The sequence below is a fragment of the Romboutsia lituseburensis DSM 797 genome, assembly GCF_900103615.1.
Classification (GTDB): domain Bacteria; phylum Bacillota; class Clostridia; order Peptostreptococcales; family Peptostreptococcaceae; genus Romboutsia_F; species Romboutsia_F lituseburensis.
The window spans coordinates 173,015-230,685 of record NZ_FNGW01000004.1; the positions used below are offsets into that span (position 1 = coordinate 173,015).

The following is a 57,671-nucleotide window of genomic DNA, read 5'->3' on the forward strand; positions in this document are numbered from 1 at the left end:
TTCAACAATACATTTAAAGACGCAGTAAATAAAATAATAGATTTATGGAAAGTTGAACAAAATCATGAAGATAATTCTCCATATACATTTGAGAGACTTGATTGTCGTCAACTAGATACACTAGCTAGAAGTGGAAAAGGTCCAGTACATAAAGAAACTGGTATGACTTGGTGTGGATTTAGACCAAGTGATGATGCTTGTACCTATAGTTACTTAGTTCCATCAAATATGTTTGCAGTAGTAGTCCTAGATTACATAAGTGAAATAGCGATTGAAATTTTAGAAGATAAAGAATTAGCTAAAAAAGCAAAATTACTAAGAGATGAAATTAATGAAGGAATACAAAAATTTGCAGTATACAATCATGCTAGGGTTGGAAAAATGTATGCTTATGAAGTTGATGGACTAGGCAATTATAATTTAATGGATGACGCCAATTTACCAAGCTTATTGGCAATACCTTATTTAGGTTATGCTGATACGACTGATGAGAAATATGTAAATACAAGAAACTTTATATTAAGCACAGAAAATTCTGAGTTTCATATTGGTAAATATGCTAGTGGTGTAGGGAGTCCACATACTCCAGAAGGATATATATGGCATATATCACTTGCAATGCAAGGTTTAACTACAAATGATTTAAGTAAAAAAAGAGAATTGTTAGAAATTATGAAAAATACAGATGCAGGAACATATTTAATGCATGAAGGATTTAACCCTAATGACCCTAGTAAATTTACTAGAGATTGGTTCTCGTGGGCAAACATGATGTTCTGTGAATTAGTACTAGACTATTGCGGAATAAAAGTTAAAAAGTAAAAAGAATAATAAAATAAAAAATTAAAAGGGTGTCTCATAGTGATTAATCATAATAGACACTCTTTTTTAGAAATAGAAATTTTAATACTGTTAAGAACTTAAATTTATAAGATGTATGGAGGATAAGAATGAACTACAAGTTTCCGAAAGATTTTTGGTGGGGAAGTGCATCTTCAGCGACTCAGATGGAAGGTGCATACAATATAGATGGAAAAAATCAGAATATATGGGATTATTGGTATGAAATAGCTCCAGAAAAATTTCATAACAAAATAGGACCTCATGATACAAGTGATTTTTATTATAAGTATGAAGAATATATAGCACTTATGAAAGAACTTGGACATAATTCATTTAGATTTTCTATAAGCTGGTCAAGACTTATAAATGAAGATCAAAGCGTAAATGAAAAAGCCGTTGAATTTTATAACAATGTAATAGATACGCTGATAAAAAATGAGATAGAGCCTTTTATAAATTTATTCCATTTTGATATGCCGATGTATTTACAAAATATTGGTGGGTGGGAAAATAGAGAAGTTGTAATACTGTATCAAAAGTTTGCTAAAACTTGTTTTGATATATTTGGAGACAGAGTTAAGAAATGGTTTACTCATAATGAACCAATTGTTCCAGTAGAGTGCGGATATTTAGGTGAATATCATTATCCAGCAGTAGTGGATTTTAAAAGAGCAGTACAGGTAGGGTATCACATAATGTTATCAAGTTCATTAGCTATAAAGGAGTATAAAAAATCAAATCAAGATGGCCAAATCGGTATAATAATCAATTTAACTCCATCGTATCCCAGAAGTAATAGCAAAGAAGACTTAGATGCGTCAAATATAGCGGATTTAATATTAAATCGTTCATTTTTAGACCCATCAGTGCTAGGGGAATTTCCTGGGAAATTAATAGAATTTGTAAAAGAACAGAATTTATTACCTATTTACAAAAGTGAAGATTTAGAAATTATAAAACATAATACAGTAGATTTATTAGGAGTTAACTATTACCAACCAAGAAGAATAAAAGCAAAGGAAAGTGAAATTAAGGATGGAGATCCTTTAACTGCAGAATCATTTTTTGATTTTTATGACATGCCTGGTAAAAAAATAAATCCTCATAGAGGTTGGGAAATCTATGAAAAAGGCATATATGATTTATCAATAAATATAAGAGATAATTATAAAAATATACCTTTTTATATATCTGAAAATGGAATGGGCGTAGAAGGAGAAGAAAGGTTTAAAGTAGATGGAAAGATAGAAGATGATTATCGTATAGAGTTTATAAGTGAACATTTGAAGTGGGTACATAAGGCAATAGAAGAAGGGTGCAATTTGAGAGGATATCATCTTTGGACATTTATGGATAATTGGTCATGGTTAAATTCATATAAAAATCGATATGGGTTTGTAGAAATAGATTTAAACAATAACTATAAAAGAACTCCTAAAAAGAGTGCATATTGGTTTAAAGATTTAATAAAGAATAATGGTTTTTAGTTATAATGTAGCGTTTATTTTAAGACATTAAATATAGAAAGTTGTTTTAAAATTAAAAATTAAAGATTAAAAAATAAAAATAGATAATTAGAGGGTATTTATATGTATTATATAGTGTTTGATATTGGAGGGACTGCTATAAAATATAGCATAATGACAAATAAAGGAGAGATGTTGGAGTCTTATTCATGTAAGACCCCAGAACAAGGAAATGGAAAGACACAAAAAATTTTACTAGATATTATAAATGAATTTAAAGATAAATATCAATTAGAAGGTGTAGCAATGAGTGTTCCAGGAGGTATAGATGATGATGGGTATATACACTTTATGGGACAAGTAACAGACCTTGAAGGTATGTATTTAAATAAATATATAAAAAAACATACAGGATTAGATGCTGCTTATGATAATGATGTTAACTGTGTTGCAATGGCTGAAAAGTATATGGGAAATGCAGTTGATAATAAAAATTTTGTATGTATAACTATAGGAACAGGTATAGGTGGAGGTGTATTTATCAATAACCAATTGTATAGAGGTCATAGGGGCATGGCAGGAGAGTTTGGAATAAATATACTAGAACATAGATTATCGGAACTTAAAAGCATAGAAGATAAAAGTTTCAGTAGATTAGGTTCTACATATAATTTGATTTCAAGAGTAAATAAATTAAAGAAATCTAAATTGGATGGAGTAGAAGTGTTCAAACTTGCTAATGAAGGTGATAGAGAAGTACAAAATTTAATAGAAGATTTTTATTTTTCTTTAGCTTTAGGAATTCATAATATAGTCTATAGTTTTGCTCCGGAAAAGGTTTTATTAGGTGGGGGTGTTAGTGCGAGGCCTGATTTAATTGAAAAAATAGAAGAAAAGCTAATTCTTTTAAATAAAGATATACTAAAATTTGTAAAACTAGACACATGCAAATTCCAAAATGACTCAGGAAAAATAGGTGCATTATACAACTTCCTAAATAGAAATAAATAGTTAATTAATTTATTAAAATAAATCAAAAACTAAGGGGGAAATACAATGAAACACAGAAAAATTTTATCATCAGCAATAGCAGCAATGTTAATATTTTCAGCAGTTCCAAATACTAGTTATGCAATTTTAGAATCAGACATCGCAACTCAAGAAAAAAATGGACAGCCGTTCTCTTCTTATTGGTATCCTAATGAACTTTTAAAATGGAGCCCAAATACAGATAAAGATGCAAAATTTAATGTAGGGACAGTACCTCTTAAAGAAAGAACTGATGGAGAAAAACAAAAAAAATCTCAAAGTGATGAAGCAAAAGTTATATCACTAGCTATAGCAAATAAAACTACAAGTGCAACTCCATCTCAAGGAAAAGACCAATTTGATGGATACAACTTTAGCTATTGGCAATATGTAGACACTTTAGTTGCATGGGGTGGATCATCCGGAGAAGGATTAATTTTAAGTCCAAGTGCAGACTTAATTGATGCAGCTCATACTAATGGAGTACCAGTGCTTGGAACAGTATTCTTCCCACCATTAGAATATGGAGGAAGATATGAATGGATGGAAGAATTTTTACAGAAAAATGATGATGGAACATTTCCAATGGCAGATAAACTAGTAGAAGTAGCTAAATATTACAATTTTGATGGATGGTTTATAAATCAAGAAACAGGGGACAGGGAAACACTTAAACCAGAATTAGGGAAATCAATGAAAGAGTTTTTAGCATATCTTCAAAAAATCAAACCAGATAATATGGAAATCATTTGGTATGATTCTATGATAGATGATGGTAGAGTTTTTTGGCAAAATAGATTGAACGATTATAACAAAAATTTTCTTGGAACTAACAAGAAACCTTTATCAGATGGTATGTTTTTAAATTTCTGGTGGACTAATGAGAAATATTCAGCAGTAGATCCGGCTAATACTCAAAATAGGATACCATATACAGTAACAGGGAAAGAATTGAATGAGTCTGCTAAAATAGCAAAAAAAATGAAGAGAAGTCCATATGATTTATATGCAGGTGTAGATGTTCAAGCTGAAGGATATAATACAAAAATTAAATGGGATTATTTATTCCCAGAAGGAAAAAATGCAAATACATCATTAGGATTATATTGTCCTTCTTGGACTTTTGATTCAGCAAAAGACTTTGATGAATTTTTAGAAAAAGAAAATAGATTTTGGGTAAATGAAAATGGAGACCCTAGAGAAAATAGTGAAGAGGATTGGAAAGGTATATCTAATTATATAGTAGAAAAATCCCCTGTTACATCATTACCATTTGTAACTAACTTCTCTATGGGTAATGGGAAATTCTTTAATGTAAATGGAAATACTGTATCTAGTGATGAATGGAACCATAGAGGTATGATGGATGTAATGCCAACATATAGATGGATAATAGACAATAAAAAGAATAATATAAGCGCAGATGTAGATTATACAGAAAGTTACTATGGAGGGAATTCAATTGCACTTAGAGGTAAAATAGAAAAAGGTGGGAAAAGTACAATAAAACTATATGCTTCAGAGCTTAATTTAACTTCAGATACAGATATATCATTGAAATATAAAACTAATAATGATAAAGCAAAGCTTAAATTAGAACTAGTTATAAATGATAAAAAGCATACTGTTAGTTTAGATACTAAGAAAAATGGTGAATGGATAAATGCAAAGACATCTTTAAGCAAATATGAGGGGAAAGAACTAGAAGAAATTTCTTTAGTTGTAGAAGGAAATGCTAAGTCAAATAAATTTAAGTTAAATTTAGGCGAAATGTCAATAACAGATGGAAATAGAGGGAACAAGGTTTCTAAAGTATCAAACTTAAAGGTTGAAGATTTTAAAGTAATAGATAATTACTATGGAAATGTAAGATTAACTTGGGATAAAGGTAGTGAGGATGTAAGTCATTATGAAATCTATATGGAAGATGGAAATGGAAATAAAGAACTTGTAGGTGCTACTCCAACTAATGCTTTTTATATAAATGATATAGAAAGACAACTTACAATAGATACTAAGACAAGCTTTATAGTTAGACCAGTAAGTAAAACGAATAAGAGTGAATTACAAAATGAATCTAAGATAACAGTTGAGTGGCCTGAGTTAGAAGCTCCTAAGGCTGACTTTGAAGTAAGTGCTCCTATAGTAGCACCAGGAGAATCAATAACATTAACTGATAAATCATTAGCTGAAAATAAAGTTAAGTGGAAAATAGAAGGCTTACATAAAAATGAAGAATTAGAAGGTGAAAATGTAACTGTTAAATTCGATAAACCAGGAGTGTATACAGTCACTCAAATATCATCAAATCCTGCGGGAGAAACAATAAATAAAAAAGAAGATTTTATAGTTGTAAGTAGCCAAGCTAAAGGTGGTTTAAAGAATTTAGCACTAAACAAAGACGCAGTTTCAAATACACAAGTAAATGATAATGAAGCAGCTAAATTTGCTTTTGATGGAAAGCTAAATAGTAAGTGGTGTGCATTTGGAGAAAAGGGAAATTGGATAGAAGTTGATTTAGGAAAAGAAATGACAATAAAAGAATTACGTATGAACCATGCACAAGCAGGTGGAGAAGCTGCTAGTATGAACACATCTGAATATACAGTAGAAGTTAGCAAAGATAAGAAAGTATGGAAAGATATAAAGGATATAAAAGGAAATACTAATGCTGTATCAAAAGATGATTTAGGATATGAATTAGCTAGATATGTAAGAGTAAAGATAAACAAATCAGAACAAGGAACAGGTGGAGCAACTAGGATTTATGAAATTGAAGTGCTTGGATTAGATTCTGAAAAAATAACTGTACTAGATAATAAACAAGCTTTAATTCAATTAAATAGTACAATTGAAAATATAGAAAATGAATATAAAAACTTAGGAAAAGTAGATAAGGAATTTGAAGCTATATTGGAACAATCTAAAAATGTAGTTAATATGGTAGAAGTTGAAAAAGAAGAAATTTTAAAAGTAGAATCTAACTTAAAAGATGCATTTTCTAAATTGAAGCAAACTAAAATTGATACATATAATGAACAACTAAGTTAAAGTGTATAAAAAATATGTAGGGATATTAATATCCTGTGTTGAATTATATAAGCTGATGTAAGTATTTACATCAGCTTATAATATTTTAGTAAAGAGAGGTTAAGTTTATGTTTGGTAAAATGAAAAATTTCAAAGTTGATAAAAACATTATAAAAATTAAATATGAGAAACTAGAAACAAAAATAACTATAATAAATTCCTCTACAGTAAACTTTTTTGTCCCTAATTTTAGGAAAAATCAAAAATCGAATGCTATTGAAAATTTAATAGTAGAACCTTGTAATATAGATGTATTAAAGCAAGATAGTTATATAGAAATAACAACAGATAATTTGGTTATAAAAATTTATGATGAATTTAAAGTCGATATATATAATAAAAAAGGAAAAATAATTTGTGAAGATTACAGAGGTAATAGAGATCCATTTATAAAAAATTGTGCAGGAAGATTAGATATAGCAGCTCAAGAAGGTCATAAGCCAACTGAGCATATGGACTATAAAGTATTTATTCCTAAAAAATTAGAAAATAATACATATTTTTATGGATTCGGAGAAAAGACAGGTCACTTAAATAAAAATGGGTGTCACTATATAAACTGGAATACAGATGATCCAAGTCCACATGGAGAAACATATGAAAAACTATATAAATCAATACCATTTTTTATATCGATGAAAGATGAAGAAGCATTTGGAATATTTTTTGACAATACCTTTGAAACTCATTTTGATTTAGGTAAAGAAAACTCTAAATATTATTATTTTGCATCTGTAGATGGAAACATAGACTATTATTTTATTTATGGTCCAGGTATAACTGAAGTAGTTAAAGGATATACAAATTTAACAGGAACAACACCACTTCCTCAGTTGTGGACACTAGGATACCAACAATGTAGATGGGCATATTGTCCAGAGAGCAATGTAATTGATATAGCTAAAAAATTTAGAGAAAAAGATATACCATGTGACACTATATATTTAGATATAGAGTATATGGATGACTTTAGAGTATTTACGTGGGATAATAAAAAATTTCCTAATCCTAAAAAAATGATAAAAAAACTTAAGGATGAAGGATTTAAACTAGTTACTATTATAGATCCTGGTGTAAAAGTAGACAAAGGATATAAAATTTATGATGAAGGTTTAAAAAATGGATATTTTGCAACTGACAAAAACTCAATAGTCTACACTAACTGGGTATGGCCTGGCAACTCAGTATTTCCAGACTTTATGAATAGTGATGTGAGACGTTGGTGGGCAAATAACCAAAGAATAATGCTAGACTATGGAGTGTCAGGAATATGGAATGATATGAATGAGCCAGCAAGTTTTAATGGTCCTTTACCAGATGATATAAAATTTAATGAAGATGGTAATATTGTAGAACACAAAGAAATACACAATGTATATGGTCATATGATGGATAAAGCAACTTATGAAGGAATAAAAGAGTCTATAAATAAAAGACCATTTGTTGTAACTAGAGCTGCATATTCAGGAACTCAAAAATACTCAACTGTATGGACAGGAGATAATCAAAGTACATGGGAACATCTAAGATTGAGTATACCAATGCTTATGAATTTAGGATTAAGTGGATTTTCTTTTTGTGGAACTGATGTTGGGGGATTTGGATATGATTGTACACCTGAACTTTTAAGTAGATGGGTACAAGTAGGAGCATTCACACCTTTATTTAGAAATCATACAACAATATATTCAAGAGACCAAGAACCATGGGCATTTGATAAATTAACAGAGGATATAAATAGAAAATATATAAAATTAAGATATAAACTAATTCCATATCTATATGATATTTTTTATAAAGGAGAGAGAGATGGACTTCCAGTAATAAGGCCTTTAGTTTTACATTATCAACAAGATGACAAAACATACGAGATAAATGATCAATTTTTATTTGGAGAAAGTATAATGGTTGCTCCTGTACTTGAACAAGGTAAAAAAGCAAGAATGATATATTTACCTAAAGGGGACAATTGGATAGATTATTGGACAAAAGAAAGTTTTGAAGGTGGTCAATATATAATAAAAGAAGCTCCATTAGAAATATGTCCTATGTATATAAAAGAAGGAAGTATAATACCTAATTTTCCAGAGTTAAGTTATATAGGAGAAAAAGACATAAAAACATTAATTTTAGATGTACATACAGTTAAAGAAGGTAAATTTGAATATCACCACTATCAAGATGATGGAGAATCTTTTGAATATAAAGATGGAAAATATAATTTATATAGTATTAAAGTTAATAACTCTCATAAATTAAATATTACCATCGATTTAATTAAAAATGGATACAATAAAATATATGATGAAGTTCAAATAAACTTAAACGGAACAAATAAGCTTGTAAGAAAATTTGAAAATGATAAGGTAGTTGTGAATATAGATAAAAACTAAAAATATTTGTACAAATATAAAAAAAGAGTGATTAAATCACTCTTTTTTATTATCTTTTTAATTCTATTATATTTTCAACAAGTGCCTTACATCTACCACACCCAGAACCAGCTCCTGTTATTTCTGCAACTTTGTCAGTTGTATCAGCACCATTTTTTACTGCGTTAACAACATCTTCAAGAGAAGTTCCCTTACATCCACAAACAGATGATAATATTTTTTCGATTTCACCAGCACATCGACCACATCCAGTAGCAGCACCAGTCATTTCTTTTATTTCATCTAAAGTACGAGCACCTTTTATCATTGCCTTTCTTATATCTATGTAGCTAACTTGTTTGCAATGACATATTATCTTATCTCCAGCCATATTAAATCTCCTTTTTTAATTGTAATTTATTTTATTATAATATAATACCCAAATTAATAGAATTAAAAACTACTAAATAAAACAATATAATAAGAAAGTAGTTGTATAAGTATTGCAAAATAGATTAAAGAATGGTATTAAAGATAATAATAATTATGATATAATAAAATTTACGAAAAGAATACGAAAACATAAGGATGGTGCTTTATAAATGAAATGGGCAGAAATAACAATTAAAACTACAACTGAAGCAGTTGAAGCTATAACTAATATATTATATGAACAAAATGTAGGGGGAGTATCTATAGAAGACCCTAAGGATTTTAAATTCCAAAAGAAACATGAATATGACTGGGATTTTGTAGAAGAAGAAATATTCAATAGCGGATATGATGGAGTTATAATAAAAACTTACATAACAGAAGAAAGAGATGTATCTGACGATATTAAAATAATAAAAGAAAAAATAGATGGGTTAAAAGAGTTCGGAATAGACATAGGTGATGCTATTGTGGAATTATCACAAGTTGATGAAGAAGACTGGGCAAATGAATGGAAAAATTACTACAAGCCAACAAAGATAGGGCAAAAAGTAGTTGTTAAACCAACTTGGGAAGAGTACGATACGCAAGATGGTGATTTAATAATAGAACTTGATCCAGGAATGGCATTTGGTACAGGTACTCATGAGACAACAAGTATGTGTATACAACAATTAGAAAAGTACGTTAAAGAAGAGTCTAAAGTATTTGATATAGGATGCGGAAGTGGAATACTTGCAATAGCTGCTGCAAAGCTTGGAGCGAAAGAAGTTTTAGCAGTTGATTTAGATGAAGTTGCTGTAAAAGTATCTAAAGAAAATATAGAATTAAATAATGTAGAAGAAACAGTAGTTGCTAAGCATGGAAACTTAATGGAAGTAGTTAAGGATAAAGCTGATATAGTAGTTGCAAATATAATAGCAGATATAATAAAAATATTAGCTAAAGATATAAAGAACTTTATGAAAGAAGATGCAGTATTTATATCTTCAGGAATAATACATGCAAAAGTTGAAGAAGTAAAAGAAGCGCTAATAGAAAATGGATTAGAAATAATAGAAGTACAAACTTTAGGTGAGTGGAACGCTATAGTATCAAAGATTAAGTAGGTGACATAAATGGATAGATTTTTTGTAGAAAAGAAAAATATAAATCTAGAAAGTAATACTTGCATCATTGAAGGTGAAGATGTAAAGCATATATCTAAAGTTTTAAGATGCAAAAATGGTGAAAAATTAGAAATATGCGATAATGATAATAATGAATACATATGTGAAATTACTGATATAGATAAATCAATAGTTGAATTAAACATATTACAAAAGGTTGATATAAAAAGAGAATCAGACTTAAAAATAAAATTATACCAAGGATTACCAAAAGGTCCTAAAATGGAAATGATCCTTCAAAAACTTACTGAAGTTGGTGTTGATGAAATAGTATTAGTTCAAACTAAGAGAAGTGTAGCTAAAGTTGACGATAAAAAAGAAGATAAAAAGCTTGAACGTTGGGAACGAATAATCTATGAAGCAGCTAAACAAAGTAAAAGAGGTAAAATTCCTAGATTAAGAGGGATTTTAAGTTTTAAGGAAGCTTTATTAGAAATGAAAGAAAATGATTTTAATATAGCACCATATGAAAATGAAAGAACGAAATCGATTAAGCAAGCGATAAAAGGTGTAGATATAAATAACATAGGTATTTTTGTTGGACCAGAAGGTGGATTTGACGAAAGTGAGATAGAGGCAATAGAAGAAATTGGTGGTCAATCAGTATCTTTAGGTCCTAGAATATTAAGAACCGAGACAGCATCAGTTGTCGCTTCATCTATAGTTCTATATGAATTAAGCGACTTAGGAGGAAATGAATAAATGAAAAAAGTAGCTTTTTACACATTAGGTTGTAAAGTAAATCAATATGAGACAGAAGCTATGCTTGAGATGTTTGAAAAAGAAGGATACACTCAAGTTGATAGTGAAGAATTTGCAGATGTATATGTAATAAATACATGTACCGTAACACATATGAGTGATAGAAAATCACGTCAATATATAAGAAGAATGAAAAAGAAAAATCCAGATGCAATAATTGCAGTTGTAGGATGTTATTCTCAAGTTTCTCCAGAAGAAATACTTGAAATAGAAGAAGTAAACTTAGTAATGGGTACTAATGAAAGAAGACAAATAGTAGAAGAAATTAAAAAAATTGATTCAAGTCAAAAAGCTAGTACTGTTGACGATATAATGAAAGTTAGAGCTTTTGAAGAAATTGAAATAAGCCAATCTAACGGAAGAACTAGAGCATTTATGAAAATACAAGATGGATGTGATAGATTCTGTTCTTACTGTATAATACCTTATGCAAGAGGTGGAAAAGTAAGAAGTAGAAATAAAGAAAGTATATTAGAAGAAGTTCAAAAACTAGCTTCAAATGGATACAAAGAAATAGTTTTAACTGGTATACATGTTGCATCTTATGGAAAAGACTTAAAAGATGAACAAATGACATTATTAAGTGTTATAAAAGAAATAAATGAAGTTGAAGAAATAGAAAGAATAAGATTAAGTTCAGTAGAACCTGTTTTATTTACGGATGAATTTGTAAATGAAGTATCAAAAATGCCAAAAGTATGTCCTCATTATCATTTATCACTTCAAAGTGGATGTGATGAAACTTTAAAAAGAATGAATAGAAGATATACTACAACAGAATATAAGGAAATAGTAGACCGTTTAAGAGAAAATATACCTAATGTAGCAATAACTACTGATGTAATAGTAGGTTTTCCTGGGGAAACTAATGATGAATTCAATAAAACTTATGAATTTTTAAGGGACATCGAACTTTCTCAAATGCATATATTTAAATATTCACCAAGAAAAGGGACTCCAGCTGCTACAATGGATAATCAAATAGATCCACAAATGAAGCAGTTTAGAAGTGATAAGCTTTTAAATTTAAATAAAGAAAACTTTAATAAATTTGCAAGTAAATTTGTTGGACAAGAACTAGATGTACTATTTGAACAAAGTGTAGAGCAAAATAGGTATGAAGGTCTAACTTCTAATTATATAAGAGTGGTAGTAGAAACAGATAAAGATATTCAAGGTCAGATACTAAAAACAAAAATTTTAGATGTTAAAAATGAATATGTAGAAGGTGTTTTAGTATAGGGCATAGAAATAAAACTTTTGTATAAATAAAAGGAGGTGTAGACATGAGTTGTATATTTTGTAAAATAGTAAATGGAGAAATACCATGTAGCAAAGTTTATGAAGATGATAAAGTTTTAGCTTTTAATGATATAAATCCAGTAGCTCCATATCATATACTAGTTATACCTAAGGCTCATTATGAAAGTATAATAGATATACCAGAAAAAGATATGGAAATAGTAGCACATATTCATAACATTATTAATAAAATAGCAAGTGATAAAGGATTTGATAAAGCTGGCTTTAGAATAATAAATAATTGTGGTGAAGATGGAGGCCAAGAAGTTAAACATATTCATTATCATATTTTAGCTGGAAAGAAGCTGCCATTATATGAAGCACAAGTTAAATAACTAAAAAAACAAAAAATAACTTTGTTATTAAACAAAATACTTGAAAAAAATTTAAGATTAGTTTATAATAAACAAAGTGTGAGGTTGTAATGCATTTATGCAGATATAATCGTAGTTACAGTCCCAGCATAATTCGCGCTATCGGAGGGAGGGAAAATGAAATGTCAGAAGTAAGAGTTAGAGAAAATGAAACATTAGACAGCGCTTTAAGAAGATTCAAGCGTTCATGTGCAATGTCTGGCATCATGTCTGAAGTTAGAAAAAGAGAGCACTATGATAAGCCTAGCGTTAGACGTAAAAAGAAGGCAGAAGCAGCAAGAAGAAAAAATGCTAAGAAATAGTTAAAAAAGAAATAAAGAGGTGAGGGGAATGTCCCTTAAACAAAAGTTACAAGAGGACTTAAAGTCTTCAATGAAGAACAAAGATACAGTAAGAAAATCTGTAGTAACTTTAATAAGAGCTTCTATAAAGCAATATGAAGTTGACAATAGAGTTGAACTTGATGATGAAGATATTATAGATATAATATCTAAGCAAATGAAACAACGTAGAGATTCGTTGGAAGAATTTGCAAAAGCTAATAGACAAGACTTAGTGAGTGAAACGGAATCTGAAATCGAAGTTTTAAAAGAGTACCTACCTCAACAGTTAAGCGAAGAAGAGCTAAACAAAATAGTAAAAGAAACTATATCTGAATTAGGAGCTACTTCTATGAAAGATATGGGTAAAATAATGTCTGCTATGATGCCTAAAGTAAAAGGTAGAGCAGATGGAAAACAAATAAACGAGTTAGTTAAGGCTAACTTACAATAGATTAAAAACCTAGAGAGTAATCTCTAGGTTTTTTTGCATTTCTAAAATAAAAAGTGTCATACCTTTATAATCTTGTACATATTTATTAATTAAATAAATTAATAAATACAAAAGGAGAAAGAGAGGGAGAACAAATTGATAATATCAGTAAAAGAAGTTATAAATTTTTTGATAAGTGTACTGATACCATTAATTGTTGGATTTTTAAGTAGTGTAATTACTCAACTAATAGCAGGAATAGATACATCTACATATTATTCGCAATTAATAAAACCAGGCTTTGCTCCACCGAGTATGGTATTCCCTATAGTTTGGACAATACTATATATTTTAATGGGAATATCAGCTTATAAAATTTTAAAAAAAGGATATGAGCTACCTAAAGTAAAAGATGCAATGTTTTATTATTGGTTGCAACTAGGATTAAACTTTATTTGGAGTATATTGTTTTTTGGATTTGATTTAAGACTTACATCATTAATAACATTAGCAATATTAATTATAATAGTAATTACAATGACTATAAAGTTCTTTAAAATAGATAAAAAAGCCGCATACTTAAATATTCCATATATATTATGGCTTTTATATGCGTTTGTATTAAATTATTTTATTTGGGTAATTAATAAATAAAATCATGATTTATAATCAAAAATATATATTTTGAAACATATATAACTTATAAGTCATGATTTCTAGATATTTAGAAATGAAAAATACTGAGGTGTTATCCTCAGTATTTTTGTTTTTAAAATAGTGATATTTCTTCTATATTTAAGTTCAACGTGTTAATTGTAATATAAAAACCTTTATTAAAATTAACTTTACCAACATTGTCTTTGTAATTATATTTAAACGTATAACTTTCAGTAGTACCGTTGTAAGTAGTTGTATTTATATAATCTTTATCAAGAGTAAAGTTATAAAATTCTAATTGGAATTTTTCTTCTAAGTATTTATTTATGAGAGTTTTTGATTCTTCTTTGCTTATAGGAGCAGATGATTTTATATCATATAGAAGAGATTGATATATATAAAATATTTTGGCGGTATTATCTAATATACGAACTTTAAAAATTTTATTTTGTGTTTTTATGAAGTATTGGTAAAATTTATATTTATCATTATTGTCGAAAAATATTTCAAAGTATTCATCAATAATGGGATTATCATTAAAATCAAAATTGAAAAAGATATTTATAGATTCTATAGATCTCTGTCTAACAAAATCAAAATCTAATGGTATGGTATGTTCAAATGTTGAATCATCAATAAAGTTAAAAAATCGTATGTTATTTTTGCTACTTGTTTTTAATATAGTATCTTCACTATACATTAAATTTCTTGAACTTGAAGATGGAGAAAAATATTGAATAGAAGATATAAAATTAAAATAACTATAACTAAGAGCATTTAGTAAATTTAATGAATAGGTATCTGAAGTTAGTTTCTTTAAAGAATTTAAGTCAGATAATATAGACAAATTTATTTGAAGTAATTCCTCAAAGTTTTCTTCAAGACATTTAGAAATTTTTAAGGAATCTATAGTATCTATAATTAAGTTATCGTCAAATGAGTATTCATATAAATAACATAAAAATTTTATATTCCTTAAATTTTCACTCTTTATGCTAGTTAAAAAATTTAAGGATTTATAATTATTTGAATTTATAAATGCATTAATTAGAAAATCTAAACATATACATTTTTGTACTAAAGTAAAAAATATATTTTTCATGTAACCATCCTTTCCTAAAAATTATATTTATATATAGATATTTTATTCTAAAGATTATTATAAGTTTACACACTTATTTAAATAAAAGAGTATTATAAAATATAGTAATTATTTATAAAGGTATTAAATAAATTATATTAAGGGGGTATATGTATGGTAGAAATATCAACTGACCTACAGGTAAACCAACCTACAGTAACAGTCATAGGAAATACATTTGTAAGTATAGAAAACTATCTATCAATAATAACTTATGAAACTGATTTGATAAAAATTAAAACTAAAGTAAAATCAATTAAAATATCTGGGGACAAACTTTCATTAAAATATATAGCTGATGGGGAGATAGGTATAAAAGGGATTATATACACTGTAGAATATGTGGATTAGGAGGAGATACTAGTGATAAGTTATATCAGGGGATACTACGTCATAACAGTAGAAGGGATAGGAATAGAAAAATTCTTAAATCACCTTATAAGGAATAACATACGAATATATAACGTTAATAGAACAAGTAATATCAAAATTGAGTTTTGTGTTGATAGACGTGATATGAGGGCATTTAAACAGGTGTATAGGGGAAGTAACTATGATATTAAAGTAAAACAAAAAACAGGTATACCTTTTGTACTAAAGAGAATTTATAAATTAAAAGGAATGTGGATCTGTGCAGTTATTTCCCTGCTATTATTAATGTCTACATCCATGTTTGTAACAGATATATACATAAAAGTTCCAGAGGGAATAAAGCAAGAAGAAATAAGAAAAGAACTTTATAATGTTGGACTTAAACCAGGTGTATATAAAAGAAATATAGACAGAAAAGAAATAAGAGACTATATGATGCTAAAATTTGATGATATAGCATACATATCCATAAACGTAAAAGGAACTAATATTTTTGTAACTGTAACGAGAAAAGCTGAGACTTTAGAGTCAAAAGAGAAATCAAATTATTGTAATATAATTGCTAAGAAAAATGGTATAATAGAAAAGGTAATCCCAAGAAGTGGTAATCAGATCGCTGAAGTTGGAAGTATTGTTCAAAAAGGAGATGTCTTAGTAAGTGGATCTAATACAAAATCGATACCTGAAGTTTGGGCAAGTACTTTTTATGAAGTGTCTAAAAGTGCAAATTGTGAAGATATTATAAAAGAGAAGACAGGTAATAAAAAAAGAGTATACACTATAAGTTTTTATGATAAAAAACATACATTAAGAAGAAATATAAAATATAAAAACTATACTATAGATAATAAAGAACATAAATTAACTTTAGGAAATTATACATTTCCAATAAAAGTAAAGGTAAGTACATTTAATGAAACTAAAGAGGTTAAAATAAAGATAGATAAGGAAAAGTTAAAAAAGGATTTATCTGAAAAAGCACAAAAAGAATTAGAGTATATAATACCTGCTTCGGCAAGAATAGTTAATGTAGAACATGATTATAAAGTGAATAAAAATATGTTAGAATATAGAATAACAGCTACAACATCTGAGAATATAGCAAAAGTATATAATTTAAGTAAATCAGAAGCAGAACAACTAATCATAGAACAAAATAAGCCTAAGGAGGGAGAGGATGCCATTCCTCAAAATCCTAACAAGAGACCGATAGATGATATAAGAAATGAATTTGAACCAAAAGAAGAAAAAAATGATAAACAAAATAATATAGAAAATAATAATCAATAGATAAGCTAAGGAGGAACGGGTATTGATAATACAAAAAAAATTCATAGTATCAGAAGAAAGATTCGAAAGAGAGCTATTTGGAAACTTTGATGAAAATGTAAAGCTAATAGAAGATGCCCTTAAAATAGATGTCATACTAAGAGAAGGAAATATTGTTTTAATGGGTGAGGAAAAAAATGTAGAACAAGCTATAAAACTTATAGAAGAACTACATCAAACTGTTTCAAATGGTAAAAATTTAGATAAGCAAAGTATTGTATATTCAATATCCCTATTATTAGAGGGTAGTGAATCTAAAATAAAAGAATTAGAAGATACCATTATTCTTACTAAAAAAGGAGCTCCTGTTCAACCTAAGACTTTAGGTCAAAATGAATACATAGATTTAATTAAAAGAAATGATATAACATTTGGAGTAGGCCCAGCTGGAACTGGTAAAACATATTTAGCTGTTGCAATGGCAGTAAAAGCGTTTAAAAAAGATGAAGTAAGTAGAATTATATTAACAAGACCTGCAGTTGAAGCAGGTGAAAATTTAGGCTTTTTACCAGGAGATTTAAAAGACAAAGTAGACCCTTACTTAAGACCTTTATATGATGCTTTATTTGACATGCTAGGACCGGATAAGTTTAATAAGTATCTAGAAAGAGGGACTATCGAAGTAGCTCCATTAGCCTTTATGAGAGGAAGAACTCTTGATAATGCATTTATAATATTGGATGAAGCTCAAAATACAACACCTGAACAAATGAAAATGTTCTTAACTAGACTAGGATTTGGATCTAAAGCAGTAGTTACTGGTGATTTAACTCAAACAGATTTACCAAATAAGAAAAAAAGTGGATTATTACAGGCCATAGGTGTTTTAAATGGAGTTGAAGGTATAGGTCATAAAATGCTAACTGATAAAGATGTTGTAAGACATGAGTTAGTACAACGAATAATAAGAGCTTATGATAGGTTTGATCAAAGAGAAGAAGAAAGAAAGGCTAAACATAAGATTAAAAAAGAATTATAGAAAAAAGAAGATAAATAGTGAATAAATTTTACGAAGGAAGAAGCAGGTGTAAATATGGAATTTATAATAGATAATAGACAAGATAAATTAGATGTAAGTGAAGAGTTAATAGAAAAAATAAAAGATATAATATTAGAATGTTTAGATTATGAAGGATATGACGATGATTATGAAGTAAGCTTATCTTTTGTTGATAACAAGGAAATACATGAATTAAACAAAGAGTTTAGAGGAATAGATAGACCAACAGATGTGTTATCATTTCCTATGTTAAGTGAAGAAGATGAGTTTGATATTGAGCTTGAAGAAGTTTCTTTAGGAGACATAGTTGTATCTTTAGAAAGAGCATTTGAGCAAAGTATGGATTATAATCATAGCTTTGAAAGAGAAGTATGTTTTTTAGTTTGTCATAGTATGTTCCACCTTTTAGGTTATGATCATGACACTGAAGAAAATACTAAAGAAATGAGACAAAAGGAAGAATATATATTAAGCAAGTTAAACATAACAAGGGAGTAAGCTTTATGAAACAAAAAAAAACACGTCAGGGGATAATTCAAGCATTTAATGCTGCAATAGAAGGTATTTTATATACTTTTAAATCAGAAAGGAATATGAAAATACATTATTGTGTAGCAGTTATAGTGCTTTTAGCAAGTCTATTTTTTATAGATAATAGACTTGAAATGATAATGCTAATATTTTCTATAAGTTTAGTTGTAATATCTGAGATGTTTAATACTGCTATAGAAAAGACAATAGATATGGTAACAGATACTTATCACCCTCTGGCTAAAATAGCAAAAGATGTTGCAGCAGGAGGCGTACTAATAGCAACTTTAAATTCAGTTGCTGTAGGATATCTTATATTTTATAATAAATTAACTACTATATCTGATTCATTAATATATACAATTAGGCAATCTCAGTTGCATGTGACTTTAATTTGTATAGTATTAGTTCTTATAGCAGTAGTTGTAGTAAAAGCACTAACATCAACTGGAACACCCCTAAAAGGAGGTATGCCTAGTGGTCATGCAGCATTAGCATTTGCAATGGCTACATTGGTAACGCTTATAGAAGCAGGCCTTACAGTATCAACGTTATCTTATTTAATGGCAGTACTTGTAGCTCAAAGTAGGATAGAGGGTAAAATACATACGTTTTGGGAGACTGTAGCTGGAGCTATTTTAGGAGTTTTAATAGGGCTTTTAGTATATCAACTTAAAATAGTTGGATAATAAATCAAAAACTTAAGGGGATGTGAATTAATTAGCAGACCTTATATAAAAAAGAAGTCTGCAAGACTTCTTTTTTATGTTATAATGTAAGGTACTAAATAAAAGTAATAAGAAAATGAGAAAATAAGAATATTTATTATATATTTATTATAATATAACTTATATAAAAAATAGGAGGCACATTATAATGGATAATAAACAATTATTAAAGATAGCTGAAGATGCAAGAAAATATTCTCACTCACCGTATTCAAACTTTAAAGTAGGAGCAGCCCTGTTAACTAAAAGTGGAAAAGTTTATACAGGATGTAACGTTGAATGTGCATCTTTTGGTGGGACTAATTGTGCTGAAAGAACTGCTATTTTTAAGGCTATATCAGAAGGCGATAATGAGATAGATAAAATAGCAATAGCAAGTGATAATTCAGAAAAAAATGAACCTACATATCCGTGTGGTATATGCAGACAGGTGATTTTAGAATTTGGAATAGATATAAAGATAGTAACAGGCTATTCAAAAGGCGATATATATGAATGCACAATAAAAGATTTAGTACCTAATTATTTTGCAGGTAGCGATTTTAGGGAAATTAAATAACGAAAGATTATAATATAGAGGAGAAATGACAAAATGTTTAAATCAGGATTTGTTAGTATAGTAGGTAGACCAAATGTAGGAAAATCTACTCTTATGAATAATGTAGTTGGAGAAAAAATAGCAATAATGAGTGATAAACCTCAAACTACAAGAAATACAATACAAGCGGTACATACAGATGAAGAGTGCCAAGTTGTATTTTTAGATACACCAGGAATACATAAACCAAAGAATAAATTAGGTGAGTTTATGGTAAAATCAGCTACTGATGCATTCAAAAATGTAGATGTAGTTTTATATGTAGTTGATGAGTCTAAAAAAATAGGTCCTGGAGATAGAATGATAATAGAAGATCTTAGAAGTATAAAAACTCCAGTGATATTAGTTATAAATAAAATGGATCAAATTGAAGAACAAGACTTATTTGATTTAATGAAAATGTATCATGCTGAAGGTGTATTTAAAGAGATAGTACCAATATCAGCTCTAAAAGGAAGAAATGTTAAGCAACTTTTAAAAGTAATTCAAAATTATCTAGAAGAAGGTCCTAAATACTTCCCTGATTATATGATAACAGATCAACCAGAAAGAGTTTTAGTATCAGAGCTAATAAGAGAAAAGGTTCTACACTATGTACATGATGAAATTCCTCATGGAGTTGCTGTTGAAATAGAAAAAATGAAATCTAGAAAAGATAAAGAAATAGTTGATATATCAGCTGTTATATATTGTGAAAGAGACTCTCATAAGGGTATAATAATAGGTAAGAATGGAAGAAAGTTAAAAGGAATAGGAAAATCAGCTAGAGAAGACATAGAATTACTTTTAGGATCTCAAGCGAATCTTCAGTTATGGGTTAAAGTAAAAGAGAACTGGAGAAACCTACAAAATTATGTGAGTAATTTTGGATATACTGAAAAATAAAGGTGGATTATATGGATAGGAAACAAGATGCTTCCCAGGATTTATTAAGTGAAGTCAAGATATTAATAGAAAACAACAAAATATTAGAATTAAGAGAATTACTTGAAGAATATCATATAATAGATATTTTTGATATTATGGAACATCTAGAAGAAGATATGAAAATAAAGTTATTTGAAGTTCTTCCTCTAGATATGGCTGCGTCAATATTAGAAGAAAGCGATGCGGAGTTTTTTAGCACTATATTATCTAAAATAGACATAGACCATAGACGAAACATATTAGAATTAATGTCTTTAGACGATATGGCAGATATACTAAGTCAGCTACACGAAGATGAAAGAGAAGAAATAATGGAGCTTTTGAGTCAAGAAGATGCTGATGATGTAAAAGAGTTGTTAATCTACGAAGAAGAATCTACAGGTGGTATTATGACCACTGGATATATAGAAATAAATAAAGATATGACAGCTAAGCAGGCTATAAAGCATATGAGAGAAAATGCTCAAGATGCAGAAACTATATATTATATATATGTAGTTGATAATGATGAAAGATTAGTTGGTGTATTATCATTAAGGGAATTAATAACTGCACGAGATGCTAGTATAGTTGAAGATTTAATGAGTGAAAATATTATTTCTGTTTATGTAGATGAAGATAGAGAAGAAGCTGTAAGGCTGGTATCGAAGTATAACTTAATAGCAATACCTGTTATAGATAGACAACAAAAGCTAAAAGGAATAATAACAGTAGATGATATAATTGATGTAATGGAAGAAGAAGCAAGTGAAGATATGTATAAGTTTGCAGGTACATCAGAACAAGAAAGGGAGTTCGTTGAAAAAGTAAATCCAACTCCTAAAGATCAAATATTTTCTTCTGTCAGAGCTAGAATACCATGGCTTGCTATAACTTTAATAGGTGGATTAATATCAAGTTTAATACTTTCTAATTTAGATTTTGTAATGAATCCAACTTATAGATCTTTAGTATTCTTTATACCTGTTGTTATAGGTATGGGAGGAAATATAGGAACTCAGTCGTCAGTATTAACTGTAATGGCTCTTTCTAATAAAGATTTAGAGTTTAGTAATGTTATAAGAGAAGGTATTGTAGGCTTTATTACGGGTATAATATGTTCAATACTTGTAGGTATTGCAACATATATATTTATACAAGATATAAATATAGTTTTAATTGTATCGATATCTTTATTTATAAATATGATATTAGGAGCAATGATAGGTGCATTTATGCCTGTTTTATTCAAAAAGTTAGATGTAGATCCATCTATAATATCAGCTCCAGTTATAGCTACAGCCCTTGATATCACAGGCATAGCTATATATATATTTATTACTACTATATTATTGTCAAAAATTGTCTAATAACTTCATGTATTATTTACCCTCTTCTTACTAAAAATATAATTATAACCGTAAGAAGGGGGTTTTTTAAAAATGAACAATTTATGTTGGGAAGTTTTTAAAAAGACGGGTAGTATAGAAGCCTATCTGTATTTACAGGATTGTAAAAGTTTACATCAAGAAAATGAAGATATGAGGGAGATAGAAACCGACTATGATAATATTGAACACCCAGGGGATAGTACTTAAAGCTGTAAGGTACGAAGAAAATGATGTAATATTAACTTTGTTTACAAGAAAGCTTGGTAAGATTGCTGCATTAGCAAAAGGTGCGAAAAAAAATAAAAGTTCTTTGCTTTCATCTTCGCAGCTTTTCTCTTATTCAAACTACACTCTTAAAAAGCAGGGAAGTATGTACAGAGTAAGTCAAAGTGATATCATAAAAAGTTTTTATGATATTTCTTATGATATAGAAGCTTTTTCGTACGCAACTTACATTACTAAGTTAGTGGAGGGATCCACTCTTGAGAATCAAACTAACAATAGGCTGTTTATACTACTTGCCCAAACTCTACACTTGTATACACAACCAGATGTAGATAAAAAATATATAACTAGAGCATTTGAATTAAAGTTCTTAGATTATATAGGTTTTAAGCCAGTAGTGAATAGATGTTGTGGATGTGGCACTAAGAATTTAGGCAAACCTACTTTTAATGTGTATGAAGGTGGAACATTGTGCAAAATATGTAGTGAAAATAGTGAAAATAACTTAGATATTGATATAACAACTTTGAAACTAATGGAATATATATTAAGTAATGATATATTACAGTGCAGTAAAGCGAAAGTTTCAAAGTATATAACTTATGAGTTAGGTAAAATATTAAAACAATATCTAAATATTTATGTTGACAATGTGAATTTAAAATCATTAAACTTATTACAAAGCATACAAAATAATAAGGGAGTTGATAAGGGTGAGTAGCAATATAAGTATAGAAAAGTTAGATGCAGTTACAGAAAGAGTTCCAAATGCAACTTATGCAGATGCTAAAAAAGCTCTTCTAGAATGTGATGGAGATGTAATAGAAGCTGTAATTTTACTAGAATCACAAAAAGGATTTGGAAGTAAAACAAAACAAGCTAAAAAAACAGTAGAACAAGTATTTTCTAAAGATAATGAAGATCTTAAAGATTTAAAAGTTCAAGTTAAAGAACTTTTAAAGAAAAGTAGTGTGATAAGAGTTATAGTTGAAAAAAATGGAAAAGTAGTAATGAATATACCTTTAACAGTAGGTGTTGTAGGTTTAGCACTAGGTCCATTAGTTACATTAGTTGGTTTATCGGCAGCAGTTATAGGAAAATATAACATAATGATTCAAAATGAAGATGATGGATCAATTGTCGATTTAGGAGAACTAAATGAAGAAAAACTTAATATGCTAAAACAAATGTTAACTAATACAGCAAAAGAAGTTAAAGATGTTGTAGTAGATAATAAAAAAGATGATAAAGATATAACTGACGAACTTATGAAAGAAGATGAAAGTATAACTATAAATCTAGATAAAAAAGATGAGTAGAATGTCAGTATTTAGCATTCACATTGACAAAAATTAAAGAATTTGATATTCTAAAAGTTAGAAAAGAACTGATAAAAGGCCTTTCGTAGAAACGAAAGGCTTTTTCAAATAATAAACGATAAACGAAGTCGTAAGCTTATAGGAGGTACTCTCATGAATTTTCAAAATATGATACTAACATTGCAAAATTACTGGGCTAAGCAAGGATGTATCATGATGCAACCTTATGATGTGGAAAAAGGTGCCGGAACAATGAATCCAAACACTCTTTTAAGATCGTTAGGTCCAGAACCTTGGAAAGTATGTTACGTAGAACCATCTAGAAGACCAGCAGATGGTAGATATGGTGAAAATCCAAATAGATTATATCAACATCATCAATTCCAAGTTATATTAAAGCCATCACCAGACAATATACAAGAGCTATATTTAGAAAGTTTAAAGCAAATTGGTATAGACCCAAAAGAACATGATATAAGATTTGTCGAAGATAACTGGGAGTCTACAACAGTTGGTGCTTGGGGACTTGGATGGGAAGTATGGTTAGATGGAATGGAAATTACTCAATTTACATATTTCCAACAAGTTGGAGGTATCGAGTGTGAACTTGAAACTGGAGAAATAACATATGGACTTGAAAGACTTGCTATGTACATACAAGAAGTTGACAGTGTTTATGACTTAATGTGGAATGATGAGTTAACTTATGGAGATATATTTAAGCAAGCTGAATATGAAAATTCTGTATATGCATTTGAAGCATGTGATGCGGATATGTTATTTAATTTATTTGATACATATGAAAAAGAAGCTACTAACCTTATAGAAAGAAACTTGGTAATACCAGCATATGATTATGTTTTAAAATGCTCTCATACATTTAATACATTAGATGCTAGAGGTGCTGTAGGAGTAAGTCAAAGAGCATCATTTATAGGTAGAGTAAGAAATATGGCAAGAAGTGTTTCTTCTGCATATGTTAAACAAAGAGAAGAAATGGGATTCCCACTTATAAAGGAGGGTAAATAGTAATGAATAACTATCTTTTATTTGAAGTTGGAGTTGAAGAACTACCATCAAGATTTGTTGAGTCTACATTAGGACAAATAAAAAGTAACTTAACTAAATTATTTAAAGAAAATAGAATAAACTTTAATGATATAAAAACTTATGGAACTCCAAGAAGATTAACTTTTGTAGTTGAAGGTATAAGTGATAAACAAAGTGATTTAGAAGAAGAAGTTAAAGGTCCTTCTAAAAAAATTGCAATAGATGCAGAAGGAAACTTTACAAAACCAGCACTTGGATTTATGAAAAGTAAAGGTCTTAAAGAAGAAGATGTAGTATTTAAGACTGTTGGAAAAGATGAATACATATTCGGAACTATAAGACAAGCAGGTTGTGATACATCACAAGTACTAAAAACGATACTGCCAGAAGCTGTTAAGTCTGTAGTATTCCCTAAAGCAATGCGTTGGGGTGGAAAAAATATGAAATTTGCTAGACCTATAAGATGGATGGTAACATTATTAAATGATAATGTACTTGAAGTAGACTTAGAAGGCATAGTTTCGTCAAATGTTACTAAAGGACATAGATTCTTAGGGAAAAGCGAGTTTGAAGTAACTTCACTTGAAGATTATTTTGCTAAATTAGAAGAAAATTATGTAATATTAGAGCAAGTGAAAAGAAAAGAAATAATTAAAAAACAATGTATAGAAGTAGCAAAATCATTAGGTGGAGAAATTGAATTTGATGAAGATTTATTAGAAGAGGTAACTCATCTAGTAGAATATCCAACAGCATTTTATGGAGAATTCGATGCAGATTATGCTAAACTTCCAAAAGAAGTCGTAACTACACCAATGCAACAACATCAAAGATATTTCCCTGTTCTTAAAGATGGTAAGTTATTACCAAACTTTATAGCAGTTAGAAATGGTGATGATTACAAAATAGAGAATGTTAAAAAAGGTAATGAAAAAGTTTTAGAAGCTAGACTTGCAGATGCACTATTTTTCTATAAAGAAGATACTAAAAAGAGTTTAGAAAGCTATATAGAAAAATTAAAGAGTGTAGTATTCCAAGCTAAGCTAGGTACAGTTTACGATAAAACTTTAAGAATAGAAAAATTAAGTACAGATATACTTAATTTATTAGATTTATCTAATGAAAATGAAGATACAAAGAGAGCTGCAAAACTTTGCAAAGCTGACTTAGTTACAGGAATGGTATTTGAATTTACAGAACTTCAAGGGATAATGGGAAGAGAGTATGCAAAAGTTAGTGGTGAAAATGAAGCAGTAAGTGAAGCTATATTTGAGCATTACTTACCTAGGTTTGCAGGAGATATACTTCCAAAAACAAACCCAGGTATAGCTTTATCTATAGCAGATAAATTAGATTCAATAGCAGGATTCTTTGCAATAGGTATACAACCAACTGGTTCACAAGATCCTTATGCATTAAGACGTCAAGCGTTAGGTATAATTAATATAATAATGGATAGCAAAATAGATGTAAGCTTAAAATCATTAGTAGAGCTAGCATTAGAAAATTATACTAACATAGAGTTCAACAAAGAAGAAGTTACAGCACAAATGATGGAATTCTTCAAAGAAAGAATCAAAAACTTATTCAGAGAATTAGGAATAAGATATGATGTTATAGATGCAGTATTAAGTTCTAATATAGATGATATATCTGATATGAACTTAAGAGCTATAGAACTTAACAACTGGTTACAAAAAGATGAATTAGTGGAAATGTTAACAGCATTCAATAGAGTTTCTACTTTAGCTCAAAAATCTGTTTCTAGTGAAGTGTCTGAAAGTTTATTAAAAGAAGATGCTGAAGTTAAGTTATACAATGAATTTAAAGTTATCAAAGAGAAAGTAAATGAACTACTGAATGAAAAAAAATACAGCGAGTCTCTAGATTGTTTTGCATCACTTAGACCATCAATAGATGCTATGTTTGATAGTGTTATGGTAATGGATAAGGATGAAGCTATAAAGAATAATAGATTAGGATTACTTAAACAGATATATGATACAATGTTAAGTATATGCGATTTATCTAAGATAGTTTATAAATAATATAGATGAGGCTAAAGGGGATTAACCTTTAGCCTTATTATCGTTTTTAAATATAAATAAGATATATAGGTTTGTGTAAGTATATAAGTTAGGTAAAAGTATGATAAAAATTGCACAAATTAGATTTAAAATTGGTTAATATAAGCAATAATATATTATAATAGAATGTATAATAAACAATTTAGCTACATTATTTAATAAATAAACCCCATTAATTAAGTTAAAAAACTAAATAGTGTACACTTAAAAATAAAAAGTATATAAAAAATAGAACAAAAACATTTACATGTGCATATAAATGGATATATAATATACTATATAAGGTGCAAGTGATAAATAGTATAGCACAAATGAAAGAAGGTGAGTATTATTCAACTTAATCAAAGACAATTAAAAATTATTGATATTGTAAAAGCTAATGAGCCTATAACAAGTGAAAGTATTGCTGCTCATTTAAATGTAACTCGTGCAACATTAAGATCTGATTTGGCTATATTAACTATGACAGGAATTCTAGACGCAAGACCGAAAGTTGGATATTTTTACTCTGGAGTTAGCGAAATTAATTTAATGAGCAACAAAATAAAAGATAAAAAAGTTGAAGATATAATGAGTATGCCTATATTAGTAAAAAAAGATATGAGCATATACGAAGTTATAGTAACAATGTTTTTAGCCGATGTAGGAAGCATCTTTATAATAGATGATGATGAGTTTCTATGTGGAATCGTATCTAGAAAAGATTTATTAAAAGCTACAATAGGAGGGGCAGATATTAATAAAATGCCTATAGGAATGATAATGACTAGAATGCCTAATGTAGTAACTATAACTAAGGATGAAGATATCGTATTAGCAGCTAAGAAAATAATAGAGCATGAAGTAGATTCTATACCTGTAATTGAATATGATAAGCATGACAAAACACAAGCTAAGGCTGTAGGTAGAATGTCTAAAACTAACATAACTAAGTTATTTTTAGAGTTGACTGACAATTAAGGAGGAATATATGGAAAATTTAATTATATATGTAATATCAGACTCTGTAGGTGAAACAGCGCAGCAAGTTACAAAGGCTGCTATATCTCAATTTAATATGAATGAAGATTATGAAATTAGGAGATTCCCTTATGTAGTAGATTCTAAATTTTTATTGGAAATACTAAATAGTGGTAAAAATGAAAATGCAATAATCGTATACACTTTAGTTGATGAAAATTTATTAAATACAACTAAGAGTTTCTGTGAAGAAGAAGGATTAAGCCATGTGGACTTAATGACACCCTTACTAAGAGAGATAACAAATAAAACTAATATAAAACCTAAAAGAGAGCCTGGTATCATAAGAAAATTAGATGAAAGCTACTTCAAAAGAGTTGAAGCTATAGAATTTGCTGTTAAATACGATGATGGAAAAGACCCAAGAGGTGTATTAAAGTCAGATATTGTATTAGTTGGAATATCGAGAACATCGAAAACACCACTAAGTATGTATCTAGCTAATAAGAATATAAAGGTTGCCAATGTTCCTTTAGTTCCAGAAATACCTATACCTAAAGAGGTATTTGAAATAAATCCGAAAAAAATTATAGGTCTTACTAATACTCCAGAGAAACTTAACATAATAAGACAAGAAAGACTTAAGGCGTTAGGATTATCGAGCAATGCAAGTTATGCTAACTTAGAAAGAATACTTCAAGAGTTAGATTATTCAGAGCAAATAATGAAAAGAATAGGATGTCCTGTAATAGATGTATCTAGCAAAGCAATAGAAGAAACAGCAGGAATTATTCTTGATATTATGAAAGAAAATGGGTTAAGAGTGTACAAAGACGGCGAAAAATAAAATTCGCTAAAAATAAATTAATGGGGTGTTTAAATAATGGAAGCTAAATATGTTTATAGTTTTAATGAAGGTAATAAAGAAATGAAATCTTTACTTGGAGGTAAAGGTGCAAACCTTGCTGAAATGACAAAAATAGGATTACCGGTCCCTCCAGGTTTTACAATTACTACAGATGCATGTAATGATTATTATATAAATAGTGAAACAATAAGAGATGAAATAGTAAAAGAAATAGAAAAACATTTAGAAAATCTAGAAAATAATTTAAATAAAAAATTAGGATGCCACGAAAATCCACTTTTATTATCAGTTCGTTCAGGTGCAGTATTCTCTATGCCTGGTATGATGGATACAATATTAAACTTAGGATTAAATGATATAAGCGTACAAGCTTTATCTAAAGCAACTCAAAATGAAAGATTTGCATATGATAGTTATAGAAGATTTATACAAATGTTCTCTGATGTAGCAATGGGAATACCTAAGTATAAATTTGAAAATGTACTAGATGATGCAAAAGAAAGTAAAGGATACAAGTTTGATACTGAATTAACAGTAGAAGATTTAAAAGAAATAGTAAAAAAATACAAAGAAATTTATAAAAAAGAAATAAGACAAGAGTTCCCAGAAGAACCAAAGGAACAATTAATGCTTGCTATAAAGGCAGTATTTAAATCATGGAATAATCCACGTGCAACAATATATCGTAAGTTAAATGATATAGCTCATAATTTAGGAACAGCAGTAAATATTCAATCTATGGTATTTGGAAATATGGGTGAAACTAGTGGTACAGGAGTAGCATTTACAAGAAACCCATCAACAGGAGAGAATAAACTTTTTGGAGAATTCCTAATAAATGCACAGGGAGAAGATGTAGTTGCAGGAATAAGAACACCTCAAAATATATCTTCACTTAAAGATGTTATGCCAAAAGCATACGATGAATTTGTGAAAATTACTTCTATACTTGAAAATCATTATAAAGATATGCAAGATATAGAGTTTACTATAGAAAGAGAAAAATTATATATATTACAAACTAGAAATGGAAAGAGAACAGCAAGTGCATCTATAAATATAGCTGTTGACTTAGTTGATGACAAAATTATAGATGAAAAAGAAGCTTTAATGAGAATTGATCCTAAGCAATTAGATCAATTATTACATCCAAGCTTTGAAAGTAAAGCTTTAAATCAAGCTACAGTTATAGCTAAAGGATTACCAGCATCTCCAGGTGCAGCAAGTGGAAAAGTTTACTTTAATGCTGAAGATGTTGTTAAAGCGCATGAAAAAGGTGAAGAAGCTATACTTGTAAGACTTGAAACATCACCTGAAGATATAGAAGGTATGATTTGTGCAGAAGGTATTCTTACTGCAAGAGGTGGAATGACATCTCATGCAGCCGTTGTAGCTCGTGGTATGGGTAAATGTTGTGTTGCTGGATGTTCAGAAATCAAAGTAGATGAACATAATAAAGAAATAAGAACAGAAAATGCAGTAATACAAGAAGGTGAATATATCTCATTAGACGGTTCAACAGGTTGTGTATATATAGGAGCTGTTGAAAAAACAGACGTATCATTAACAGGTAACTTTGAGGTGTTAATGACATGGGTAGATAAATATAGAGATATGATGGTAAGAACAAATGCGGATAATCCAAGAGATGCTGCTTGTGCAGTTAAATTTGGAGCTGAAGGAATAGGATTATGTAGAACTGAGCATATGTTCTTTGAAGAAGATAGAATACCAGCAGTAAGAGAAATGATACTATCAAAAACATTAGAACAAAGAGTAGTTGCACTAGAAAAATTATTACCAATGCAAAGAAAAGATTTCTTTGAAATATTTAAAGTTATGGATGGTAAATGTGTAAATATAAGACTACTAGATCCACCATTACATGAATTCTTACCTCATGATGAAGAATCTATAAATAGCTTAGCTAATATAATGAAACTAGATCCTAGTGAGATAAAAAGAAGAATAGTAGATTTAGATGAGTTTAACCCTATGCTTGGACATAGAGGGTGTAGATTAGCAATAACATTCCCAGAAATATATGATATGCAAGCTAAGGCTATAATACAAGGTGCAATACAAGCAACTAAAGAAGGTGTAAAAGTAATACCTGAAATAATGATACCTTTAGTTGGTGAAGTAAAAGAATTAAAAGTAATAAGAGAAATGATAAAAGAAACTATAGATAATATAATAGCACAAGAAGGCTTAAAAATAGATTATACGATAGGAACAATGATAGAAATACCTAGAGCTTGTTTAACTGCTGATGAAATAGCTCAAGAAGCAGACTTCTTTAGCTTTGGTACTAATGACTTAACTCAAATGACTTTTGGATATTCAAGAGATGATGCAGGCAAGTTCTTAGGAGAATATGTAAATAGAGAGTTATTAGAGAAAGATCCATTTGAGGTATTAGATCAAAAAGGTGTTGGAAAATTAGTTGAAATGGGTGTTAAATTAGGAAAAAGCGCTAAACCAAATTTAAAACTAGGTATATGTGGAGAACATGGAGGAGAACCTTCAACAGTAGAATTTTGCTATAATTTAGGACTTAACTATGTATCTTGCTCACCATTTAGAGTTCCAATAGCAAGACTTGCAGCAGCTCAAGCAGCAATTAAAAAAAATAAATAAGTTTAAATAAAAAATAAATCTCTTACTTAATATAAACATAGTTAAAATGTTTAGTTAGGTAAGAGATTTTTTAGTTATATTAAATTTTCACATATAGCTCATATATTGCATATTATATATTGAAATGTTTTGAAATTTAGTTATATATAGAATGGGGGGAATAATATGACTAAATGTCCAAGGTGCGGGAAAGAGGTATCTTCAAGACCAGGAACTATATGTCCTAGATGTGGATTAAAAGTATATGAAGCTAATGAGAAAATTAGATGTCCAGAACCAAATTGTAAAGCTTTGGTTTCTAAAAAATTAGAATACTGTCCAAAGTGTGGTTGTAAATTAAAAAACTATAATTTTTCTGATTTTATTAAGATGGCAAGATGTAAAATTGATGAAAGTTTAAATCAAAAAGAATAAAGGTTGCTAATTTTTAGCAACCTTTTTTATAATTCTAGTAATTATAAGTTATCCATTTAGGATAATATTCTTATAAAATAGAATTTCAACAAAATCATCTTTAAAAATTTTAGATTAAGATTTTGTTTTAATATAGAAGTGAATAATTATAGGCTAATTTAGTATTTCGAATTCTTATTTATAAATAAACAAGATATATATTTAAGGTAGGATTAAATATATGAAAAGAAATATTTTACTACTACAATAATAATATGAATTTTTTTTAATAAGGTTACTAATTTTTTGAAAAATTAAAAAAAGAAACTACTTTGTAGTTTCTTTTTCTATTTCTATATCCCAACCAAAATATCCATTATCTTTTTTTGAATATTTTAAGATAGCATCAAATTTATTTCCTTGTTTAGAAGTTAGAGACTTAACCTTGGCTTGTCCATTTTTTAAAATACTTTTTACCATAGTTTTATTAGGCTTTTTCTTATAATACTCTAAAAACTTATCATTTTTCCATATACCAAATCTACATTCTTTATAGTTATTACAAATGTAGCCTTTTTCTATTTCAACTACATCTGATTGACAAATAGGGCATTTACCTAAAGATTCATTAGTTATACTAGGTGACTTTGTATTTTTAGACTTGGGTTCACTAGATGATTTATGTGATTCTTTAGTAAATTTCTTAGTTTTAGGATTATATATATAATTTTCAGTGCTTATATTTTTAGGTGAATCATTTTTTATTAAATTAACATTTGAATATATAAAGTTCATTATATTAGTTAAGTATTCTTTTCTAGTAAAAGTTCCTTTTTGAATATCACTTAGACTTTTTTCTAGTTTACCTGTATAGTCTACATCTAACAAATCTTTTACAGGGAATATTTCAACTAAGTTTTTACCTAAATCAGTTATTGCATAAGATTTTCCTTTTTTATTAACATATCCAACTTGAAGAATTTTCTTTAAAACGTCAGCACGTGTAGCTGAAGTACCTATTGAATACCCTGATAAAACAGTAGTATCATCATCTGAAACATTTTTACCACAGTTTTTCATAGCCTTAAGTAAAGTATCTTCAGTATAAGGCTTAGGAGGTGTAGTTTGTTTAGTTAAAGGCTTTATATCTATAACATCAACTATTTCATCCTTATTTACAATAGGAAGTAAATCATCTTTTTCCTCTTTATTATAAACTTCAAGATATCCTTTTGTTTTTAAAACCTTACCTTTAGTTAAAAATATATTACTATCTACATCCGTTTTGATTTCAGTATTTTCATATTCAGCAGGTGGCATAAAGTTAGCAATGAATCTATCTTTAATAGCATTATATACTATTGATTCGTCTTTACTTAAATTATTAGGAATTATATATGTAGGTGTTATAGCACTATGGCTATCAACTTTAGAAGAATCAAAAACTCTTTTTGTTTTAGAGAATTTAATTTTATCTTCATAAGGTAAACCTAATTTTAGTTTATCTAAAGCTTGTGATACTTTAGATGCTAAACTTTCTTCTAAGTAAATTGAATCAGTTCTAGGGTATGTTATATACCCACCTTTACCTTTACCTTCATATAACGACTGACATACACTTAAAACTTTATCAGATGTGAAATTTGAATACTTTGATGTAATATATCCTTGTAAAGATGTTAAACTGAAAAGTTTTGGTGCATATTCTTTAGACATACTAACCTTTTTATCCAATATCTTACCAGTATCAGACTTTATGCTATTTATAACTTCATTAACTTCTTCGATTGTATCGAATTTACTTTCTTTACCTTTTATATATTTACCTTTATATTCTCCGTTATCACATTTAAAATGTCCTTCTATTTCATAATAAGTTTTAGGAATAAAGTTTAAAATTTCCATATCTCTGTCATAAACTAACTTTACGGTAGGAAGTATTACACGACCTATGTTAAGTAACTTACCATTACCATATTTTAAAGTAGCTACAGACGTAAAGTTAATTCCTATAAGCCAGTCTGTTATAAGTCTAGTGTATCCAGCTGCCTGCAGATTTCTCATATCACAATCATCTTTTAAGTTATTTATACCTCTTGTAATATCTTCAGGTGTCCATTCATTTACAAGGATCCTTTTTACAGGTTTTTTATTTTTTGCAAGTAAAAAGATTAAAAAGGAGATTAACTCTCCCTCGCGATCATTATCTGTAGCATTTATAATATACTCAATATCATCTCTATGTAAAAGTTTTTTTACTATATCAAACTGCTTTTTCTTAGAACTATCAACTTTAAATTTAAATTTTTCATTAGGTATAAAAGGAAAATTATCCATTCTCCATGAACCAGAGTATCTATCTTTATCATAATCTTTCATATCGTATAAACCAACTAGATGTCCAACTGCATATGTAACTATATATCCATTTCCTTCGAAATATCCGTCACATCTTGTTTTAGCACCTAAAAATGATGCTATTGTTTTTGCAACTGATGGTTTTTCGGCTAATATTAGTTTCATAAAGAACCTCCCTTCAAATTAGTCAAAATTTTACATCATAACCTTAAATATATTATCATAAAAAAAGAAAAGACTGCAAGGCAGTCTATAAATTATAATTAAAATTATTGTTATTATTAGTGAATCCTTTTATATAACAATCAAGGAAATTTCCATTTTCACACTCATCCATTAAGTTTACAAATGCTAAATGATTTACATTAGTAGGATTTAAGTTTTTTAAATGATAGTTTAAAGTTAATCCTGAAATAGTACAAGATGATTCTGGCTTAATGTAAACCCTTTGAGTATCAGATAAAGATGTGAAAATTTCATAACATTTAGAGTCATCGATTAAATAAGCGTAATCAATAAGATTGTTAAGTTGAGGATATTTAATATATAATTTTTCAACTATATCAAGTTCTGTATCATTATTAAATTTATTTTTATATCCACCTAATATAATGTATAAATTTTCTTTAAATAAAGATTTAAAATTAACTATTAGATCTCTAGTAAAGAAATCTAATTCTAAAGGTAAATAAATATATAATGGATTATTATTATCTACATTTATATTACAGTCATCTAATAAATCCAATAAAATTGATGTAGTTATATTTGTGTAGTTTTTAAAGTTAAGGTCAGTATACATTATATATAAGTTCCCGTATAAGTTTGCCTCATAAAGGACTTCTAACTTTTGCTTCATCCAAGGTATAGGTAATAAGTTCATTTTATTCCTCCTAAAATATTATTTTAAAAATTAGTTAAGAAAAATAGATTAGTTAAAATAATTTAGTATATAATAGTTATATAAAATCACAAAAGGAGAGATTAGATGTATACACTTAAAATAAAAAAGCTACATGAAGATGCCATAATCCCTAGTTTTGCACATAAAGGTGATGCTGGTATGGATTTATATTCGATAGAGGAGGTAAAGATTCCTTCTACAGAATCAAGACTTATAAAAACTGGAATAAGTCTTGAATTACCAAAAAATACGGAAGCTCAAGTTAGACCAAGAAGTGGATTAGCCCTTAAACACTCTGTGACGGTATTAAACACACCAGGAACAATAGACGAAGGATATAGAGGGGAAGTGGGTGTTATTTTAATAAATCATGGAAAAGAAGACTTTATAGTAACTAAAAATATGAAGATAGCTCAGATGGTAGTAAAACCTATCTATGATATAAATATATTAGAAGTAAATGAATTAAATGACACTGATAGAGGTGAAGGTGGATTTGGATCTACTGGATATTAAATATAAAGTAAAAAAGATTGCTAAAATAATTAGCAATCTTTTTTATTTTGTATATAATACCAACTACTAGACTTGAGCAAAGGATCTGTTTTTTAGGTAATTGGCGATAGGAGCGAAGTGACTTTTTAGAAATTAAATTTATTATATGTACTGTATAAATTAATATAAATATTAATTTGAAAAAATAGTTTAATTTGGAATTAATTTGAAAATAATCTGTAAATTTATTACAGTTTTCTATTTTTATAGACATAAACTTACAAATTTGCCATAATAGTATTACAGCTCTAATTGCTTTATTATACTTAAAATTATATAAAAGATAAATAAATATAGGATAGATAATATCCTATTTTATTATAAATTAAGCAGATAACAATCAAAATTTTTATAAATATAAAATACATATAAGGCTTAAAAAATATATATAGCTTTATACATAAAGTAATAATGTTAAATTAGGAAGGAGAGGAGTAAATTACAGAGCTTATGCCTGTAATAAAAATTTATGGATAAGAATAAAAAACAAGTGGCTGCTAGCTTATTAGCTACATCAATAGTAGTGCCAATGGCAGTTACTATATCTCATGCAGATGAAGAAAATATACAACAAGTAAATATAAATGAAGATAATACAAATCAAAGAAGTATAGATTATAGATCTATAACAGGAAATTCAGTTAATTTTAGAAAGGGTCCAGGAACAAATTATTCATCTATTGGAAAGTTAAATAAAGGATATAAGGTTGAATATATAGGTAAGAGTGGATCATGGATCAATGTAAAATATAATGGTCAAGTTGGTTATGTACATGGAGATTATGTCTCAACATCAGGAAACTCAAATACAACACCTCCAACTGATAATTCAGATAATACTGTAAAATCAACTAAGGTTGTAAATGGAAACTCAGTAAACTTTAGAAAGGGACCAAGTACAAGCTATTCATCTATAGGAAAGTTAAATAAAGGTGATAAAGTAGGATATATATCTGAATCAAATGGATGGTCTAAAATAAGTTATAATGGTCAGATAGGATACATGTCTAGTCAATATTTATCTAATTCAGATGGAAACGTTAATCCGCCATCTGGAAATACAGATGAATCAGTAAAGTCTACTAAAGTTGTAAATGGAAATTCAGTAAACTTTAGAAAAGGACCAAGTACAAGTTATTCATCTATAGGAAAGTTAAATAAAGGATATGAAGTAGGATATATATCTGAATCAAATGGATGGTCTAAGATAAAATATAATGGTCAAATAGGGTATATATCTAGCCAATATCTATCAAATAAAGATGAAAGCGTTAATCCACCATCAGGAAATACGGATGAATCAGTAAAATCAACTAAGGTTGTAAATGGAAACTCAGTAAACTTTAGAAAAGGACCAAGTACAAGTTATTCGTCTATAGGAAAGCTAAATAAAGGATATGAAGTAGGATACATATCTGAATCAAACGGATGGTCTAAGATAAAATACAATGGTCAAATAGGGTATATATCTAGCCAATATCTATCAAATAAAGATGATATATCTTCAGGTGGAAATAATGAAAATATACCATCAAGTGAAAAAGCTGATAAGGTAATCAACTTTGGTAAAACATTATTAGGCAAGCCATATGTGTGGGGTGCAGAAGGTCCTAACAGTTTTGACTGCTCAGGATTTACTCAATATGTATTTAAAAAATCTGTAGGAGTGAGTATACCAAGAGTTTCTAGAGACCAAAGTAAATTTGGTCAATCAGTAAGTAGAAGCAATCTACAAAAAGGAGACTTAATATTCTTTGATACTGATGGATCAAATAATGGTTATGTAAGTCATGTTGGTATCTATATGGGTGGAAATCAATTTATACATGCATCATCAAGTGGTAAAAAAGTAATTATATCTAATATGAGTAGCTATTACAATAATGCATTTGTAAATGCAAGAAGAGTATTATAATATATTAAATATAAAAGTATGCAAAATTAATTTTTGCATACTTTTTTTATTGTATTTAAGTTTAAATATATAATTAAAATTTTAATTGTATTTAGATGTATAAATATTAGTTGGAAATGAAAATAATATATAGAGGAAGCAAAAATCAGATATGAGGTATAAGGAGTGTAACTATGAGCGCGATAACTGATTTTTATCAATTTAAATATAGTAAAAATGATTACTATATAGACTTATTTATAAATAGGGCTGCTTTATATAGTATAGAAGAAGCTTTGGATGAAAGGTTGAGCAATCAATATATAAGTAAGGATGCCCAATGTGCATATATGAGGTTGAAAGAACTATTTCAGTCTTCAAGGTGTAGTAGCGATTCGTTATATGTTGATTTAAGGATTAATAAGTGTTACCTAAAATATATAAAAAATTTATATTATTATTTCAGTGATAGAAAAGAGTATAGCTCTTTAAAAGCATTGAATGATTATTTACAAGTTTTTTTAATTAATGATATAGAAAGTATATCTTCATTTAGTACTTTAAATGAAGACATAAAAGTAAGAGTATTATCTAATGTTTAAAAACTCCACCTACAATGTAGGGGGAGTTTTATTTTAATATAAAAAAGTTAGAATAGAAACAAAAACAAATTTGTAATAAATGGAAATTTTTTTGTCTGTCTTGCATATACTAATTTAAACATGAAAGTTAAAAAAAATAAATTTCATTAAAATATAAAATAAATATAATTAGGAGGATATATATATGGAAAATACTTTGGATTTACTATATCTTGATTATGAAAATGAAATGGAATATGATTACTCACCAGACTATGATATTGAATAAGTGAATATGAAAATGTTATGAATTCATTTTACAGATAAATTAAGTAAGATACAAAATGCAATTTTGCAAAAGGAGATTAATAGTGCTAAATTCAGAACGCAATAACTGAAAGAGTTATCTTAATATATGATAGCTCTTTTTTATTATAAACATAAAAATAGAGTATCTCTAATTGAGATACTCTATAGTTTTTTATTAAAATACTTGTTGCCTTTCTTCAAAGTCATAAACGTCCATTAATGCTTCACCGAATCTTTGATAATGCACTATTTCTCTTTCCCCTAAGAATCTTAAAACATTTATTATATCTACATCATCAGTTAAATTTATAAGATGATAGTAAGTAGCTAAAGCTTTTTGCTCAGCAGCCATATCTTCGTGTAAATCTGTAACAGCATTCCCCATAACAGCTATAGGCGCAGCACTAAAAGGAACTCCATTAGCATCTGTTGGATAGATTCCAAATCCATTTTGAGCATAACTAGATCCAAGCCCTGCAGCTCGAAGTTGTTCTGGTGTTGCATCATAAGTTAACTGATATACCATAGTTGAAATCATTTCAACATGAGCAAGTTCCTCAGTTCCTATATCAGTTAAAAGTGCACGCGATTTTCCTGTTGGCATAGTATATCTTTGACTTAAATATCTTAAAGCGGCTCCAAGTTCTCCATTTGGACCTCCAAATTGAGTAACTAGGTATTTAGCCATTTGTAAATCCCCGTTTTTTAAATTAACAGGGTGTTGTAGTGTTTTTTGATATATCCACATAAATCCTTAATCCTCCCCTATAAAATGATTTAATTATAAAATGCTCTGTCCCAAGGCCAAGGATTATCAACCCATTGCCAAGGATATCTACTTGGTGAATAACCAAAATTAGTTAAAGGACCATATTTACTTTCATAAGCTGTTCTAGCTTGTAAAAGTTGAGTACAAAAATTGTTGTAAGTATTAATAGCTTTTTTATCATCAGGATGATTATCTAAATATAAGTTCATATCTAAAGCTGCAAAACTTAATTCTTGCACTTTATTTAAAAGATCTTGTCTAGATTCTCTTTTCATTATCTTCTACCTCCTGATTGTTTTTTAGGATTAGCGTACAAATTTTTATTATACATCTCAGAATCTAGTAAAAATAATTCTGGAAATATAGTCCCATTTTTAAGCGCAGTAGAAGTATTGTACATTTTCGTAAAAGTTTGATTGTTCACATATGGTCTAACTAAAGAATCCCCACATTCTTTAGCCATGCCTCTGTTTTTATTTTGCATTTATAACCCTCCTTGTCAAATACTAGATAATGTCTATCTATTAACATATTATTCGTACAAGTAAAAATCGTTACAATAAAGTATAAACATATTTAAATATTTCATAACTTTAATTAAAAAAACTATATAATAGATAACAAAAAGTTTAAAATGATTAATTTTATAGAAAATAAAAATAATAATAATATACTATTATTAAAAATTAGTCGATTAATGATAAAATAAATTTATCAATTACTTGAATTTTCAATGATAAATGTGATAAAATAATTTGCATGTTTGCATAAAAATGAGGTGAAAAAATGAGCGAATTAGCAGGAAAAGGTTGTGAAATTATAGTTCCTTTTGATGAGAGACAACCATTAAGAGACATAGAAAGAAGTATAATAAAGAAATATAGAAAGCATTTATGGTCTAAATTTATAAAAGCCATAAGAGATTATAAATTAGTTGAAGAAGGCGATAAAATAGCTGTTGCTATATCTGGAGGAAAAGATAGCTTACTTATGGCTAAGATGTTCCAAGAATTAAAAAGACATGGACAAGTTAACTTTGATTTAGAATTTATAGCAATGGATCCAGGATACCATGAAGATATAAGAAAACTTCTTGTAGATAACTGTGAATATCTAGATATACCTATACATTTATTTGATTCAAGAATATTTGAAATAGCAGATGAAATAGCTAAAGATTATCCATGTTATATGTGTGCAAGAATGAGAAGAGGTGCCCTATATTCTAAAGCTGAAGAGCTAGGATGCAATAAATTAGCATTAGGACATCATTATGATGATGTTATAGAAACTACAATGTTAAATTTATTATGTGCTGGTAACTTTAAAACGATGTTACCTAAATTAAATTCTACTAATTTTGATGGAATTCAAATAATAAGACCATTGTACTATATAAGAGAAGAGCACATAATAAGATTTATACAAAATAGTGGAATATGGCCACTAAATTGTGCATGTATGGTGGCAGCTAAAAAAACAGGAAATAAGAGATATGAAATAAAAGATTTAATAAAAAATCTTGGAGATAACTTTAAAGATGTAGAAAAATCAATATTTAAAGCTGCAGAAAATGTAAATTTAGATTCTGTATTAGGATGGCAAGAAGACGGGAAAAAACACTCTTTTATGGAGAGATATGAATAAATATGAATTATTAAAAACCGATGATATTATATATCATCGGTTTTTAATATATAAATTTATGTAGAAAAATTCTATATTAGAAAAATATATATCAAAAAACTAAATATAAAATGATAAAATATAAGGAGAAGGATTTAGAAGGGGATGGTTTATATTGAAAAAAGTATATATCGATTTTGAAATGAATATGCCAAGTGCTAAAAATAAAAGAGATATGTTAAATGCAGATATAATTGCAATAGGTGCAATACAATATGATACTAATACTGGAAAATTTGATGAATTTAAATCATTAATAAAGCCTGTAAGCAATCAAGATATATATCCTCATATAGAGGAACTAACTCAAATTAGCCAAGAAGATATAGATACAGCGCCTACATATGAGGAGGTTATGAGAAAGTTTAAAAAATGGTTAGGAACATTTTCTGAAATAGAAGGAATATATACATTTGGGAGCTTAGATTTAACTTGTTTTAATAATACAGATAAAAAAAGTGCTCAAAAACACAATCATCCAAGATTTGTAAATAATATTAAAGATCTATTTGTAGATATTAAAGATAAATATTTGAACTATGGAATAAGGTGTATGAACTACGTATCATTGAAAAATTTACTTCAATGTGCAAATGTAGAGTTTGAAGGGGATGCTCATGATCCATTATATGATGCATATAATTTATATGTATTAGACGATGTCTTAGAAAAACATGAAGAAATAAGAGAGATTTTAATTATAAAAGATTTTATAAGACCACCATTTATAAATATAAATGAGAATTTAGAGCTATGCTTTGAAAAATATAAAAATAGTTTTTATGATGAGAAGAATGAATATAATAATGATTATATGTCCATTGAAGTTATAAAAACGGTTGTACTATATTTACATACTCTTCAAAATATCGATATTTATAATATTGAAGCTTTAAAAGATATAAATAGAAAGTTTGATACAATTGATAAAATTAAAGATATAAAAATAGGATATTTTTATTTACTTGAGAATTTATATTTTGATATGAAAGATTTGATTGAAGACTTAATGCTTTATAAATTAAATAGTGATGAATATAACCAAGAACTAAAAAATATACTAAAATTATTTGAAGAAGATTTAAGTTATGAGGGAATAAATTATAGTAATTTTCTACAAGAAAGCTGTTGATGTATTAATATGTCGACAGTTTTTTCTGTTAAAAATAGTTTTAATATAGTAAAATATTGTATAAAGAATTAAAGGTTTGCAATAAGCCAAAGGGGATTTAGTATGAATGTATTAGAAAATAGAAAAAAAATATGTACAAAAAAGAAAGTATCGTTGTTTATAAAAAACATAATGAAAACTAGGGTAAATATAAAAAAAGATTATGCTCAAGGATATTATAAAGAAGACAGATTAGAAAATATAAAAAGCAAGTTAAATGAAATAGAAGAATCAGTTTTAAGCTACAATCAACATAAAAGCTATATTGGAGAAAATCAACTTAGTATAAATATAAAAGAACTTGAAAAAGTATATTGTGATATTATCGAGTAAAGATGAATTATATAATTCATCTTTTTTTGTTTTGTAGAATTATAAAAAATTAAATAAGCATAAAGCAGGACATGTATAAATATAAATTAACATATGTATTTTATAAATCTGGAAGGAGAATGTTAATTATGAAGGTTATAACAGATTATATAATGACAATACTTGGTGTATTTATATTTTTATCTGCTGGTTTTATTCTACTATTAATAATTAAATTTATTATTAACTCTAAGAAGAAGACTCCTAAATCTGATGTAGGCATGAGATGTCAAACAAACAATATTAATATAAATTTATGTGATTATAAAGAGATAAAAAATGATAAACAAATAAATAAAATAAATGGAGAGAAAGTATGTAAATATGATAATGGTGATGTATATAAAGGTGAACTTATAAATGGAAAACGAAATGGATTTGGAATTTGTGTATTTGCAAATAAAGAGAGATATGAAGGTCTTTGGAAAGATGATAAAATGCATAGTGTAGGAAAGTACATATATAATGATGGATCAACTTATAGTGGGGACTTTAAATTCGGTATGATAGAAGGATTAGGTATGTATACATACAAAAATAAGGATATATATAAAGGATATTTTAGAGACAATAAAAAAAACGGTAGAGGCGTATTATATTATAAAGATGGAAGTAAGTATATAGGAGAATGGGAAGATGATTACCAATCAGGGGAAGGCAAATTAATAAAATCTAACGGAGATATTTATGAGGGTCAGTTCAATAGAAGTAAAATAGATGGAAAAGGTGAGTATAAGTATAAAGATGGAAGTAAGTATGTTGGAGAATTTAAAGAAAATGTGTTTCATGGACATGGATGCTACACAGATATACATGGCAATATATATGAAGGCGAATATAAGTATGGGGTTAAGAAAGGTACTGGAATTTTAAAATTTAGAAATAAAGAAGTATATGAAGGAAATTTCAAAGATGATTTATTTGATGGAGTAGGCCAATATAAATACTATGACAATAGCATATATGAAGGAGATTTTAAATCTGGACAAAAAGATGGGATAGGTTCTTATATATGTGATTTTTATAAGTATGTAGGAGAATGGAATAAAAATCAAAAAGGAAAAATAGGAACTTATTATTTAGGATCTAAAGAAATATTAGATGTAGTTATAGAAAATCAGAATATAGTCCAAGGAATATATAAACTAGAAGATGACGAAGAAAAATATTTATTTGATGTAGATATAAGTGGAAATAATGAAGAAAAGGTACTTCTTAATATAAAGCATTATCTTAAGAAGAAAAAGAAGCAATCACCATAATCATTTCAAATATATATAATTAAGTATAGAAAAAATTTGGAGTGATTATTTATGAAAAAGAACCAAGAAGATATGAATGTAAAATTACTTCCTTTTATATTAAATCAAGAAATAAGAGGACCACAATCAAAAGCTCCATATGGAGTGAATATGATAAAAGCTAAGAGTTTATGGGTAGAGGGAACTCAAGGTGAAGGTGTAAAAATAGCTGTAATAGACTCTGGGTGTGATATAAATCACGAGAGTTTAAAAAATAATATAGCAGGGGTTAGGAATTTTACCGATGAAGACGGTAAAAATTCTAATATTGTAACAGATAGAGTTGGACATGGAACTCATGTAGTAGGCACTATTGCAGCAAATGGTGATAACAATACTATATTAGGTGTAGCTCCTAGATCAAGTATATACGTGCTAAAAGCAATAGATCGAACTGGATCTGGAAAATTAAGTTGGGTAGTAAATGCAATATATTATGCAATAAGCTTAAAAGTTGATATTATATCCATGTCATTAGGAATGCCTCAAAGTACGGATAAGCTACAAAAAGCGGTTAAAGAAGCTGTAAATAAAGGAATATCTATAGTTTGTGCTGCAGGAAATGAAGGAGATGGAAATGCTGAGGATTTTGAATATTCATATCCTGCTGCATATGAAGAAGTAATTTCAGTAGGAGCAGTAGATAAAAAGGGAATACCAGCAAATTTTAGTAATGCTAATTTAAATATCGATGTAGTAGCTCCTGGAGTAGATATATTATCAACATATCCTAAAAATCAGTTTGCAATATTAAGTGGAACCAGTATGGCAACTCCTCATGTTACAGGTAGTTTGGCACTACTTAAAAATTGGTCAAAAGAAGAATTTAAAAGAGACTTAAATGAAACTGAATTATATGCTCAATTAATTAAACATACAAAATTACTACAATATAGTAGATCTGTTCAAGGTAATGGATTAGTTTATTTAGAACAAATTAAAATAAAAGGAAAAATAAAATATTAGAAAATAACAAAAATGACCGTATAATAATATTATTATGCGGTCATTTTTCATACAAATTCATTTAAAAAATATGTATATATAATTAAATTTGATTTAATAAAACAAATAAATTTAAATTTTAGTTACAAAAAGGTTACAAAATAAATTGAAATTGTGTATAATTAGAAAAGAATAAAAAATTTAATATATAAATTAACGAAAAATGATATATGGAGTGATGAAATTGATTAAGTTTACTAATGTAGATAAAATCTATGGTGATGGTAACAAATCATTAGATAATATAAATTTAGGTATAAAACAAGGCGAATTTGTATTTTTAGTAGGTCACTCAGGAGCAGGGAAGTCTACTTTACTTAAATTATTAACTAGAGAAGAAAAAGTATCATCAGGAAGAGTATCTGTACTAGGTGAAGAAGTTACAAAGATTAAAATTAATAAAATACATAATTATAGAAGAAAATTAGGTGTTGTTTTCCAAGATTTCAAGCTATTACAGGATAAAACTGTTTTTGAAAATGTAGAGCTAGCAATGAGAGTTGTAGGAGCACCTCCTAAAACAATAAAGCCTAGGGTAATGGAAGTATTACATAAAGTAGGTATTGCAGATAAACATGGAAGGTATCCATCTGAATTATCAGGTGGTGAATGTCAAAGAGTTGGTATAGCAAGAGCTATAGTAAATAAGCCATCTATAATTATAGCTGATGAGTGTACTGGGAATTTAGATATAGATAATTCAGTCGGAATTTTAAATTTATTAAAGGAAATAAACAAAGAAAATGTTACAGTTATAATGGCAACTCATGATACAGAAATATTAAAGCTATTTTCTCCTAGAGTTGTGGAAGTAAAAAATGGAAAAATAATAAGAGATACAAAGAGGGATGCATATGAAGACGGTGTCTAAAATTTTATATAGTTTAAAACAAGGAATAAAAGGTGTTTTTCATAATAAAACTATGAGTTTTATATCAACAATGTCCGTTACGGCATCACTTATAATACTTGGAATAGTTTTAACTATAGTATTAAATATAAATCAATTTATTAATTCAGCTAAAGATGAGATTAATGAGGTAAGAGTAGAAATTAAATCAGACTTAGATGATGATGCTAGAATAGAGCTAAAAACTGAAATGGATGAAATTGAAGGTATAAATAATATAGAATTTAAAACAAAAGAAACATCTTTTAATGAAATGAAAAAAAGCTGGGGAGAAGATGCATATCTTTTAGATGGAGTAGATAATCCATTAGAAGACTGCTATATATTAACAATTGATAACCCAAATGCAATTAAATCAATATCGAATAAAATATTAAAATTTGATGGAGTATTAGATGTTAAGTATCATCAAGATGTAATGCAAAACTTCTTAAATATATCAAATACAGTCATAAAGTTTGGCGGATTACTTATATTAGGATTACTTCTTATATGCTTAGTAATAATATCTAATACTATAAAAAGTCGAGTATACAGTAAAAAAGAAGAAATACAAATAATAAAATATGTTGGAGCTAGTAATAGATTTGTTATAGCACCATTTATAGTTGAAGGTTTCATTATAGGATTTTTAGGTTCAGTTTTATCTATAGGCATTTGTATAGGGATGTATAGCTATATACTTGATAAAATTAGAGAAGTTATAAGTACTATAATGGGAGGGACTGTTTTACCATTAGCAAGTATATCACTATCACTTATATCTGTTTTAGCTATTACAGGTATATTAGTAGGTGTTTTAGGTAGTGCTATATCAGTTAAAAAACACTTAAAAGTATAAACATAGGGGGACGATTGAGTGAAAAAAACAATATCAGTAGTTACTGCATGTACCGTGTTATTTTCTACTAGTTTTATATATGCAAATGAAAATGATACAACAGAATTAGACAACAAGTTAACTCAAAATAGACAAGAGCAAACAACATTAGAAGGTAAAATTAAAAATTTAGATACAAAAATAGTAGAAATCGAAAAAAATATTTCTGAAACTAATAATAAGATAGTAGCATTAGATGCAGAGATAACAAAAGCTAAAGACGAAATAAAAGCTTTAGAAGAAAATATTAAAAAGAACGAAGACGCTTTAGGAAAAAGACTAAAGGCTATAAACGGAAACTACTCTATAGGATATATGAAAGTTATATTTAGTAGTAGTTCAATATCTGATTTCTTTAACAATGTATATGTAGTAAAACAAGTTGTTGAACAAGATAAAGATATCTTAAAAGAGTTAGATTCTAATAAATTAAGTATAGAAGAAAAAGAAAAAGATTTAAACTCTAAGAAATCTGAACAAGAAACACTTAAATCTTCATTAGTAAGAGACAATGAAACTATGCAATCAGATAAAAATGAATTAGAATCATTAAAAAGTGCATTAGAAGCCGAGGAAAATAGTTTAGAAAATGAATTAGAAGAAATAGCTGCTGAAGCTGCAAGACAAGCTGCTATGAACTCAAGTGATGAATTAAGTGGAGCTGTAATATCAAATGGATCTTGGCCAGTACCAGGACATAGTACAATAAGTTCTCCATATGGATACAGACTTCATCCTGTTTTAAATGTACAAAAGATGCACACTGGTATAGATATACCTGCTCCAACAGGAACTCCAGCTGTAGCAACAGATAATGGTACAGTAATATTTTCAGGAACTAAAGGAAGCTATGGTAATACAGTTATGATACAACATGATGATGGAAAAGTATCGCTATATGCACACAATAGTCAATTACTAGTATCGGTAGGGCAAAGAGTTCAAAAAGGACAAGCTGTTACTAAAATTGGATCAACAGGAAGATCAACTGGACCACACTTACATTTTGAAATAAGAATAAATGGTAAGCATACTAATCCAGTTCCGTATATATAAATAAATGAGTAGAATTTTAATTAATACCTGTTATATAATATATAGCAGGTATTTTTAATGTATTAAAAATTATAAAGCATTAAAGTTTGAACAACAGTCTTAAATTATTAATTGATAAAAAGTATAAAACTTAAATATAAATGTATGCAAAAAACTTAACTAAATTATATATTAAGGAGAACAATATGAATGAATATGTAGTTGTAGATTTAGAAACCACAGGGCTAGATCCTTATAAAGGATGTGAAATTATAGAAATAGGTATAACAGAAATTATTAACGACCAAATAGTAAGGAATTATTCAAGGTTCGTAAAGCCTAAAATGTCTATACCATACTTTATAACAGAAATAACTAATATAACAAATGAAATGGTTGAATTCGAAGAAGGAATTGAGTCTGTACTTCCTAGGTTTAGAAAATATATAGGAGATCGAACTATAATAGCACATAATGCTAAATTTGATTTAAAATTTTTAAATTTTTATCTAAATGAACTTGGATTAGATCCTATAAAAAATCATATATGTACTTTAGAGTTATTAAAACAAAACAAATCATATAAAGGTAAAAATAAAAAATTAGAAACTGCATGTGAATATTATAATATAGAAAATAAAAATGCGCATAGAGCAGATAGTGATACATTAGCTACAGCTAAATTATTTTTAAAAATTAAAGATGAAATATAGAATATAGAAAAAACCTTAGATTGTATAATTTAAAACATTATAGTCTAAGGTTTTTTCTATTTATTTAAAAATAGGATATATTTAGTGTTTAAATTAAGATGAGTATCATAGTATATAACAGACTAAAAAATCCTTTTGGGGGGTTGGTACTATGAATTTTATTAATATAAATATATTTATAGATAGAATAGAATTTTATATATTTAATGTTGAAAATAATGAAAAAAGAGTTATTATGAGTGATACTATAGTAATTCCAAAGTCATTTCAAATAGGGGATAAATTAAATTATTTAAGAAAATTTTTAATTATGCTTGTACAAAAGTATAATATAAAAAAATCAAATATAGTAATAGAAGATGCTATTGGAATTGATATTATCGATATAGTTAAGGTTGAGGGGATAGTTGAAGAAGTATTTTCAAATTGTGGGGTGATTATATGCAAATAAGTCCTAAGTTTAATTTAAAAATAATAGAAAAAATACACTCAGAAGGTGTAAATTCTGCATTATATATAGTAGAAGATAGCCAATTAGGATCTAGATTTATTTTAAAACAAATAGATAAGAAAAATTTTAAAGAAGTAGATAAGTACTTTGAAGAATCTAAAAAGGTATATAATTCAAAACATCCAAATATTATATCTATAAATACTGCATCTTACGATGATAAGTATATATATATAACTATGCCATATTATAGAAATGGATCATTATATCATTTATTAGAAAACACCAATCTAACTATAGGGCAAATAATAAAATATTCCTTAGACTTTTTGTCAGCAGTACAATATATTCATAGTAATGGAATGATACATTGTGATATAAAACCTAATAATATATTGATAAGTGATTCTCAAGATGCAGTTTTAACAGATTTTGGATCAGCTCTGTATTTAAATTATCTAGGAAATGCAAGATTAAAAAATGTATACTATAAGCATATTGCACCTGAGCAATGCACTAATTCTATTATAAGTAAAAAAATAGATATATATCAAATAGGAACAACTTTGTATAGAATGTGCAATGGTAATGAAGAGTATAATAAACAAGCTAAAAGATACAAAGATTTGAATAGTTTAAAAATAGCTTGTGCAAAAGGTAAATTTCCAATAAGAAAAAAATATATGCCTCATATTCCGAAATCAATGATATCTATAATAGAAAAGTGTTTGATGGTAAATCCTCAGGATAGGTATGATAATGTATTACAAATTATGAATGACTTATCTGACATAACTGAAAATTTAGATTGGCATTATGATAAAAGAGATAGTAACTATTTTACATGGTCTTTGGATAATGGTCAAAAAAATATACAAATAGCTTTATATAAAGAAAATGATAGTTGGAATATTATAAATGACGATAAAATGATACCTTTTATAGAAAGCAAAGCAAAAGGATACAAAGAGGTAAGATCTATTATAAAAAATTATGAAAAAAAATAACCTTACTTCAATCCGATCAAGTAAGGTTATTAAAGGGGTAAAATATATTATAAAAAGGGGTTTATTAGGGAATATATTTTATTTGGGGAGTAAATAATCGGTTATTAGGGGAATAACCTTGTATTTATAATAACAAAATTCGACAAGAAAAGCAAGGAAAAAACAAAAAAATATAAAAAAATTTTTCTTAAAATAAAATTTAAATAAATCTTGTAAAAAATATACTTAAAAAATGAATGAAAATTTTTCCTATGCACAAAATAAAGAAAAGTGCGTAGGAGGTAAAAATGAAAAAAATTAAATTAATAGCTGCATTTACATTAATAATTATAGTTTGTACAACAACTAATTCTATATGCCTAGATAATCAATATAATTATGGTAATGATATATGGATAAACAATATGAGCGATAATGATCTAAAAGTAACTATAGAAAATGTAGATTTAAGAAAAGAAAAGATTAATGTGGGAAAAAATTATGATGCTTCAGCTATTATCACAATGAAAGTATCTAATAATGGGAAATATGACGTTGAATTATCAAATATAGATATTTATCCATATCAAGGTGGCAAAGAAACCAAATATTTTGTAAGTACAGGAAAAGAAAATATTACAGGTTTTATAGGAAATATAAAAAGTGGTGAAAGTACAACCATTAAAATGGGTGTAACTTTATTTAATGCAATTGATCCTATAAAATTAGAAATGACTAATATAGAAGATATAACTAATGAAAAAGTAGTAAAAACAATAAATATAAAGTAAACAAAAAAAGAAAAGCATATGCTTTTCTTTTTTTATGTATTATTCTGGTTGAGGAGCATCTACTGGACAGACACTGTTACAAGTACCACATTCTATACATATTTCAGGGTCTATAACGTATTTGTCATCTCCTGCAGATATACAGCTAACTGGACATTCAGGTTCACAAGCCCCACAGCTTATACATGCATCGTTTATTTTATATGCCATTTTAAAGTCCTCCTTAAATTGAATTCATATTATATAATACCCAAAAAAATACTTTTTTATCACAAAATTATAAAAAAATTTTAATGTGTTTATTTAAATGCCTTTGGAGATTATAAAATATAAGAAAAATAAAAAATATAAATTTTAAATCGAGTTAAAAATGTAAAAAAATACATATAATCCCATAAATTTAATCTTACAAATTTGTTCTTTGATTTATTTTGTATAACAATGTATAATTATTCTATAAAAAAAGGAGGCTTACATGAGTTATTACAATGATGATCAAAATAAAATAAGGCGAAGAAAAGTAAGCACTAATGTAGAGCATGCTCAAATTTCAAAGCCAAATAATTTGGATGGTAGAAGTAAAGTTAATAATATAAACAGAGAAAAAATACCAGTGGATAGGTCTAAAGCAATTAGTGAAGGCTCAAAAAAATCTACTAGTAGAAAACAAAGGAAAGTTGAAAATAGAAAAAAATCAGCCAGAGCTTTAAGTAAGAAACTTTTAGTACTTATGTTAGTTGTATTGGTACTAACATCTGCGGTTGGTTCGGTATTTATACTTACAGCATTAAAAGGATCTGAAAGAGTAGATATGGCATTATTAGAATCAAAATATATAAGTAGTGAAGTTGTAAGTAATGATCAGATCCCTAAGTATTTAAAAGATGCTGTAGTTTCAATAGAAGATGAAAGGTTTTATAAACATAATGGAGTGGATGAGATTTCATTATTAAGATCAGTAGTTCATAATGTACTATCTAATAGTACTCAAGGCGGCAGTACTATAGAAATGCAAATTTCAAAAAACCTACTTACTGATGATGATAAAACTATAAAAAGAAAGATAAGAGACATATATAATGCTACTTCTATGGATAAAAATATGACCAAAGACGATATATTAGGAGTATATTTAAATAATATTTATTTAGGAAAATCATCATACGGAGTAGGTAAAGGTTCTAAAGTTTACTTTGGAAAAAATGTAAGTGAATTAAGCTTAGCTCAATGTGCTATGCTTGCAGGTATAACTAACAACCCTGCAAGATATAGTGAACATAGAGAAGCTAAAAGAAGACAAGAAACTATATTATATAAAATGAATGAACTTGGATATATAAATGATGTAGAGTATAAAAATGCTTTATCTGAAGAAGTACCATTCAAGTCTGAAATAAAATAAAGAGGTGTAAAATGAACGAATATAAATTTAATTATGAAGAAAAAGAATATATATTATCTCAAAAAAATTGTAGCGATATAATTAATGATGAAGAAAAGCCAGTAAAAGGAACTTCATTAGATAAAATATTAAATATATTAAATGAATCTGATGATATTGACTTTGATATAGAATATTATCAAGAAGCTTGCCCAGAATGTTTAGCAGGGGTTAAAGAAAAGCAAAAATTCTTTGGTTTTTTAGAATATCATTTTTATATATTTACTAAAAATGGAGAGTATGTAATTAGTGATATCGATAATGATTATCAAGGATTATCTTTTAATAAATTATCAAGAAGTGGTAAGGTAGATGATAGTTATATAGTTAGTATTATAGTTTGTGAAAACTGTCAAGATTATATAGTTCAAATTGAAAATTGTATAGTATAAAATAAAAAAAGCTATCTATTTTAAGATAGCTTTTTTATATATTAAGGTATTATAAATTATCTGGTTTGTAGATAAGTTATAATACCAACTGCTAGGCTTGAGCAACTGACCTGTTTTTTAGGTCGTTGGCGACAGAAAGTGTAGCGCCCACGCAGTGGCTTAAGCTAAGCGACTTTTTTATTTTAAATTATTAAAAAGGAAAAGTAGAAAAAACGGCTTCTACTTCAGCTATTATTTTCACTACACCTGGAGCAATATCTTGATAATAACTATTAGAGCTAGAAGAATATGTAATAGCATAAACAGGTGAGCTTAATTCTGTTATTTTATTAGGTATTGGATTATATTTAACATTAAAGCTCTTAGCTAATAAACCTGCTTTATTTAGCGCATCTTGGGTAGCTTTTTTTAGTGCACGATTATAATATTGAGTTGGATTAGAAAGAACAAAATCAACATTGATTTCATCGTTAGCTCCATTTTCTATAATTAAAGAATAAACATCACCAAGTTTATTAAAATCATCTAGAAGAACACTTATAACATTAGTAACTTTATATGATAAAAAAGTATTGTTGCTTAAATTATAATTTTTACTCACAGATAAATTTTCACTATGAATATTTTCTTCAGCAATTCCATAATCTTCTAAGCTCATCAGAACTCTATCTGTAATTTCTTTATTTTTATCTTGAGCTTCCTCTAAACTTATATTATCAGTAGAAATTTTTACTTTTAATCTAGCCATATCCGAATTTACTTCTATATAGCCTGTGCCATGAACAGATAAAGAGCCTTTATCTGTTGGCATATACATATTATTATTTCTAAATTGCATTTACATCAACTCCCTAAAATTTATAGTAATCAATAAATTATATTATAAAAAATTGAAATTTATGAAATTATCAGATAATATATAAATGATTAACAAAGAAATTGTAGTGTGTTATAATACTATTGGGAAAACATTAACACGGACATTTCAAAAATCAACTCGCAAAAAGATAAAACATTATACTAGGGGTGATGATATGAGTCAAAGTATGGCGGCTAAACATTCAATATGGCCAAGAGAAAAAGATATAATATTTAATTTATCAGCAAGAGCACAACAAGCAGAGAAAGAATTAGGAACAAATAATGTAATAAATGCTACTATAGGTGCTCTTATGGATGATGAAGGTAAGTTAATAACTATGGACACTGTTTATGATGAATATAAATCATTAGATAATAAAGATATATCAGCATATGCAGCGCTTGAAGGTCAACCTGATTATCTTGAAGCAGTTAAAAAAGTATGCTTCAAAGATTATCTTCCAGAAGGATATATAAAGGCAGTCGCATCTCCAGGTGGAAGCGGTGCTATAAAATTAGCTGCTTGGAACTATACAGAAGAAGGAGATGAAGTGTTAACATCAGATTGGTTCTGGAGTCCTTATGTAAGTATAACAGAGGAAATCGGAAGAAAAGTAACTACATATAAGTTATTTGACGAACAAAATAACTTCAACTTTAATTCATTTAAAGAAAGTTTTTTAAATATAGCTAGTAAGCAAGAAAGAATATTTACTATTTTAAATACACCAGCACATAACCCAACTGGATATAGTATTCCAGATGAAGAGTGGGACAAGATAATAGATTTAGCTAAAGAAGTATCTAAAAATCCAGATAAAAAAATAATTTTCTTTGTAGATATAGCTTATATAGATTTTGCAAGCGATGATAATGCTAGTAGAAAATTCTTTAAAAAATTCTCGAATCTTCCTGAAAATGTACTTACAATAGTAGGATTTAGTATGTCAAAAGGATTTACTGCTTACGGAATGAGAATGGGATCTGCAATATGTATAACTTCAAGTGAAAATGTTTCTGAAGAATTCTATTATGCTTGTGTACATTCATGTAGAGCAAACTGGTCAAACTGTAATAGAGGAGCAATGAAGTTACTTTCTAATATAGTTAATGACGAGGCTAAATTTAAAGCATATACTGAAGAAAAAAATAAACATAAACAAATGTTAAGAAGAAGAGCTGATGTATTTGTTAAAGAAGCTGAAAAAGTAGGATTAGATATACTTCCTTACAGAGATGGATTCTTTGTTAGTATACCATGCGAAAATTCAAGAGCTGTATGTGAAGAATTAACTAAAGATAATTTATTCATGGTGCCATTAAAAGCAGGACTTAGATTTGCTGTATGTGCAGTAAATGAGGATAAATGTAAAATTGCTCCTAGCATGATAAAAAATGCTCTTGAGTATATAAAAAGCAAAGATTTAGCAGAAGTTAAGTAAATAAAAAATAGGTCTATTTTAAAGTAGACCTATTTTCAAAAATAAAATGACCACATAGTTAATGCATTTTGAGTAATATATGTAGCCCAAGTGAGAATGAGGGTGGCATAGTTAGCGACATAATCAAAGTGAATTTTTAGTAAAAGGGAATAGATGAAACTGAAAAATTATTATGGGGGAATAAAAACTATGAAAAAGTTAATGACAGGTAACGAGGCAATAGCTCGTGGAGCTTATGAATCTGGTGTAAAATATGCATCTGCATATCCAGGAACTCCAAGTACAGAAATTTTAGAAAACATAGCTACATATAAAAATGATATAGTAGCTGAATGGGCTCCAAATGAAAAGGTTGCATTAGAAGCAGTTATAGGGGGATCTATAGCAGGAGCAAGAACAATAGCTTCTATGAAGCATGTTGGTATAAACGTAGCAGCAGACCCATTATTTACATTTGCTTATACAGGAGTAAATGGAGGTATGGTATTAGTATCTGCTGATGAACCAGGAATGCATTCATCTCAAAATGAACAAGATAATAGAAATTATGCTAAATTTGCTAAAATAGCTTTATTTGAGCCAGCAACTAGCCAAGAAGCTAAAGATATGTTAAAAGAAGCTTTTGAAGTAAGTGAAAAATATGATACTCCAGTTTTATATAGAGTTACAACAAGACTTTGTCATTCAAAGGGAATAGTTGAATGTACAGATAGAGTAGAAGTTGGAATAAAAGATTATGCTAAAAATCCACAGAAAAATCTTACTGTTCCAGCACATGCTAGAGTATTAAGATACTCAGTAGAAGACAGATTGAATAAATTAGAAGAATACTCAAACAACACACCTCTTAACTATTATGAAATAAACGATACTAAAATAGGTATAATATCATCAGGAATGTGTCACATGTATGCAAAAGAAGTATTCGGTGACAACGCATCATACATGAAATTAGGATTTACAAATCCTCTACCAATGGACAAAATAAAAGAATTCGCATCAAAAGTAGATAAAATATATGTTATAGAAGAAAATGATCCATTTATAGAAGATCAAATGAAAATGGCTGGAATAGAGTGCTCAGGTAAAGATATATTACCGATAACAGGAGAAATGACTCCAGATACAATAAGAAAATCAATCTTTGGAAAAGCAAATGACACAGTTCAATACAATAAAGAATTAGTTGTTCCAAGACCTCCAGGATTATGTGCAGGCTGTCCACATAGAGGATTCTTCTATGAATTAGGAAAGAGAAAAAATGTTATGGTTACAGGAGATATAGGATGCTATACTCTTGGATTTGCACCTCCATATAATGCAATGGATACAGTTGTATGTATGGGAGCAAGTTTAAGTACAGGACATGGAGCTCAAAAAGTATTTAATATGAAAGATGACAACAAAATGAGAGTTGTAGGTGTATTAGGAGATTCTACATTCTTCCATACAGGTGTTAACTCATTATTAGATGTTGTATACAATAAAGGAAATTCAATATCTGTAATATTAGATAATAGAATAACAGGTATGACAGGTCATCAACAAAATCCAGGAACAGGATATACACTACAAGGTGAAGTAACTAATGAAGTAGATATAGAAGCATTAGTTAAAGCTTGTGGAGTTAAACAAATAAGATGTATAGATCCTAATAACTTAAAAGAAGTAAAAGAAACATTAGATTGGGCATTTGAGCTAGAAGAGCCTTCAGTAATAATAACTAGATGGCCATGTGTTCTTAAAAAATTCTCTAAGCAAGATATAGAAGAATTTAATAGTCCATTTACTTCTAAGTGTGAAGTAGATCATGATTCTTGTATAGGATGTAAGGCATGTATGAAAACTGGATGTCCAGCAATATCATTTGATAAAGATATTAAGAAGGTAAATATAGATAAAAACCAATGTGTAGGATGTAATGTATGTTCACAAACATGTCCTAAAGATGCAATATCTAATAATAGATTAGCTAAGGAGGTAAACTAATATGACTAAGAGTGTCCTTTTGGTAGGTGTAGGGGGTCAAGGAACTATACTTGCAAGTAAATTATTAACTACTGGGCTTATGGAAGCTGGATATGATGTAAAAATGAGTGAAATACACGGAATGAGTCAAAGAGGTGGATCAGTATCTTCACAAGTTAGATATGGGGATAGTGTATGTTCTCCAGTTATAGAAATAGGTGGGGCAGATATATTAGTTTCATTTGAAAAGATGGAAGCTTTAAGATGGTTAGAATATTTAAAACCAGAGGGAAAAATAGTTTATAATAACTATAGAATGGATTCTATGCCAGTACTTACAGGAAAAGCTGAATATAAAGAAAATGAAATAGAAGCAGAGCTTGAAAGATTAGATGCTAGAAAGCTAAATGCGGCAGATAAGGCAGTAGAATTAGGTAATGCAAAGGTAATGAATATAATACTATTAGGTGCATTAGTTAAATCTATGGAACTAGAACATATAAACTGGGAAAATATAATAAGAGATAATGTAAAAGAAAAATTTGTTGATATAAATATAAAAGCATTTAATGAAGGTATGAAATTAGTTACTAAGGAAGCGCTAGCAACAAATTAATATGATAATTAAGCTATTATGAGTTAGATTACTTGTAATAGCTTAATTTAAATATAGTTTTAATAACAAAAGACAAAAGGGAATATGCATCTATAGGCAAATATTTATTAGTCAAAGGGGAAATTTATGAACTACAGAATATTAGCTATAAATCCAGGGTCTACATCTACTAAGATAGCAGTGTATGATAATGAAGAACAAATATTAGTAAAAGGAATTGATCACCTAGCATCAGATTTAGAAAAGTACAATAGAATACAAGATCAATTTGATATGAGAAAAGAAGAGGTTTTAAAAGTACTTAATGAAAATAATATAGAAATTAATTCTTTAAGCGCAGTTGTAGGTAGAGGGGGATTACTTCCACCTGTAAAATCCGGAGCTTACTTAGTAAACAATGAAATGATAGATAGATTAAAAAATAGACCTGTTGTAGAGCATGCGTCAAATTTAGGCGCTATAATATCTTATGAAATAGCAAAACCTTTAGGTA

General features: G+C 28.0%; 59 protein-coding genes (2 of these 59 running past the window's edge). 50 read left to right on the forward strand and 9 right to left on the reverse strand.

All coding sequences use genetic code 11. The annotated features are described in order from the left end of the window. From BLP75_RS09115 to BLP75_RS09135, 5 genes are all read left to right on the forward strand, one after another. On the forward strand, positions 1-822 hold the 3' portion of the coding sequence (locus BLP75_RS09115; protein ID WP_242872415.1) for a glycoside hydrolase family 125 protein. 453 nt of this gene lie to the left of the window's left edge; only the last 822 of its 1,275 coding nucleotides appear in the window; the start codon falls outside the window, past its left edge; it ends in the stop codon at positions 820-822. Between the two features lie 128 nt (positions 823-950). Next, complete coding sequence (locus tag BLP75_RS09120; RefSeq protein WP_092725501.1) at positions 951-2,330, forward strand: glycoside hydrolase family 1 protein; 1,380 nt, start codon at positions 951-953, stop codon at positions 2,328-2,330. A 102-nt stretch (positions 2,331-2,432) separates the two neighbouring features. Continuing rightward, positions 2,433-3,320: an ROK family protein gene (locus tag BLP75_RS09125; RefSeq protein WP_092725503.1), complete on the forward strand. Its 888-nt coding sequence runs from the start codon at positions 2,433-2,435 to the stop codon at positions 3,318-3,320. Between the two features lie 45 nt (positions 3,321-3,365). Then, positions 3,366-6,389 (forward strand): endo-beta-N-acetylglucosaminidase, encoded by a 3,024-nt coding sequence (locus tag BLP75_RS09130; RefSeq protein ID WP_092725505.1) that lies wholly within the window; start codon positions 3,366-3,368, stop codon positions 6,387-6,389. Positions 6,390-6,496: 107 nt separating this feature from the next. Continuing rightward, on the forward strand, positions 6,497-8,821 hold the full coding sequence (locus tag BLP75_RS09135; RefSeq protein ID WP_092725506.1) for a glycoside hydrolase family 31 protein: 2,325 nt from the start codon (positions 6,497-6,499) through the stop codon (positions 8,819-8,821). 49 nt (positions 8,822-8,870) lie between these two features. On the opposite strand, the gene BLP75_RS09140 is transcribed toward BLP75_RS09135, so the two are convergent. After that, positions 8,871-9,191: a (2Fe-2S)-binding protein gene (locus BLP75_RS09140; protein WP_092725507.1), complete on the reverse strand. Its 321-nt coding sequence runs from the start codon at positions 9,189-9,191 to the stop codon at positions 8,871-8,873. A 211-nt stretch (positions 9,192-9,402) separates the two neighbouring features. Here BLP75_RS09140 and prmA point away from each other — a divergent pair, with 211 nt between their 5' ends. The 7 genes from prmA (at position 9,403) to BLP75_RS09175 (ending at position 14,246) form a co-directional block, all read left to right on the forward strand. Next, the gene (prmA, locus tag BLP75_RS09145; protein ID WP_092725508.1) at positions 9,403-10,341 is read left to right on the forward strand and encodes a 50S ribosomal protein L11 methyltransferase; all 939 of its coding nucleotides are present in this window, start codon (positions 9,403-9,405) and stop codon (positions 10,339-10,341) included. A gap of 9 nt (positions 10,342-10,350) precedes the next feature. After that, positions 10,351-11,103 carry a 16S rRNA (uracil(1498)-N(3))-methyltransferase gene (locus BLP75_RS09150; protein WP_092725509.1) on the forward strand — a complete coding sequence of 251 codons (753 nt, stop codon included), beginning with the start codon at positions 10,351-10,353 and terminating at the stop codon, positions 11,101-11,103. Further along, positions 11,104-12,405: a tRNA (N(6)-L-threonylcarbamoyladenosine(37)-C(2))-methylthiotransferase MtaB gene (mtaB, locus tag BLP75_RS09155; RefSeq protein WP_092725510.1), complete on the forward strand. Its 1,302-nt coding sequence runs from the start codon at positions 11,104-11,106 to the stop codon at positions 12,403-12,405. Between the two features lie 44 nt (positions 12,406-12,449). Beyond that, positions 12,450-12,800, forward strand: coding sequence for a histidine triad nucleotide-binding protein (locus BLP75_RS09160; RefSeq protein ID WP_092725511.1), 351 nt, complete (start codon positions 12,450-12,452; stop codon positions 12,798-12,800). Positions 12,801-12,961: 161 nt separating this feature from the next. Beyond that, positions 12,962-13,141, forward strand: a complete 180-nt coding sequence (gene rpsU / locus BLP75_RS09165; protein WP_021125460.1) for a 30S ribosomal protein S21 — start codon at positions 12,962-12,964, stop codon at positions 13,139-13,141. Positions 13,142-13,169: 28 nt separating this feature from the next. After that, positions 13,170-13,613 carry a GatB/YqeY domain-containing protein gene (locus BLP75_RS09170; RefSeq protein ID WP_092725512.1) on the forward strand — a complete coding sequence of 148 codons (444 nt, stop codon included), beginning with the start codon at positions 13,170-13,172 and terminating at the stop codon, positions 13,611-13,613. 135 nt (positions 13,614-13,748) lie between these two features. Further along, entirely contained in the window at positions 13,749-14,246 is a 498-nt protein-coding gene (locus tag BLP75_RS09175; RefSeq protein WP_092725513.1) for a TspO/MBR family protein, read from the forward strand. A gap of 115 nt (positions 14,247-14,361) precedes the next feature. On the opposite strand, the gene BLP75_RS09180 is transcribed toward BLP75_RS09175, so the two are convergent. Further along, complete coding sequence (locus BLP75_RS09180) at positions 14,362-15,351, reverse strand: hypothetical protein (protein WP_092725514.1); 990 nt, start codon at positions 15,349-15,351, stop codon at positions 14,362-14,364. A 153-nt stretch (positions 15,352-15,504) separates the two neighbouring features. Between BLP75_RS09180 and BLP75_RS09185 the strand changes: the two genes are divergently transcribed. The 17 genes from BLP75_RS09185 to BLP75_RS09265 all read left to right on the forward strand — a co-directional run bounded on the left by BLP75_RS09185 (position 15,505) and on the right by BLP75_RS09265 (position 31,808). Continuing rightward, positions 15,505-15,741, forward strand: coding sequence for a YabP/YqfC family sporulation protein (locus BLP75_RS09185; protein WP_170139057.1), 237 nt, complete (start codon positions 15,505-15,507; stop codon positions 15,739-15,741). A gap of 12 nt (positions 15,742-15,753) precedes the next feature. Next, a complete protein-coding gene (gene yqfD, locus BLP75_RS09190; RefSeq protein WP_092725516.1) occupies positions 15,754-17,052 on the forward strand; it encodes a sporulation protein YqfD in 1,299 nt (432 codons plus the stop codon). 22 nt (positions 17,053-17,074) lie between these two features. Next, positions 17,075-18,070 (forward strand): PhoH family protein, encoded by a 996-nt coding sequence (locus BLP75_RS09195; protein WP_092725517.1) that lies wholly within the window; start codon positions 17,075-17,077, stop codon positions 18,068-18,070. 54 nt (positions 18,071-18,124) lie between these two features. Next, positions 18,125-18,589: an rRNA maturation RNase YbeY gene (gene ybeY / locus BLP75_RS09200; protein ID WP_092725518.1), complete on the forward strand. Its 465-nt coding sequence runs from the start codon at positions 18,125-18,127 to the stop codon at positions 18,587-18,589. Between the two features lie 5 nt (positions 18,590-18,594). Continuing rightward, the gene (locus BLP75_RS09205; protein ID WP_092725519.1) at positions 18,595-19,311 is read left to right on the forward strand and encodes a diacylglycerol kinase; all 717 of its coding nucleotides are present in this window, start codon (positions 18,595-18,597) and stop codon (positions 19,309-19,311) included. 187 nt (positions 19,312-19,498) lie between these two features. Continuing rightward, positions 19,499-19,909 (forward strand): cytidine deaminase, encoded by a 411-nt coding sequence (gene cdd, locus BLP75_RS09210; protein WP_092725520.1) that lies wholly within the window; start codon positions 19,499-19,501, stop codon positions 19,907-19,909. A 33-nt stretch (positions 19,910-19,942) separates the two neighbouring features. Beyond that, positions 19,943-20,833, forward strand: coding sequence for a GTPase Era (gene era / locus BLP75_RS09215; RefSeq protein ID WP_092725521.1), 891 nt, complete (start codon positions 19,943-19,945; stop codon positions 20,831-20,833). A gap of 11 nt (positions 20,834-20,844) precedes the next feature. Continuing rightward, entirely contained in the window at positions 20,845-22,224 is a 1,380-nt protein-coding gene (mgtE, locus tag BLP75_RS09220) for a magnesium transporter (protein ID WP_170139058.1), read from the forward strand. A gap of 72 nt (positions 22,225-22,296) precedes the next feature. Beyond that, entirely contained in the window at positions 22,297-22,452 is a 156-nt protein-coding gene (locus tag BLP75_RS09225) for a YqzL family protein (protein WP_092725523.1), read from the forward strand. Further along, positions 22,418-23,191 carry a DNA repair protein RecO gene (recO, locus tag BLP75_RS09230; protein WP_092725524.1) on the forward strand — a complete coding sequence of 258 codons (774 nt, stop codon included), beginning with the start codon at positions 22,418-22,420 and terminating at the stop codon, positions 23,189-23,191. Before BLP75_RS09225 ends, recO begins: the two co-directional genes overlap by 35 nt. Next, positions 23,184-23,789: a DUF4342 domain-containing protein gene (locus tag BLP75_RS09235; protein WP_092725525.1), complete on the forward strand. Its 606-nt coding sequence runs from the start codon at positions 23,184-23,186 to the stop codon at positions 23,787-23,789. Before recO ends, BLP75_RS09235 begins: the two co-directional genes overlap by 8 nt. 153 nt (positions 23,790-23,942) lie before the next feature. Then, the gene (gene glyQ, locus BLP75_RS09240) at positions 23,943-24,818 is read left to right on the forward strand and encodes a glycine--tRNA ligase subunit alpha (protein WP_092725526.1); all 876 of its coding nucleotides are present in this window, start codon (positions 23,943-23,945) and stop codon (positions 24,816-24,818) included. Between the two features lie 2 nt (positions 24,819-24,820). Then, positions 24,821-26,887, forward strand: a complete 2,067-nt coding sequence (gene glyS, locus BLP75_RS09245; RefSeq protein ID WP_092725527.1) for a glycine--tRNA ligase subunit beta — start codon at positions 24,821-24,823, stop codon at positions 26,885-26,887. Positions 26,888-27,247: 360 nt separating this feature from the next. Further along, a complete protein-coding gene (gene ccpN, locus BLP75_RS09250) occupies positions 27,248-27,886 on the forward strand; it encodes a transcriptional regulator CcpN (RefSeq protein WP_092725528.1) in 639 nt (212 codons plus the stop codon). Positions 27,887-27,896: 10 nt separating this feature from the next. Next, on the forward strand, positions 27,897-28,733 hold the full coding sequence (locus tag BLP75_RS09255) for a pyruvate, water dikinase regulatory protein (RefSeq protein ID WP_092725529.1): 837 nt from the start codon (positions 27,897-27,899) through the stop codon (positions 28,731-28,733). Between the two features lie 36 nt (positions 28,734-28,769). After that, positions 28,770-31,394: a pyruvate, phosphate dikinase gene (gene ppdK / locus BLP75_RS09260; protein WP_092725530.1), complete on the forward strand. Its 2,625-nt coding sequence runs from the start codon at positions 28,770-28,772 to the stop codon at positions 31,392-31,394. 165 nt (positions 31,395-31,559) lie between these two features. After that, positions 31,560-31,808: a zinc ribbon domain-containing protein gene (locus BLP75_RS09265; protein WP_092725531.1), complete on the forward strand. Its 249-nt coding sequence runs from the start codon at positions 31,560-31,562 to the stop codon at positions 31,806-31,808. 306 nt (positions 31,809-32,114) lie between these two features. Here BLP75_RS09265 and BLP75_RS09270 read toward each other — a convergent pair whose 3' ends face one another. Further along, on the reverse strand, positions 32,115-34,310 hold the full coding sequence (locus BLP75_RS09270; protein ID WP_092725532.1) for a DNA topoisomerase: 2,196 nt from the start codon (positions 34,308-34,310) through the stop codon (positions 32,115-32,117). An 85-nt stretch (positions 34,311-34,395) separates the two neighbouring features. After that, on the reverse strand, positions 34,396-35,028 hold the full coding sequence (locus BLP75_RS09275) for a hypothetical protein (RefSeq protein ID WP_092725533.1): 633 nt from the start codon (positions 35,026-35,028) through the stop codon (positions 34,396-34,398). Between the two features lie 105 nt (positions 35,029-35,133). Between BLP75_RS09275 and dut the strand changes: the two genes are divergently transcribed. The 3 genes from dut (at position 35,134) to BLP75_RS09290 (ending at position 38,100) form a co-directional block, all read left to right on the forward strand. Beyond that, positions 35,134-35,565, forward strand: coding sequence for a dUTP diphosphatase (dut, locus tag BLP75_RS09280; RefSeq protein WP_092725534.1), 432 nt, complete (start codon positions 35,134-35,136; stop codon positions 35,563-35,565). Positions 35,566-36,073: 508 nt separating this feature from the next. Then, complete coding sequence (locus BLP75_RS09285; protein ID WP_092725535.1) at positions 36,074-37,519, forward strand: C40 family peptidase; 1,446 nt, start codon at positions 36,074-36,076, stop codon at positions 37,517-37,519. 173 nt (positions 37,520-37,692) lie between these two features. Further along, positions 37,693-38,100, forward strand: coding sequence for a hypothetical protein (locus tag BLP75_RS09290; RefSeq protein WP_092725536.1), 408 nt, complete (start codon positions 37,693-37,695; stop codon positions 38,098-38,100). 463 nt (positions 38,101-38,563) lie between these two features. Here BLP75_RS09290 and BLP75_RS09295 read toward each other — a convergent pair whose 3' ends face one another. From BLP75_RS09295 to BLP75_RS09305, 3 genes are read right to left on the reverse strand one after another with little or no spacing between them, the layout of a single operon-like run. Continuing rightward, positions 38,564-39,136 (reverse strand): manganese catalase family protein, encoded by a 573-nt coding sequence (locus BLP75_RS09295; RefSeq protein ID WP_092725537.1) that lies wholly within the window; start codon positions 39,134-39,136, stop codon positions 38,564-38,566. A gap of 29 nt (positions 39,137-39,165) precedes the next feature. Further along, a complete protein-coding gene (locus BLP75_RS09300) occupies positions 39,166-39,432 on the reverse strand; it encodes a spore coat protein CotJB (RefSeq protein ID WP_092725538.1) in 267 nt (88 codons plus the stop codon). Beyond that, positions 39,432-39,641: a spore coat associated protein CotJA gene (locus BLP75_RS09305; protein ID WP_092725539.1), complete on the reverse strand. Its 210-nt coding sequence runs from the start codon at positions 39,639-39,641 to the stop codon at positions 39,432-39,434. The genes BLP75_RS09300 and BLP75_RS09305 overlap by 1 nt, the downstream gene beginning before the upstream one ends. Positions 39,642-39,943: 302 nt before the next feature. Here BLP75_RS09305 and BLP75_RS09310 point away from each other — a divergent pair, with 302 nt between their 5' ends. From BLP75_RS09310 to BLP75_RS09365, 12 genes are all read left to right on the forward strand, one after another. Further along, the gene (locus BLP75_RS09310; protein WP_092725540.1) at positions 39,944-40,804 is read left to right on the forward strand and encodes a tRNA 2-thiocytidine biosynthesis TtcA family protein; all 861 of its coding nucleotides are present in this window, start codon (positions 39,944-39,946) and stop codon (positions 40,802-40,804) included. 154 nt (positions 40,805-40,958) lie between these two features. After that, positions 40,959-41,975, forward strand: a complete 1,017-nt coding sequence (locus BLP75_RS09315) for a 3'-5' exonuclease (RefSeq protein ID WP_092725541.1) — start codon at positions 40,959-40,961, stop codon at positions 41,973-41,975. Positions 41,976-42,077: 102 nt separating this feature from the next. Beyond that, positions 42,078-42,347, forward strand: coding sequence for a hypothetical protein (locus BLP75_RS09320; protein ID WP_092725542.1), 270 nt, complete (start codon positions 42,078-42,080; stop codon positions 42,345-42,347). Positions 42,348-42,475: 128 nt separating this feature from the next. Continuing rightward, positions 42,476-43,648 carry an MORN repeat-containing protein gene (locus tag BLP75_RS17995; protein WP_139149833.1) on the forward strand — a complete coding sequence of 391 codons (1,173 nt, stop codon included), beginning with the start codon at positions 42,476-42,478 and terminating at the stop codon, positions 43,646-43,648. A 51-nt stretch (positions 43,649-43,699) separates the two neighbouring features. Beyond that, entirely contained in the window at positions 43,700-44,653 is a 954-nt protein-coding gene (locus tag BLP75_RS09330) for a S8 family peptidase (RefSeq protein WP_092725543.1), read from the forward strand. Positions 44,654-44,876: 223 nt separating this feature from the next. Then, on the forward strand, positions 44,877-45,563 hold the full coding sequence (locus BLP75_RS09335; RefSeq protein ID WP_092725544.1) for a cell division ATP-binding protein FtsE: 687 nt from the start codon (positions 44,877-44,879) through the stop codon (positions 45,561-45,563). Next, positions 45,547-46,443: a permease-like cell division protein FtsX gene (ftsX, locus tag BLP75_RS09340; RefSeq protein WP_170139059.1), complete on the forward strand. Its 897-nt coding sequence runs from the start codon at positions 45,547-45,549 to the stop codon at positions 46,441-46,443. The genes BLP75_RS09335 and ftsX overlap by 17 nt, the downstream gene beginning before the upstream one ends. An 18-nt stretch (positions 46,444-46,461) precedes the next feature. Further along, positions 46,462-47,538 (forward strand): murein hydrolase activator EnvC family protein, encoded by a 1,077-nt coding sequence (locus BLP75_RS09345; RefSeq protein WP_092725546.1) that lies wholly within the window; start codon positions 46,462-46,464, stop codon positions 47,536-47,538. A gap of 185 nt (positions 47,539-47,723) precedes the next feature. Then, a complete protein-coding gene (locus tag BLP75_RS09350; protein WP_092725547.1) occupies positions 47,724-48,230 on the forward strand; it encodes a 3'-5' exonuclease in 507 nt (168 codons plus the stop codon). Between the two features lie 151 nt (positions 48,231-48,381). Beyond that, the gene (locus BLP75_RS09355; RefSeq protein WP_092725548.1) at positions 48,382-48,681 is read left to right on the forward strand and encodes a hypothetical protein; all 300 of its coding nucleotides are present in this window, start codon (positions 48,382-48,384) and stop codon (positions 48,679-48,681) included. Then, complete coding sequence (locus BLP75_RS09360) at positions 48,672-49,688, forward strand: serine/threonine-protein kinase (protein ID WP_092725549.1); 1,017 nt, start codon at positions 48,672-48,674, stop codon at positions 49,686-49,688. Before BLP75_RS09355 ends, BLP75_RS09360 begins: the two co-directional genes overlap by 10 nt. Positions 49,689-49,975: 287 nt before the next feature. Next, positions 49,976-50,458 carry a hypothetical protein gene (locus BLP75_RS09365; protein WP_092725550.1) on the forward strand — a complete coding sequence of 161 codons (483 nt, stop codon included), beginning with the start codon at positions 49,976-49,978 and terminating at the stop codon, positions 50,456-50,458. A gap of 39 nt (positions 50,459-50,497) precedes the next feature. Here the strand turns inward: BLP75_RS09365 and BLP75_RS09370 are convergent, their stop codons facing one another. Then, positions 50,498-50,668 (reverse strand): 4Fe-4S binding protein, encoded by a 171-nt coding sequence (locus BLP75_RS09370; RefSeq protein WP_092725551.1) that lies wholly within the window; start codon positions 50,666-50,668, stop codon positions 50,498-50,500. A gap of 265 nt (positions 50,669-50,933) precedes the next feature. Here BLP75_RS09370 and BLP75_RS09375 point away from each other — a divergent pair, with 265 nt between their 5' ends. Further along, complete coding sequence (locus tag BLP75_RS09375; RefSeq protein ID WP_092725552.1) at positions 50,934-51,860, forward strand: biosynthetic peptidoglycan transglycosylase; 927 nt, start codon at positions 50,934-50,936, stop codon at positions 51,858-51,860. An 11-nt stretch (positions 51,861-51,871) separates the two neighbouring features. Beyond that, on the forward strand, positions 51,872-52,291 hold the full coding sequence (locus tag BLP75_RS09380; protein ID WP_092725553.1) for a DUF3785 domain-containing protein: 420 nt from the start codon (positions 51,872-51,874) through the stop codon (positions 52,289-52,291). 190 nt (positions 52,292-52,481) lie between these two features. On the opposite strand, the gene BLP75_RS09385 is transcribed toward BLP75_RS09380, so the two are convergent. Continuing rightward, positions 52,482-53,129 (reverse strand): SIMPL domain-containing protein, encoded by a 648-nt coding sequence (locus BLP75_RS09385; protein ID WP_092725554.1) that lies wholly within the window; start codon positions 53,127-53,129, stop codon positions 52,482-52,484. 196 nt (positions 53,130-53,325) lie between these two features. Between BLP75_RS09385 and BLP75_RS09390 the strand changes: the two genes are divergently transcribed. The 4 genes from BLP75_RS09390 to buk form a co-directional block, all read left to right on the forward strand. Continuing rightward, positions 53,326-54,594 carry a pyridoxal phosphate-dependent aminotransferase gene (locus BLP75_RS09390; protein ID WP_092725555.1) on the forward strand — a complete coding sequence of 423 codons (1,269 nt, stop codon included), beginning with the start codon at positions 53,326-53,328 and terminating at the stop codon, positions 54,592-54,594. Positions 54,595-54,783: 189 nt separating this feature from the next. Next, positions 54,784-56,583, forward strand: coding sequence for an indolepyruvate ferredoxin oxidoreductase subunit alpha (gene iorA, locus BLP75_RS09395; RefSeq protein ID WP_092725556.1), 1,800 nt, complete (start codon positions 54,784-54,786; stop codon positions 56,581-56,583). Position 56,584: 1 nt separating this feature from the next. Continuing rightward, on the forward strand, positions 56,585-57,178 hold the full coding sequence (locus tag BLP75_RS09400; protein WP_092725557.1) for an indolepyruvate oxidoreductase subunit beta: 594 nt from the start codon (positions 56,585-56,587) through the stop codon (positions 57,176-57,178). Between the two features lie 126 nt (positions 57,179-57,304). Next, on the forward strand, positions 57,305-57,671 hold the start of the coding sequence (gene buk, locus BLP75_RS09405; RefSeq protein WP_092725558.1) for a butyrate kinase. The gene runs 719 nt beyond the window's last position; only the first 367 of its 1,086 coding nucleotides appear in the window; it begins with the start codon at positions 57,305-57,307; its stop codon lies off the right edge, out of view.

What these genes read in the sequence shown, in the direction of transcription:
- BLP75_RS09120 (WP_092725501.1), top strand. Translation starts at nt 951, where the DNA reads ATGAACTACAAGTTTCCGAAAGATTTTTGGTGGGGAAGTGCATCTTCA.
- BLP75_RS09125 (WP_092725503.1), top strand. Translation starts at nt 2,433, where the DNA reads ATGTATTATATAGTGTTTGATATTGGAGGGACTGCTATAAAATATAGC.
- BLP75_RS09130 (WP_092725505.1), top strand. Translation starts at nt 3,366, where the DNA reads ATGAAACACAGAAAAATTTTATCATCAGCAATAGCAGCAATGTTAATA.
- BLP75_RS09135 (WP_092725506.1), top strand. Translation starts at nt 6,497, where the DNA reads ATGTTTGGTAAAATGAAAAATTTCAAAGTTGATAAAAACATTATAAAA.
- BLP75_RS09140 (WP_092725507.1), bottom strand. Translation starts at nt 9,191, where the DNA reads ATGGCTGGAGATAAGATAATATGTCATTGCAAACAAGTTAGCTACATA.
- prmA (WP_092725508.1), top strand. Translation starts at nt 9,403, where the DNA reads ATGAAATGGGCAGAAATAACAATTAAAACTACAACTGAAGCAGTTGAA.
- BLP75_RS09150 (WP_092725509.1), top strand. Translation starts at nt 10,351, where the DNA reads ATGGATAGATTTTTTGTAGAAAAGAAAAATATAAATCTAGAAAGTAAT.
- mtaB (WP_092725510.1), top strand. Translation starts at nt 11,104, where the DNA reads ATGAAAAAAGTAGCTTTTTACACATTAGGTTGTAAAGTAAATCAATAT.
- BLP75_RS09160 (WP_092725511.1), top strand. Translation starts at nt 12,450, where the DNA reads ATGAGTTGTATATTTTGTAAAATAGTAAATGGAGAAATACCATGTAGC.
- rpsU (WP_021125460.1), top strand. Translation starts at nt 12,962, where the DNA reads ATGTCAGAAGTAAGAGTTAGAGAAAATGAAACATTAGACAGCGCTTTA.
- BLP75_RS09170 (WP_092725512.1), top strand. Translation starts at nt 13,170, where the DNA reads ATGTCCCTTAAACAAAAGTTACAAGAGGACTTAAAGTCTTCAATGAAG.
- BLP75_RS09180 (WP_092725514.1), bottom strand. Translation starts at nt 15,351, where the DNA reads ATGAAAAATATATTTTTTACTTTAGTACAAAAATGTATATGTTTAGAT.
- BLP75_RS09185 (WP_170139057.1), top strand. Translation starts at nt 15,505, where the DNA reads ATGGTAGAAATATCAACTGACCTACAGGTAAACCAACCTACAGTAACA.
- ybeY (WP_092725518.1), top strand. Translation starts at nt 18,125, where the DNA reads ATGGAATTTATAATAGATAATAGACAAGATAAATTAGATGTAAGTGAA.
- BLP75_RS09205 (WP_092725519.1), top strand. Translation starts at nt 18,595, where the DNA reads ATGAAACAAAAAAAAACACGTCAGGGGATAATTCAAGCATTTAATGCT.
- cdd (WP_092725520.1), top strand. Translation starts at nt 19,499, where the DNA reads ATGGATAATAAACAATTATTAAAGATAGCTGAAGATGCAAGAAAATAT.
- era (WP_092725521.1), top strand. Translation starts at nt 19,943, where the DNA reads ATGTTTAAATCAGGATTTGTTAGTATAGTAGGTAGACCAAATGTAGGA.
- mgtE (WP_170139058.1), top strand. Translation starts at nt 20,845, where the DNA reads ATGGATAGGAAACAAGATGCTTCCCAGGATTTATTAAGTGAAGTCAAG.
- BLP75_RS09225 (WP_092725523.1), top strand. Translation starts at nt 22,297, where the DNA reads ATGAACAATTTATGTTGGGAAGTTTTTAAAAAGACGGGTAGTATAGAA.
- recO (WP_092725524.1), top strand. Translation starts at nt 22,418, where the DNA reads ATGATAATATTGAACACCCAGGGGATAGTACTTAAAGCTGTAAGGTAC.
- glyQ (WP_092725526.1), top strand. Translation starts at nt 23,943, where the DNA reads ATGAATTTTCAAAATATGATACTAACATTGCAAAATTACTGGGCTAAG.
- glyS (WP_092725527.1), top strand. Translation starts at nt 24,821, where the DNA reads ATGAATAACTATCTTTTATTTGAAGTTGGAGTTGAAGAACTACCATCA.
- BLP75_RS09255 (WP_092725529.1), top strand. Translation starts at nt 27,897, where the DNA reads ATGGAAAATTTAATTATATATGTAATATCAGACTCTGTAGGTGAAACA.
- ppdK (WP_092725530.1), top strand. Translation starts at nt 28,770, where the DNA reads ATGGAAGCTAAATATGTTTATAGTTTTAATGAAGGTAATAAAGAAATG.
- BLP75_RS09265 (WP_092725531.1), top strand. Translation starts at nt 31,560, where the DNA reads ATGACTAAATGTCCAAGGTGCGGGAAAGAGGTATCTTCAAGACCAGGA.
- BLP75_RS09270 (WP_092725532.1), bottom strand. Translation starts at nt 34,310, where the DNA reads ATGAAACTAATATTAGCCGAAAAACCATCAGTTGCAAAAACAATAGCA.
- BLP75_RS09275 (WP_092725533.1), bottom strand. Translation starts at nt 35,028, where the DNA reads ATGAACTTATTACCTATACCTTGGATGAAGCAAAAGTTAGAAGTCCTT.
- dut (WP_092725534.1), top strand. Translation starts at nt 35,134, where the DNA reads ATGTATACACTTAAAATAAAAAAGCTACATGAAGATGCCATAATCCCT.
- BLP75_RS09285 (WP_092725535.1), top strand. Translation starts at nt 36,074, where the DNA reads ATGGATAAGAATAAAAAACAAGTGGCTGCTAGCTTATTAGCTACATCA.
- BLP75_RS09290 (WP_092725536.1), top strand. Translation starts at nt 37,693, where the DNA reads ATGAGCGCGATAACTGATTTTTATCAATTTAAATATAGTAAAAATGAT.
- BLP75_RS09295 (WP_092725537.1), bottom strand. Translation starts at nt 39,136, where the DNA reads ATGTGGATATATCAAAAAACACTACAACACCCTGTTAATTTAAAAAAC.
- BLP75_RS09300 (WP_092725538.1), bottom strand. Translation starts at nt 39,432, where the DNA reads ATGAAAAGAGAATCTAGACAAGATCTTTTAAATAAAGTGCAAGAATTA.
- BLP75_RS09305 (WP_092725539.1), bottom strand. Translation starts at nt 39,641, where the DNA reads ATGCAAAATAAAAACAGAGGCATGGCTAAAGAATGTGGGGATTCTTTA.
- BLP75_RS09310 (WP_092725540.1), top strand. Translation starts at nt 39,944, where the DNA reads ATGAGCGAATTAGCAGGAAAAGGTTGTGAAATTATAGTTCCTTTTGAT.
- BLP75_RS09320 (WP_092725542.1), top strand. Translation starts at nt 42,078, where the DNA reads ATGAATGTATTAGAAAATAGAAAAAAAATATGTACAAAAAAGAAAGTA.
- BLP75_RS17995 (WP_139149833.1), top strand. Translation starts at nt 42,476, where the DNA reads ATGAAGGTTATAACAGATTATATAATGACAATACTTGGTGTATTTATA.
- BLP75_RS09330 (WP_092725543.1), top strand. Translation starts at nt 43,700, where the DNA reads ATGAAAAAGAACCAAGAAGATATGAATGTAAAATTACTTCCTTTTATA.
- ftsX (WP_170139059.1), top strand. Translation starts at nt 45,547, where the DNA reads ATGAAGACGGTGTCTAAAATTTTATATAGTTTAAAACAAGGAATAAAA.
- BLP75_RS09350 (WP_092725547.1), top strand. Translation starts at nt 47,724, where the DNA reads ATGAATGAATATGTAGTTGTAGATTTAGAAACCACAGGGCTAGATCCT.
- BLP75_RS09355 (WP_092725548.1), top strand. Translation starts at nt 48,382, where the DNA reads ATGAATTTTATTAATATAAATATATTTATAGATAGAATAGAATTTTAT.
- BLP75_RS09360 (WP_092725549.1), top strand. Translation starts at nt 48,672, where the DNA reads ATGCAAATAAGTCCTAAGTTTAATTTAAAAATAATAGAAAAAATACAC.
- BLP75_RS09365 (WP_092725550.1), top strand. Translation starts at nt 49,976, where the DNA reads ATGAAAAAAATTAAATTAATAGCTGCATTTACATTAATAATTATAGTT.
- BLP75_RS09370 (WP_092725551.1), bottom strand. Translation starts at nt 50,668, where the DNA reads ATGGCATATAAAATAAACGATGCATGTATAAGCTGTGGGGCTTGTGAA.
- BLP75_RS09375 (WP_092725552.1), top strand. Translation starts at nt 50,934, where the DNA reads ATGAGTTATTACAATGATGATCAAAATAAAATAAGGCGAAGAAAAGTA.
- BLP75_RS09380 (WP_092725553.1), top strand. Translation starts at nt 51,872, where the DNA reads ATGAACGAATATAAATTTAATTATGAAGAAAAAGAATATATATTATCT.
- BLP75_RS09385 (WP_092725554.1), bottom strand. Translation starts at nt 53,129, where the DNA reads ATGCAATTTAGAAATAATAATATGTATATGCCAACAGATAAAGGCTCT.
- BLP75_RS09390 (WP_092725555.1), top strand. Translation starts at nt 53,326, where the DNA reads ATGAGTCAAAGTATGGCGGCTAAACATTCAATATGGCCAAGAGAAAAA.
- iorA (WP_092725556.1), top strand. Translation starts at nt 54,784, where the DNA reads ATGAAAAAGTTAATGACAGGTAACGAGGCAATAGCTCGTGGAGCTTAT.
- BLP75_RS09400 (WP_092725557.1), top strand. Translation starts at nt 56,585, where the DNA reads ATGACTAAGAGTGTCCTTTTGGTAGGTGTAGGGGGTCAAGGAACTATA.